At 72.6% G+C, this 55,812-nt stretch carries 51 protein-coding genes and 3 pseudogenes (2 of these 54 running past the window's edge); 28 read left to right on the top strand and 26 right to left on the bottom strand.

Features of this window, described 5'->3' with window-relative positions:
• Both ACIQOU_RS01990 and ACIQOU_RS01985 read left to right on the top strand, forming a co-directional pair.
• Nucleotides 1-142, top strand: partial view of a TetR/AcrR family transcriptional regulator gene (locus tag ACIQOU_RS01990; protein ID WP_401533053.1) — the end only. Its footprint begins 416 nt before the window's first position; 142 of the gene's 558 nt are visible here — the last part of the coding sequence; the start codon falls outside the window, past its left edge; its stop codon occupies nt 140-142.
• A 60-nt stretch (nt 143-202) separates the two neighbouring features.
• The gene (locus ACIQOU_RS01985) at nt 203-595 is read left to right on the top strand and encodes a tautomerase family protein (RefSeq protein ID WP_401533051.1); all 393 of its coding nucleotides are present in this window, start codon (nt 203-205) and stop codon (nt 593-595) included.
• A 21-nt stretch (nt 596-616) separates the two neighbouring features.
• Here the strand turns inward: ACIQOU_RS01985 and ACIQOU_RS01980 are convergent, their stop codons facing one another.
• The 3 genes and pseudogenes from ACIQOU_RS01980 to ACIQOU_RS01970 all read right to left on the bottom strand — a co-directional run.
• A complete protein-coding gene (locus ACIQOU_RS01980) occupies nt 617-1,072 on the bottom strand; it encodes an RpiB/LacA/LacB family sugar-phosphate isomerase (RefSeq protein WP_401533049.1) in 456 nt (151 codons plus the stop codon).
• 23 nt (nt 1,073-1,095) lie between these two features.
• On the bottom strand, nt 1,096-2,334 hold the full coding sequence (locus ACIQOU_RS01975) for an ROK family protein (protein WP_401533610.1): 1,239 nt from the start codon (nt 2,332-2,334) through the stop codon (nt 1,096-1,098).
• Between the two features lie 75 nt (nt 2,335-2,409).
• Nucleotides 2,410-3,033: pseudogene (locus ACIQOU_RS01970) on the bottom strand (alpha-ketoglutarate-dependent dioxygenase AlkB family protein); the annotation flags it as partial.
• Between the two features lie 169 nt (nt 3,034-3,202).
• Here ACIQOU_RS01970 and ACIQOU_RS01965 point away from each other — a divergent pair.
• Nucleotides 3,203-4,336, top strand: coding sequence for a methyltransferase (locus ACIQOU_RS01965; RefSeq protein ID WP_401533609.1), 1,134 nt, complete (start codon nt 3,203-3,205; stop codon nt 4,334-4,336).
• Between the two features lie 12 nt (nt 4,337-4,348).
• On the opposite strand, the gene ACIQOU_RS01960 is transcribed toward ACIQOU_RS01965, so the two are convergent.
• Together ACIQOU_RS01960 and ACIQOU_RS01955 are read right to left on the bottom strand one after the other, a co-directional pair.
• On the bottom strand, nt 4,349-5,206 hold the full coding sequence (locus tag ACIQOU_RS01960) for a ketose-bisphosphate aldolase (RefSeq protein ID WP_401533047.1): 858 nt from the start codon (nt 5,204-5,206) through the stop codon (nt 4,349-4,351).
• 26 nt (nt 5,207-5,232) lie between these two features.
• Nucleotides 5,233-6,114, bottom strand: a complete 882-nt coding sequence (locus ACIQOU_RS01955) for an SIS domain-containing protein (protein ID WP_401533046.1) — start codon at nt 6,112-6,114, stop codon at nt 5,233-5,235.
• A gap of 138 nt (nt 6,115-6,252) precedes the next feature.
• Between ACIQOU_RS01955 and ACIQOU_RS01950 the strand changes: the two genes are divergently transcribed.
• From ACIQOU_RS01950 to ACIQOU_RS01935, 4 genes are all read left to right on the top strand, one after another.
• Nucleotides 6,253-7,032 carry a DeoR/GlpR family DNA-binding transcription regulator gene (locus tag ACIQOU_RS01950; RefSeq protein WP_401533045.1) on the top strand — a complete coding sequence of 260 codons (780 nt, stop codon included), beginning with the start codon at nt 6,253-6,255 and terminating at the stop codon, nt 7,030-7,032.
• Between the two features lie 91 nt (nt 7,033-7,123).
• Nucleotides 7,124-8,953, top strand: a complete 1,830-nt coding sequence (locus ACIQOU_RS01945) for a glycoside hydrolase family 15 protein (protein WP_401533044.1) — start codon at nt 7,124-7,126, stop codon at nt 8,951-8,953.
• 56 nt (nt 8,954-9,009) lie between these two features.
• Nucleotides 9,010-9,840, top strand: coding sequence for an amidohydrolase family protein (locus ACIQOU_RS01940; RefSeq protein ID WP_401533043.1), 831 nt, complete (start codon nt 9,010-9,012; stop codon nt 9,838-9,840).
• Nucleotides 9,841-10,090: 250 nt separating this feature from the next.
• Entirely contained in the window at nt 10,091-12,019 is a 1,929-nt protein-coding gene (locus ACIQOU_RS01935; protein ID WP_401533042.1) for an isochorismatase family protein, read from the top strand.
• A gap of 241 nt (nt 12,020-12,260) precedes the next feature.
• On the opposite strand, the gene ACIQOU_RS01930 is transcribed toward ACIQOU_RS01935, so the two are convergent.
• Both ACIQOU_RS01930 and ACIQOU_RS01925 read right to left on the bottom strand, forming a co-directional pair.
• A complete protein-coding gene (locus tag ACIQOU_RS01930) occupies nt 12,261-13,244 on the bottom strand; it encodes an alpha/beta fold hydrolase (RefSeq protein WP_401533040.1) in 984 nt (327 codons plus the stop codon).
• A 112-nt stretch (nt 13,245-13,356) separates the two neighbouring features.
• Complete coding sequence (locus tag ACIQOU_RS01925) at nt 13,357-14,472, bottom strand: GNAT family N-acetyltransferase (RefSeq protein ID WP_401533038.1); 1,116 nt, start codon at nt 14,470-14,472, stop codon at nt 13,357-13,359.
• Nucleotides 14,473-14,791: 319 nt separating this feature from the next.
• Here ACIQOU_RS01925 and ACIQOU_RS01920 point away from each other — a divergent pair, with 319 nt between their 5' ends.
• A complete protein-coding gene (locus ACIQOU_RS01920) occupies nt 14,792-15,778 on the top strand; it encodes a cytochrome c oxidase assembly protein (protein WP_401533037.1) in 987 nt (328 codons plus the stop codon).
• Between the two features lie 6 nt (nt 15,779-15,784).
• Here the strand turns inward: ACIQOU_RS01920 and ACIQOU_RS01915 are convergent, their stop codons facing one another.
• Nucleotides 15,785-17,155 (bottom strand): diacylglycerol/lipid kinase family protein, encoded by a 1,371-nt coding sequence (locus ACIQOU_RS01915; RefSeq protein ID WP_401533036.1) that lies wholly within the window; start codon nt 17,153-17,155, stop codon nt 15,785-15,787.
• 171 nt (nt 17,156-17,326) lie between these two features.
• On the opposite strand from ACIQOU_RS01915, the gene ACIQOU_RS01910 reads away from it, so the two are divergent.
• The 6 genes from ACIQOU_RS01910 to ACIQOU_RS01885 all read left to right on the top strand — a co-directional run bounded on the left by ACIQOU_RS01910 (nt 17,327) and on the right by ACIQOU_RS01885 (nt 23,069).
• On the top strand, nt 17,327-18,496 hold the full coding sequence (locus tag ACIQOU_RS01910) for an NAD(P)/FAD-dependent oxidoreductase (RefSeq protein WP_401533035.1): 1,170 nt from the start codon (nt 17,327-17,329) through the stop codon (nt 18,494-18,496).
• Nucleotides 18,493-18,795 (top strand): (2Fe-2S)-binding protein, encoded by a 303-nt coding sequence (locus ACIQOU_RS01905; RefSeq protein ID WP_401533033.1) that lies wholly within the window; start codon nt 18,493-18,495, stop codon nt 18,793-18,795. The genes ACIQOU_RS01910 and ACIQOU_RS01905 overlap by 4 nt, the downstream gene beginning before the upstream one ends.
• A complete protein-coding gene (locus ACIQOU_RS01900) occupies nt 18,788-20,329 on the top strand; it encodes an FAD-dependent oxidoreductase (RefSeq protein WP_401533032.1) in 1,542 nt (513 codons plus the stop codon). The genes ACIQOU_RS01905 and ACIQOU_RS01900 overlap by 8 nt, the downstream gene beginning before the upstream one ends.
• Before the next feature lie 31 nt (nt 20,330-20,360).
• Nucleotides 20,361-21,257, top strand: a complete 897-nt coding sequence (locus ACIQOU_RS01895; RefSeq protein ID WP_401533031.1) for a dihydrodipicolinate synthase family protein — start codon at nt 20,361-20,363, stop codon at nt 21,255-21,257.
• 33 nt (nt 21,258-21,290) lie between these two features.
• Entirely contained in the window at nt 21,291-22,292 is a 1,002-nt protein-coding gene (locus ACIQOU_RS01890; protein ID WP_401533030.1) for a proline racemase family protein, read from the top strand.
• An 81-nt stretch (nt 22,293-22,373) separates the two neighbouring features.
• The gene (locus tag ACIQOU_RS01885) at nt 22,374-23,069 is read left to right on the top strand and encodes a GntR family transcriptional regulator (protein WP_401533029.1); all 696 of its coding nucleotides are present in this window, start codon (nt 22,374-22,376) and stop codon (nt 23,067-23,069) included.
• 10 nt (nt 23,070-23,079) lie between these two features.
• On the opposite strand, the gene ACIQOU_RS01880 is transcribed toward ACIQOU_RS01885, so the two are convergent.
• Nucleotides 23,080-24,663: a glycoside hydrolase family 32 protein gene (locus ACIQOU_RS01880; RefSeq protein WP_401533028.1), complete on the bottom strand. Its 1,584-nt coding sequence runs from the start codon at nt 24,661-24,663 to the stop codon at nt 23,080-23,082.
• 222 nt (nt 24,664-24,885) lie between these two features.
• Between ACIQOU_RS01880 and ACIQOU_RS01875 the strand changes: the two genes are divergently transcribed.
• The 4 genes from ACIQOU_RS01875 to ACIQOU_RS01860 are packed head-to-tail and all read left to right on the top strand — an operon-like array spanning nt 24,886 to nt 29,498.
• A complete protein-coding gene (locus tag ACIQOU_RS01875; RefSeq protein WP_401533027.1) occupies nt 24,886-26,295 on the top strand; it encodes an extracellular solute-binding protein in 1,410 nt (469 codons plus the stop codon).
• Nucleotides 26,292-27,242, top strand: coding sequence for a carbohydrate ABC transporter permease (locus ACIQOU_RS01870; protein ID WP_401533025.1), 951 nt, complete (start codon nt 26,292-26,294; stop codon nt 27,240-27,242). The genes ACIQOU_RS01875 and ACIQOU_RS01870 overlap by 4 nt, the downstream gene beginning before the upstream one ends.
• A gap of 13 nt (nt 27,243-27,255) precedes the next feature.
• On the top strand, nt 27,256-28,110 hold the full coding sequence (locus ACIQOU_RS01865) for a carbohydrate ABC transporter permease (protein ID WP_401533024.1): 855 nt from the start codon (nt 27,256-27,258) through the stop codon (nt 28,108-28,110).
• Entirely contained in the window at nt 28,107-29,498 is a 1,392-nt protein-coding gene (locus ACIQOU_RS01860) for a glycoside hydrolase family 32 protein (protein WP_401533022.1), read from the top strand. Before ACIQOU_RS01865 ends, ACIQOU_RS01860 begins: the two co-directional genes overlap by 4 nt.
• On the opposite strand, the gene ACIQOU_RS01855 is transcribed toward ACIQOU_RS01860, so the two are convergent.
• Entirely contained in the window at nt 29,461-30,525 is a 1,065-nt protein-coding gene (locus ACIQOU_RS01855) for a LacI family DNA-binding transcriptional regulator (protein ID WP_401533607.1), read from the bottom strand. The genes ACIQOU_RS01860 and ACIQOU_RS01855 overlap by 38 nt on opposite strands.
• Before the next feature lie 361 nt (nt 30,526-30,886).
• Between ACIQOU_RS01855 and ACIQOU_RS01850 the strand changes: the two genes are divergently transcribed.
• Nucleotides 30,887-31,654, top strand: a complete 768-nt coding sequence (locus ACIQOU_RS01850) for a hypothetical protein (RefSeq protein ID WP_401533020.1) — start codon at nt 30,887-30,889, stop codon at nt 31,652-31,654.
• A 66-nt stretch (nt 31,655-31,720) separates the two neighbouring features.
• Here ACIQOU_RS01850 and ACIQOU_RS01845 read toward each other — a convergent pair whose 3' ends face one another.
• A complete protein-coding gene (locus tag ACIQOU_RS01845; RefSeq protein WP_401533018.1) occupies nt 31,721-32,776 on the bottom strand; it encodes a cellulase family glycosylhydrolase in 1,056 nt (351 codons plus the stop codon).
• A 322-nt stretch (nt 32,777-33,098) separates the two neighbouring features.
• On the opposite strand from ACIQOU_RS01845, the pseudogene ACIQOU_RS01840 reads away from it, so the two are divergent.
• Nucleotides 33,099-33,610: pseudogene (locus tag ACIQOU_RS01840) on the top strand (substrate-binding domain-containing protein); the annotation flags it as partial.
• 36 nt (nt 33,611-33,646) lie between these two features.
• On the opposite strand, the gene ACIQOU_RS01835 reads toward ACIQOU_RS01840, so the two are convergent.
• Entirely contained in the window at nt 33,647-35,302 is a 1,656-nt protein-coding gene (locus ACIQOU_RS01835; RefSeq protein ID WP_401533016.1) for a cellulase family glycosylhydrolase, read from the bottom strand.
• A gap of 220 nt (nt 35,303-35,522) precedes the next feature.
• Between ACIQOU_RS01835 and ACIQOU_RS01830 the strand changes: the two genes are divergently transcribed.
• A complete protein-coding gene (locus tag ACIQOU_RS01830; RefSeq protein ID WP_401533014.1) occupies nt 35,523-36,749 on the top strand; it encodes an MFS transporter in 1,227 nt (408 codons plus the stop codon).
• An 80-nt stretch (nt 36,750-36,829) separates the two neighbouring features.
• On the opposite strand, the gene nadE is transcribed toward ACIQOU_RS01830, so the two are convergent.
• Together nadE and ACIQOU_RS01820 are read right to left on the bottom strand one after the other, a co-directional pair.
• A complete protein-coding gene (nadE, locus tag ACIQOU_RS01825) occupies nt 36,830-37,660 on the bottom strand; it encodes an ammonia-dependent NAD(+) synthetase (RefSeq protein ID WP_401533012.1) in 831 nt (276 codons plus the stop codon).
• Nucleotides 37,661-37,782: 122 nt separating this feature from the next.
• Complete coding sequence (locus ACIQOU_RS01820) at nt 37,783-38,160, bottom strand: MarR family winged helix-turn-helix transcriptional regulator (protein ID WP_401533010.1); 378 nt, start codon at nt 38,158-38,160, stop codon at nt 37,783-37,785.
• 85 nt (nt 38,161-38,245) lie between these two features.
• On the opposite strand from ACIQOU_RS01820, the gene ACIQOU_RS01815 reads away from it, so the two are divergent.
• Nucleotides 38,246-39,715 (top strand): MFS transporter, encoded by a 1,470-nt coding sequence (locus ACIQOU_RS01815; protein ID WP_401533009.1) that lies wholly within the window; start codon nt 38,246-38,248, stop codon nt 39,713-39,715.
• An 84-nt stretch (nt 39,716-39,799) separates the two neighbouring features.
• Complete coding sequence (locus tag ACIQOU_RS01810) at nt 39,800-40,102, top strand: DUF6332 family protein (RefSeq protein ID WP_401533008.1); 303 nt, start codon at nt 39,800-39,802, stop codon at nt 40,100-40,102.
• Nucleotides 40,103-40,560: 458 nt separating this feature from the next.
• Here ACIQOU_RS01810 and ACIQOU_RS01805 read toward each other — a convergent pair whose 3' ends face one another.
• A complete protein-coding gene (locus ACIQOU_RS01805) occupies nt 40,561-41,814 on the bottom strand; it encodes a geranylgeranyl reductase family protein (protein ID WP_401533007.1) in 1,254 nt (417 codons plus the stop codon).
• 134 nt (nt 41,815-41,948) lie between these two features.
• On the opposite strand from ACIQOU_RS01805, the gene ACIQOU_RS01800 reads away from it, so the two are divergent.
• Nucleotides 41,949-43,304, top strand: a complete 1,356-nt coding sequence (locus ACIQOU_RS01800) for a dipeptidase (protein WP_401533005.1) — start codon at nt 41,949-41,951, stop codon at nt 43,302-43,304.
• A gap of 183 nt (nt 43,305-43,487) precedes the next feature.
• On the opposite strand, the gene ACIQOU_RS01795 is transcribed toward ACIQOU_RS01800, so the two are convergent.
• From ACIQOU_RS01795 to ACIQOU_RS01785, 3 genes are all read right to left on the bottom strand, one after another.
• Entirely contained in the window at nt 43,488-44,528 is a 1,041-nt protein-coding gene (locus ACIQOU_RS01795) for an NUDIX domain-containing protein (RefSeq protein ID WP_401533003.1), read from the bottom strand.
• A 146-nt stretch (nt 44,529-44,674) separates the two neighbouring features.
• On the bottom strand, nt 44,675-44,869 hold the full coding sequence (locus ACIQOU_RS01790; RefSeq protein WP_401533002.1) for a hypothetical protein: 195 nt from the start codon (nt 44,867-44,869) through the stop codon (nt 44,675-44,677).
• 148 nt (nt 44,870-45,017) lie between these two features.
• The gene (locus ACIQOU_RS01785; RefSeq protein ID WP_401533000.1) at nt 45,018-45,962 is read right to left on the bottom strand and encodes an ROK family protein; all 945 of its coding nucleotides are present in this window, start codon (nt 45,960-45,962) and stop codon (nt 45,018-45,020) included.
• A 258-nt stretch (nt 45,963-46,220) separates the two neighbouring features.
• Here ACIQOU_RS01785 and ACIQOU_RS01780 point away from each other — a divergent pair, with 258 nt between their 5' ends.
• Both ACIQOU_RS01780 and ACIQOU_RS01775 read left to right on the top strand, forming a co-directional pair.
• A complete protein-coding gene (locus ACIQOU_RS01780; RefSeq protein WP_401532998.1) occupies nt 46,221-47,270 on the top strand; it encodes a LacI family DNA-binding transcriptional regulator in 1,050 nt (349 codons plus the stop codon).
• Between the two features lie 7 nt (nt 47,271-47,277).
• Nucleotides 47,278-48,054: a hypothetical protein gene (locus ACIQOU_RS01775; RefSeq protein ID WP_401532996.1), complete on the top strand. Its 777-nt coding sequence runs from the start codon at nt 47,278-47,280 to the stop codon at nt 48,052-48,054.
• 16 nt (nt 48,055-48,070) lie between these two features.
• Here ACIQOU_RS01775 and ACIQOU_RS01770 read toward each other — a convergent pair whose 3' ends face one another.
• The 5 genes from ACIQOU_RS01770 to ACIQOU_RS01750 form a co-directional block, all read right to left on the bottom strand.
• Nucleotides 48,071-49,369, bottom strand: coding sequence for a DUF6986 family protein (locus ACIQOU_RS01770; RefSeq protein ID WP_401532994.1), 1,299 nt, complete (start codon nt 49,367-49,369; stop codon nt 48,071-48,073).
• Nucleotides 49,370-49,552: 183 nt separating this feature from the next.
• Nucleotides 49,553-50,515 (bottom strand): electron transfer flavoprotein subunit alpha/FixB family protein, encoded by a 963-nt coding sequence (locus tag ACIQOU_RS01765; RefSeq protein WP_401532993.1) that lies wholly within the window; start codon nt 50,513-50,515, stop codon nt 49,553-49,555.
• Nucleotides 50,516-50,567: 52 nt separating this feature from the next.
• Nucleotides 50,568-51,356, bottom strand: a complete 789-nt coding sequence (locus ACIQOU_RS01760) for an electron transfer flavoprotein subunit beta/FixA family protein (RefSeq protein ID WP_401532992.1) — start codon at nt 51,354-51,356, stop codon at nt 50,568-50,570.
• Between the two features lie 258 nt (nt 51,357-51,614).
• Nucleotides 51,615-52,124, bottom strand: a complete 510-nt coding sequence (locus tag ACIQOU_RS01755; protein WP_401532991.1) for a flavin reductase family protein — start codon at nt 52,122-52,124, stop codon at nt 51,615-51,617.
• Nucleotides 52,125-52,332: 208 nt separating this feature from the next.
• On the bottom strand, nt 52,333-52,746 hold the full coding sequence (locus ACIQOU_RS01750) for a TlpA family protein disulfide reductase (protein ID WP_401532989.1): 414 nt from the start codon (nt 52,744-52,746) through the stop codon (nt 52,333-52,335).
• A gap of 75 nt (nt 52,747-52,821) precedes the next feature.
• Here ACIQOU_RS01750 and ACIQOU_RS01745 point away from each other — a divergent pair, with 75 nt between their 5' ends.
• Together ACIQOU_RS01745 and ACIQOU_RS01740 are read left to right on the top strand one after the other, a co-directional pair.
• The gene (locus ACIQOU_RS01745) at nt 52,822-53,238 is read left to right on the top strand and encodes a DUF4395 domain-containing protein (RefSeq protein WP_401532988.1); all 417 of its coding nucleotides are present in this window, start codon (nt 52,822-52,824) and stop codon (nt 53,236-53,238) included.
• A gap of 221 nt (nt 53,239-53,459) precedes the next feature.
• The gene (locus tag ACIQOU_RS01740; RefSeq protein ID WP_401532987.1) at nt 53,460-54,188 is read left to right on the top strand and encodes a lysophospholipid acyltransferase family protein; all 729 of its coding nucleotides are present in this window, start codon (nt 53,460-53,462) and stop codon (nt 54,186-54,188) included.
• 88 nt (nt 54,189-54,276) lie between these two features.
• Here the strand turns inward: ACIQOU_RS01740 and ACIQOU_RS01735 are convergent.
• The 3 genes and pseudogenes from ACIQOU_RS01735 to ACIQOU_RS01725 form a co-directional block, all read right to left on the bottom strand.
• A pseudogene (locus tag ACIQOU_RS01735) lies at nt 54,277-54,476 on the bottom strand (phenylalanine--tRNA ligase beta subunit-related protein); the annotation flags it as partial.
• A 49-nt stretch (nt 54,477-54,525) separates the two neighbouring features.
• Complete coding sequence (locus tag ACIQOU_RS01730) at nt 54,526-55,122, bottom strand: transglutaminase domain-containing protein (protein ID WP_401532986.1); 597 nt, start codon at nt 55,120-55,122, stop codon at nt 54,526-54,528.
• 78 nt (nt 55,123-55,200) lie between these two features.
• Nucleotides 55,201-55,812, bottom strand: the 3' portion of a protein-coding gene (locus ACIQOU_RS01725) for a threonine aldolase family protein (RefSeq protein WP_401532984.1). 459 nt of this gene lie beyond the right edge of the window; only the last 612 of its 1,071 coding nucleotides appear in the window; its start codon lies beyond the right edge, outside the window; it ends in the stop codon at nt 55,201-55,203.

The raw sequence follows: 55,812 nt of genomic DNA, 5'->3' as shown, positions 1-55,812 counted from the left end.
GGCCTCGCTGGACGGCGAGGAGATCGCCTCGGTGGTCCTCGCGACCGTGCAGGGCGGCTATGTCCTGGCCCGCGCCGCCGGCTCCCCCGCCGCGTTCGACACGGCCGTGCGGGGGCTGCTCGCGCTGCTGGCGCCCCGCTGACCGGCACGCGGCCGCTCGGGTGGCGCCGTCGCAACGACCCTTTCCTCGACGGGAGTTCGCATGCCCTTTGTCCGGATCGACGCCCTGGGGGCTGATGCCGACCGGCTCGACGCGCTCGGGCGTGCCGTGCATGACTCGCTGGTCGAGACGCTGGGGATTCCGGCCGACGACCGCTTCCAGGTGCTGGTCGGCCACGACGGGGTGACCAGCACCCTGCGCCACGGTGACTATCTCGGGGTACGCCGGGACGACGGGATCGTCTACGTGGCGATCACCATGCGCTCCGGGCGCGGCACCGGGCGGAAACAGGCGCTGTACCGCCGTATCGCCGAACTCGCCGAGGCCTACGCGGGCACCGAGCCGCGCAATGTCTTCGTCACCGTGACCGAGAACGAGTCCGCGGACTGGTCGCTCGGTCACGGGTCGGCGCAGTACGTCGAGGGGTCGCCCTAGAACACCGGGGCGGCCGCGCGGTCAGTGGGCGGACCTCGCCTCGTCCTGCCGCCGCACCTTCTCGACGTTCGCCCTGCTGTCCGGCTCCTGGCTCGGTTCGCCCGCGAACCAGGCGTCGAGGATCTCGGTGAGGAGGGGCTCCGAGGTGAGGCGCAGGCTGAGGGCGAGGACGTTCGCGTCGTTCCAGCGGCGGGCGCCGGTCGCGGTGTACGCGTCGGTGCACAGGGCGGCGCGGACGCCGGGCACCTTGTTGGCGGCGATGGAGGCGCCGGTGCCGGTCCAGCAGCAGACGATCGCCTGATCGGCGTCGCCGTCGGCGACCTCGCGGGCCGCGGCGGCCGAGCAGACGGCCCATTCCGGGTCGTCCCCGGGGCTCAGTGCTCCGTGGGCCGTGACCTCGTGGCCGCGTTCCCGCAGGGCGGCGACGAGGGCGCGGGCGACCGGCTTGTCCATGTCCGAGGAGACCGAGATACGCATGCCGGAAGCCTACCGGGCGGCGCTCAGGACAGGGCCTCCAACGGGTCGTCGAGCACCGGCTGCCACGCCAACTCGGCTGCTCCGACCAGGCTGTTGTGGTCGAGGCTGCACGCGAGGACGGGGACGCCGCCGCTCTGGCCCCACAGGCTGCGGTCGGCGAGGACCGCGCGCAGCCGCTCGGGGTCGGCCTCCAGGAGGGTGCGGTGCAGCCCGCCGAGGATGATGCGGTCGGGATTGAGGATGTTGACGAGGGCGACGAGGCCCAGGCCCAGACGGTCGATGAGGGTCTCGACGGCGCTGCGGACGGTGGCGTCGTCGTAGTGGTCCCGGATCAGTTCGTTGGCCTGCTGGAGGAGGGAGAGTTCGGGTCCCGGTGCCCGGCCCGCCGCTCTGAGGAGGGCCGAGGTGTCCGCCTCGACGTCGAGACAGCCCCGGCTGCCGCAGTAGCAGGGGCGGCCCGCCGGGTTGACGGTGAGGTGGCCGACCTCCAGGGCGAGGCCCGAACTCCCGGTGTGCAGACGGCCGTCCAGCACCAGCGCGCCGCCGACGCCCCGGTGCCCGGTGGCCACGCACAGCAGGTCACGGGCGCCCCGGCCCGCGCCGTGCCGGTGCTCGGCGAGCGCCATCAGATTGACGTCGTTCCCGGCGAAGGCCGGTCCGGTGATCCCGGCCGCGCGCACGCAGTCGGCGAAGATCCGCCGCACCGGCTCGCCCGCCGGCCAGGCCAGGTGCAGCGGGTTGAGGGCGAGCCCCTCCGGTTCGGCGACGGCGGACGGGACGGCGAGCCCGGCGCCGACGCAGCGCCGTCCCGTCGAGCGCAGCAGCTCGGCGCCCGCCTCGACGACGGCGCCGAGGACCTTCGCCGGGTCGGCGTCGACGGCCTCGCAGCCCGGGGCGGTGGCGACGATCCGGCCGCCGAGGCCGACCAGGGCGGCCCGGAACCCGTCGGCGTGCACCTGCGCGGCCAGCACGACGGGGCCGTCGTCGGCGACGGAGAGCCGGTGCGAGGGCCTGCCCTGGGAACCGGCGGCCGCGCCGGGGCGGGCGTCGACCCGGATCAGCCCGAGCGCCTCCAGTTCGGCGGCGACCGCGCCGGCCGTCGCCCGGGTCACCCCCAGTTCGGCGGTGAGGACGGCCCGGGTGGGCGCGCGGCCGGTGTGCACCAGCTCCAGCGCGGGCCCGAGCGCACCGCGCCCCCGGTCCAAGCGCGTCCTGGAAGTGGTCCCGTCCCCCGGCGTCCGGGGATGCGCGTTGCCGGTCATGCAGGCGAGTCTCCCATGATCCGCTCGTGCCGTGTCCGCCGCGCCGGGTGAGAAACCGCCGACGCGCAGGGTGATGTTGAGGCGTCCGGTCAGGCCCAGTTGTGGGGGTGCGGTGCCCGCGTGCACCCGGGGTACGCCGTGGAAGGCGAGGCGGGCGGGGCCGCCGAACACGAACAGGTCGCCGCTGCGCAGTTCGACGTCGGTCCAGGGCCGGGCGCGGGTCTCGGTGTTGCCGAACCGGAAGACGCAGGTGTCGCCGAGGCTCAGCGACACCACCGGCGCGGGCGAGTGCTCGTCGGCGTCGCGGTGCATGCCCATGCGGGCGTCGCCGTCGTAGAAGTTGATCAGCGCGATGTCGTAGCGGGGGTAGGGGCCGGCCGCCGGGCCCAGGGCGTCGGCGGCGGCCTGCCGGGCGAGGTCGTCGAGCCAGGCCGGGAACGGTGTGACGGGGGCGCCGTCGCCGTCGACGGCGGTGTCGGCGTAGCCGTACGGGTACCAGTGGCGGCCCAGGCAGACCTGGCGGGCGGTCATCGCGGCGCCGCCGGGGGTGCGGACGGTGCGCAGCCCGGCCGGTGGGCGGGCCCAGTCACGGCAGGCCGCCACCAACTCCCGTTGCCGCCCGGCGTCCAGCCAGTCCGGCACATGGACCGCGCCGGGCGCGACCCGCGTACGGTCCCGGGGGAACAGCTCGGCATCCATCACTCCATCCTGCCCGAACGACGGTGAGCCCCGGCCCCGTCCACCCGTCCCGCCGGACCGAGGCCGTGCCGGGTGCTCTTCCTCTGCCCGTCCGCCCGGCCGCCCGGCCGCCCGACCGACCGGCCCTGAACTGCGGCTCCGATAGCCTGGAGGCACGATGAACGACCGTATGACGACGCCGTGGGGCGAAGTGGACCTGGCCCGCTTCCCCGAGGACCCGCGTGACCTGCTGCGTGCCTGGGACGCCGCCGACGCGTATCTGCTCGGGCATCTCGCGGACGAGAAGGTGCCGCTGTCCGGGACGGTCGTGGTGGTCGGTGACCGCTGGGGCGCCCTGGTCACCGCGCTGGCCGCACACGAACCCGCGCAGATCACCGACTCCTTCCTGACCCAGGAGGCCACCCGGGCCAACCTCGCGCGGGCCGGTGTTCCGACCGGCACGGTCCGGCTGCTGACCACGCAGGACGCGCCGCCCGCCCGCATCGACGTGCTCCTGGTGCGGGTGCCGAAGAGCCTGGCGCTGCTGGAGGACCAGTTGCGCAGGCTGGCGCCCGCGGTGCACGCGGGCACGGTGGTGGTCGGCGCCGGGATGGTGAAGGAGATCCACACCTCGACGCTCCAGCTGTTCGAGCGGATCATCGGCCCGACCCGCACCTCCCTCGCGGTGAAGAAGGCGCGGCTGATCCACTGCACGCCGGACCCGTCCCTGGTACGCGCCGTCAACCCGTGGCCGTACCGCTACGCGCTGCCCGACGGGATCGGGCCGGTCTCCGGGCACACCGTCGTCAACCACGCCGGGGTCTTCTGCGCCGACCGCCTCGACATCGGCACCCGCTTCTTCCTGCCCCGTCTGCCGACCGGGCCTGCCGGGCGCCGGATCGTGGACCTGGGCTGCGGCAACGGCGTGGTCGGCACGGCGGTGGCGCTGGCCGATCCGACCGCCGAGGTGCTGTTCGTCGACGAGTCGTTCCAGGCCATGGCCTCGGCGGAGGCGACCTACCGGGCCAACGGGGTACCCGGGCATGCGGAGTTCCGGGTCGGGGACGGGGTGACGGGGGTGCCGGACGGCAGTGTCGACGTCGTGCTGAACAACCCGCCGTTCCACGCGCACCAGGCGACGACCGACGCGACGGCGTGGCGGATGTTCACCGGGTCCAAGCGGGTGCTGCGCACGGGCGGCGAGCTGTGGGTGGTCGGCAACCGGCACCTGGGCTACCACCTGAAGCTGCGCCGCCTCTTCGGGAACTGTGAACTCGTCGCCGGGGACCGGAAGTTCGTGGTCCTGAAGGCCGTCAAGCGCTGACCCGGGGCGCGGTCACGGTCCGGTGCCGAGCAGTTCCACGATCCGGCGGGCCGCCTCGGCCATCGCCTCCCGGCCGTCGGTGAGGTAGGTGCGCGGGTCGACGGCGCCGGGGCGGGCGGCGAGGTGGTCGCGGACGGCGCCGGTCAGGGCGAGGTTGAGGGCGGTGCCGACGTTGACCTTGGTGATGCCGCCGGTGACCGCCGTGGTCAGTTCGTCGTCGGGGACGCCCGAGGAGCCGTGCAGGACGAGGGGGACGTCCAGGGTGGCGGCGAGGTGCTTGATGAGGTCGTGGTCGAGGGTGGCGGTGCGGGTCGTCATGGCGTGGCTGCTGCCGACGGCGACGGCGAGGGCGTCGACCCCGGAGTCGGCGACGAAGGCGTGCGCCTCGGCCGGGTCGGTGCAGGCGCCGGGTGCGTGGGCGGCCAGCGCGCGCTGGCCGTTCTTGCCGCCGATCTGTCCCAACTCGGCCTCGATCCAGAGGCCTTGGGCGTGCGCCCAGTCGGCTGCCGCGCGGGTCGCGGCGAGGTTGTCGGCGTAGGGGAGGCGGGCCGCGTCGTACATGACGGAGCTGAATCCGGCGTCCGGCGCCTGCCGCAGCAGGTCGTCGCTCTGGACGTGGTCCAGGTGCAACGCGACGGGAACGGCGGCCTGTTCGGCGGCGGCGACGGCCGCGCGGGCCAGCGGCAGGAGCCGTCCGAGGCGGAACGTGACGGCGTTCTCGCTGACTTGGAGGACGACGGGGCCCCGTGCCGCCTCGGCACCGGCGATGACGGCCTCCACGTGTTCCAGCGTGATGATGTTGAAGGCGGGGACCGCGCGGCGTGCGGCGGCAGCGCGGGTGATCAGCTCGCCGGTGGTGACGAGGGGCACGGCCGGCTCCTTTCCGGGGGCGTGGCTCAGGGGGCGAGGATCACCGAGCGGGTGAGGTGGCGGGGCTGGTCCGGGTCGAGGCCCTTGACCGCGGCGACGGCGACGGCGAGGCGGTGGACGCGGACCAGTTCGGCGAGCGGGTCCAGAGCGGACGGCACCCACAACGCGCCGGTGGCGCCGACCTGTTCGGCGAGTCCCTCGGGCGCCTCGCCGAGCATCCAGGTCGCCGTGCCGCCGGTGGAGATGCTGATGGGGCCGTGCCGGTACTCCATCGCCGGGTAGGTCTCGGTCCAGGCGAGGGCGGCCTCCCGCATCTTGAGGCCCGCCTCGTTGGCCAGGCCGACGGTCCAGCCCCGGCCGAGGAAGGCGAACTGCGTGGAGTCGACGAGCCCTTCGGGCAACGGGGTGGCCAGCGCGGTGCGGGCGTCGGCCACGACGGCGTCGGTGTGCAGGCCGAGGTGGGCGCGGAGCAGGGTGAGCGCGGTGGTCGCGAACCGGGTCTGCACGACGGAGCGTTCGTCGGCGTAGTCGAGGACCACGAGGTCGTCGGCGGCGGCCCTGACCGGGGTGTGCGGGTCGGCGGTGATCGCGGTGGTGCGGGTGCGGCCCCTCAACTCGGCCAGCAGGTCCAGGACTTCGGTGGTGGTGCCGGACCGGGTGAGCGCGACGACCCGGTCGTAGGCGCGTCCGTGCGGGAACTCGGAGGCCGCGAAGGCGTCGGTCTCGCCCTGGCCCGCGCTCTCGCGCAGGGCGGCGGCCGACTGCGCCATGAAGAAGCTGGTGCCGCAGCCGACGAGCGCCACCCGCTCCCCCGGTGCCGGAAGCGCCGCGCGGTGTCCCGGCGCCTCGGCGGCGACGCGGGTCCAGCAGGCGGGCTGGCTGATCAGTTCGTCCTCGACATGGGTCATCCGGGTGCCCCTCCCGACGGTCTGCTCATTCGTGCTGCTCGTTCGTGCAAGATATAGCCAACTTTCGAGCAGGAGTAAACATTCTCGGGAGGGGTGGGTGCGCTAGGGTCGCCGAAGATCGAGGATCGGAGTGCGCTGATGTCACGGGACGCCCGCTGGAAGGCGCTGCTGGAGCTGCTCGTCGAGCGCGGCCGGCTCGACGTCGAGGAGGCGGCGGCCGACCTGGAGGTGTCCGCGGCGACGATCCGGCGCGACCTCGACCAGCTCGCCGAGCAGCAGATGCTGGTGCGCACCCGGGGCGGCGCGGTCGTGCACGGGGTCTCGTACGAGCTGCCGTTGCGCTACAAGACCGCCCGGCGCGCCTCCGAGAAGCAGCGGATCGCCCAGGCGGTGGCGGAGCTGGTGGCGCCCGGCGAGGCGGTCGGGCTGACGGGCGGCACGACGACCACGGAGGTGGCGCGGGCGCTGGCGGTGCGCGGTGATCTCGGCTCCGGCACACCGGCGCTCACCATCGTCACCAACGCCCTGAACATCGCCAATGAGCTGGCCGTCCGTCCCCAGTTCAAGATCGTGGTGACCGGCGGGGTGGCGCGGGCGCAGTCGTACGAGCTGATCGGGCCGCTCGCCGACGGGGTGCTCGGGCAGATCACCCTCGATGTGGCCGTGCTCGGGGTGGTCGCCTTCGACGTCACCCACGGGGCCGCCGCGCACGACGAGGCGGAGGCCGCGATCAACCGGCTGCTGTGCGAGCGGGCCGAGCGGGTGGTCGTCGCGGCGGACTCCAGCAAGCTGGGGCAGCGGGCGTTCGCCCGGATCTGCGCGACGCGGGCCGTCGACACCCTGGTCACGGACACGTCGGTGAGCCCGGAGACGAGGCGCGGCTTCGAGGAGGCGGGGGTCACGGTCCTCACCGCGTGAGCCACCGGGCCGTCCCGGTGACGGTCGTGCCGTCGAGGGGGTTTCCGCCTACCCTTGAGGGGCGGACGCGGGTCCGGGCTGGGAGGCTGCCATGGGTGCGGAGGCCGGGGACCGGGACGCGGGCCCGCATTATCTGCCGATCGCCGAGCACGGGCTGATCGGCGATCTGCGCAGCGTCGCCCTGGTGGGCTCGGACGGCACCATCGACTGGTACTGCTGCCCCGACTTCGACGCGCCGAGCGTGTTCGCGGCGGTCCTGGACGCGGAGCGCGGCGGCGCCTTCGAACTGGCGGCGGCCCTGCCGGCCCGCACCAAGCAGTTCTACTTCCCCGACACCAACGTCCTGATCACCCGTTTCTCCACCGAGGACGGCGTCGGTGAGGTGCAGGACTTCATGCCGGTCGGCGCCGAAGGCACGGAGAGCGAACGGCACCGGCTGATCCGGCGCGTGGTGTGCGTGCGCGGGACGCTGCCGTTCCGGGCCCGGATCGCCCCGCGGTTCGACTACGGCGCCCGGCCGCACACCGTGCGTGTGGACGGCGAGGCGGTGGTCTTCGCGTCGGACGGGCTGTCGCTCGCGCTCACCTCGACCGTGCCGCTTGAGGTCCAGGGCCCGGATGCGCGGGCCGAGTTCAAGCTGACCGAGGGCGAGTCGGCGGTGTTCGCCCTGGACCAGGTCGGCGCGGACATCGCCCCGCGCCGGTGCGCGCGGGTGGAGGCGGAGCAGCAGTTCGCCACCACGGTCGCGTACTGGCGGCGTTGGCTGTCGGCGTCCAAGTACCGGGGCCGCTGGCGGGAGATGGTGCACCGTTCCGCGCTGACGCTGAAGCTGCTCACCTACGCGCCGACGGGAGCGATCGTCGCCGCCCCGACCACCAGCCTGCCCGAGCAGCTCGGCGGCGAGCGCAACTGGGACTACCGGTATGTGTGGGTGCGCGACGCGGCGTTCTGCGTGTACGCCCTGCTGCGGCTCGGGTTCAGCGGCGAGGCCGAGCAGTTCATGACGTTCGTGACCCGGCACATCAGCCCGGGCGACGGCAAGCAGCTGGGGCCGTTGCAGGTGATGTACGGCATCGACGGCCGCACCGATCTCACGGAGACCGAACTCCCGCACCTGGAAGGGCATCAGGGCTCGGCGCCGGTGCGGGTCGGCAACGCCGCCGCCGATCAGCTCCAGCTCGACATCTACGGCGCCCTGATCGACTCGATCTACCTCTACGACAAGTGGGCCCAGCCGATCTCCAGCGACCAGTGGGACGATGTGTGCGCCCTGGTGGACTGGGTGTGCGAGCACTGGGACCAGCCCGACGAGGGCATCTGGGAGACGCGGGGCGGGCGCAAGAACTTCCTGTACTCGCGGCTGATGTGCTGGGTGGCGATCGAGCGGGCGATCCGGATGGCCAGGCGGCGCGGGCTGCCCGCCGATCTGCCCCGCTGGGGCGGCAACCGGGACGCGATCTACCGGCGGATCATGACCCGGGGCTGGTCGGAGTCGCGCCAGGCGTTCGTGCAGTACGAGGGCGGCGATGTGCTCGACGCGGCGGTGCTGATGATGCCGTTGACGAAGTTCATCGCGCCCACCGATCCCAAGTGGCTGTCCACGCTGGACGCGCTGAAGAAGGATCTGGTCTCGGACTCGCTGGTCTACCGCTACGACCCGGTGGCGAGCCCCGACGGGCTGCGCGGCGACGAAGGGACGTTCTCCATCTGCTCGTTCTGGTACGTCGAGGCGATGGTGCACGCGGGCCGCGTCGAGGAAGCCCGGCTGGCCTTCGAGAAGATGCTCACGTACGGCAACCATCTCGGCCTGTACGCCGAGGAGATCAGCCACACCGGTGAGCAACAGGGCAATTTCCCCCAGGCGTTGACGCATCTCGGGCTGATCAGCGCGGCCTTCAACCTGGACCGTGCCCTGGGCTGAACCGGCCCTGCGGCATAGCCTCGTCGGTGGATCAGGACCCCACGACTGGAGCCGCCATGACGCGCCCCGCCGCCCCTCTCACGCTGACCCGGGTGCGGCTCGGTCCCGGTGGTCCGCTGGTCGCGCTGCGGATCGCGGACGGCCGAGTGGTCGCCGTCACCGGGCCGGACGACCTCGACGGTCCGGCGCTCGATCTGGACGGGCGGACCGTGCTGCCGGGGCTGTGGGACGCGCATGTGCACGCGGCGCAGTGGGCCGGGAACCGGCGGCGGGTGGATCTGGCCGGGCTCGCCTCGGCCCGGGAGGTCGCCGAGGCGCTGCGCCCGCACGCCGGCATCGAACCGGCCGTGCACGCGATCGGCGACCGGGCCAACTCCCTTGCCCTGGACGCCTTTTCGGCGGTGCGCTGCCGGGGCCGCGTCGAGCACGCCCAGCTGCTGACGGCCGAGGACGTGCCGAGGTTCGCGGAGCTGGGGGTGACGGCCGGGGTGCAGCCGACGCACGCCGTGGACGACCGTGATGTGGCGGACCGGCACTGGGCGGGGCGGACCGGGCGGGCCTTCGCCTACGCCGATCTGCTGGCGGCCGGGGCCGCCCTGGAGTTCGGCTCGGACGCTCCCGTCGCGCCGCTCGACCCGTGGGTGACCCTGGCGGCGGCCGTGCACCGCACCGGCGACGACCGGCCCGCCTGGCATCCGGAGCAACGGGTCACGGTGCGGGCGGCGTTGGCCGCGTCGGCGCGCGGCCGGGCCCTGGTCCGGGTCGGCGATCCGGCGGACCTGGTGATCGTCGACGTCGATCCGCTGGACGCCGACCCGGGCACGCTGCGCGCGATGCCGGTGCACGGGACGCTGCTGGGCGGGCGCTGGACGCACGGCCCGCTGTGACGGGGCGGGTGGCCCGAGCTGCCCGGTGAGCGGCCCCGGCTGACGGGGCGTCCGATGGCCGGGTGAGGAGTCCTGGCTCACGTTTCCCGACCGGATCTCTTACTTTCCGAGGCGACAAGCGAGCTTAGGTGAGGCTAACCTAATCAGCACGCCCGACCGGGAGGCCGTGCCGTGGGCGAGTCGTGCCACTCGCCACCCCGCGCCAACGGTCCCCGTGCTCCCCGGGCCATGACCGCGAGGGGACCGAACTGTGAGCACCGACGCATCCCGGCACACCACGCTCGACGGCCTGTTCCGTGCGCGCGCCGAACACCATCCCGAACGGGTGGCGCTCGTCGACGTCGCCGGGGACCGCCGGACGTGGACCTACCGCGCCTGGAACGACCGTGTCGCGCGCCGCGCGGCGGAACTGACCCGGCTGCGGCTCGGCGAGGGCGACCGGGTGGTCGTCCGACTCCCCGGCTCCCCCGGCCTGTTCGAGGAGGTCCTCGCCCTGGCCAGAATCGGCGCGGTCCCGGTCGTGGTACCGCCCGGGGTGCCCGAACCGGTGACACGTGCCGTGAGCCGCTTCACCGAGGGCGCCGACCCGGCCGACGGGGACGGCCTCGCGCTGCTCCAGTGCGCGGGCGACGAGGTCGGGGTGCCCCGTCTGGTGCCGCTCGACCACGCCGGGCTCGTCCGCACCGTGCGGGAGCGGGCCACCGTGCTGGGTCTCGACGACGAGGCCGACGCGGCCGACGAGTCCGACAAGTCCGACGCGGGCTTCAACGCGGGCGAGGGCGTCGTCCATCTGGTCGCGCGGCCCGAACTGACCGTCGGGGTACCGGGGTTGCTGGACTGGCTGGCCGTGCTGTGCGCCGGGGGCCGACTGGTGCTCGGCGCCGGGGGCGACCCGGACAGCGCGTTCCGGGTCGTCGCGGGCGAGGGGGTGACGCACACCGTGCTGCCCGCGCCGCTCGCTGTCCGGTGGACCAGTGCGGCCGCCCTCACCGCCTATGACCTGGGCAGTCTGCGGACCCTTGTGGTGAGCGGCGGCGGCTTCGAGGAGCGGGTGGCGCGTCGGGTGGCCCCGGCGTTCGGCTGTGCGCTGCGGCAGGTCTTCGGCGGCGCCGAGGGGATCGTCTGCGGGAGCCGGCCGCAGGACGGGACGGAGGCGGCCGTGACGGGCGGGATGCGTGCCGTCTCCGCCGGGCACCAGCTGCGGGTCGTCGACCAGCAGGGCCGGGACGTCCCGCCGGGCGCCGAGGGGCAGTTGCTCGGCCGGGGGCCCGGTCCGGAACGCCGGTACTGGCGCTCCCCCGAGCACGACGCCCGGCACTTCACGGCCGACGGTTTCCATCGCACGGGGGCGCTCGCCCGTACGACGGACGCGGGGCTGGTGGTCGTCGTCCGGGGACCGCAGCCGTCGACGGCCGTCCGCAGCACGGCCGTTCGGGTGGTGCGCGGGGTTCCCGCCGCAGCGGACCGGGCAACCCGGTCGCACCCGTCAGAGTCGCACCCGTCAGAAGGAAAGGCCGAGTTGACGCCTCCGATGTTCCCGTACGTCATGCCGACCCCCGCGATGCTGCCCGCCGATCAGACGGGCTGGGCCCTCGACGCCGCCCGGGCCGCGCTGGTGGTCCTCAATCTCCAGAACCGGTTCGTGCGGACGCTGGAGAAGGAGGCCGCACCGGTCACCGAACTCCTCGCCCACACACGCCGGTTGATCGAGACGGCCCGGGCGGCCGGGGTGCCGGTCATCCACTCGGTGCCGGCCGGGGTGCGCCGGGCGGGCGGCCGGGGTCCGGTGCCGTACGCGCGGCTGGTCGACCCCGCGACGGGGACGGACGCCGAGGGGTTCGCGGCGCAGGCCGAGCCGCGGACCGGGGACACCGTGCTGACCTCCCGCAAGTACAGCGCGTTCGCACGGACCCGACTGGACGGCCGGCTGCGGGAGTTGGAGCGCGACCAGGTGGTGATCCTGGGGGTGCACGCCCGGGCCGGTGTCCTGATGACCGCCGCCGACGCCTGGGCGCAGGACCTGGAGGCGTTCGTGGTCGCGGACGCGGTGGCCGATGTGTCGGCCGGTCACCACGAGTTCGCGTTGGAGTGGGTGGCGGACACCTGCGGGACGGTGATCGCGACGGACCGGGTGGCGGCGGCGTTCGGCGTGGGCCACACGGCGGCCGAGGCGGTCTGAGCGGACGGCCGCCCGCTTCTCGGGACGGGGCATGGGGCGGCCACGGGCCGAGGCTCCGGCCACGGTGACGTCGGGGCGGCCTCGGTGCGGTGGTCACCGTCGTCGCGCGGCCCGGCGTCCTGCCCGCCTCGCCGGGCAGGGTGCCGGGGCGCGCGGCTCGTGTCCCGTGGCCCGGGTCAACACGGCGGCGTCCAGGGGCTGTTGCTCGCCGGGCGCGTGGACAGGGCTCAGTGGTGGCGGCTCAGGTGTCGAGGGACGTGAGCCAGTCGATGAGGAGGCGGTTGGTCTCCTCGGGGCGTTCCTGCTGAATCCAGTGGCCGCAGTCGAGCAGCTGCGAGGCGGTGAGGCCGGGCAGGGTGGTGGGGTAGGCCTCGATGGCGTCGGCCAGCCAGGTGGTGGACGCGTCCAGCGAACCGCCCAGGAACAGCGAGGGCTGGCGGATCGGGGCGCCGTGCAGGTCGGCCAGGTCCTCCCAGTCGCGGTCCATGTTCCGGTACCGGTTCAGGGCGCCGGTCAGGCCGCTGCGCTCGAACTCCCCCGCGTAGACGTCGAGTTCATGTTCACCGAGCCAGTGCGGCAGGCGGCCTCGGGGAAACCGTTCGCGCAGGGTGGCGCCCCGGGTCACGAAGTGCGGGTCGGGGGCTTCCGGCGGGGGCATGGTGTCGGCGGACAGGGCCGCGTAGACACCGGCGAGCCAGCCGCGCACGTCGGGTTCGATCTCCGCCTCGGCGCGGCCCGGCTCCTGGAAGTAGGAGACGTACAGTTCCTCCTCGCCGCCGCCCATCGCCGCGAACACCTCGCTGGGCTTCGGGCCGCCGGGCGGCGTGTAGGGGACGCTCAGCAGGCCGACCGCGCGGAACACGTCCGGGCGCAGCAGCGCGCAGGCACCGGCGATGCCCGCGCCCCAGTCGTGGCCGACGATCACCGCGTCGCGTTCCCCGAGGGCCTCCACGACGGCGACCTGGTCGGCGACCAGGTCGGGCAGGCGGTACGCGTCCACCGCCGCCGGTTTGGAGGAACGGCCGTATCCGCGCACGTCGGGCGCGACCGCGCGGTATCCGGCGGCGGCCAGCGCGGGCAGCTGGTGGCGCCACGAGTACCAGGACTCGGGGAACCCGTGCACGAGCAGCACGAGCGGCCCCTCGCCCTGCTCGACGAGGTGGGTGCGGCCGGCCGGTGAGGGCACCAGCCGGTGGGTGCGGTCGGCGTCGGACGTCGGTGACATGGGGTTCCTCCGGGGCGGGGGCGCGCGGGCGCCGGGCGGCCAGGACCTGAACGCCGATCATCCTGCGCCGCCCGCTCTCCCCGCGAGGCGCCTTGCCGCTTCGGCAAAAGTGTCAGCGGGCCGGGGTGTCCGTGCCGCCGGGGCGCAGGGGGCGGGAGGTGCGCAGGGTGCCGACGGCCTTGAGGAGGCGGTCGGCGGGAGCGCGCAGGCCCGGGTGGGCGTTGACCGTGTTGCGCAGGCCGCGGACCGGGCCGCGCCACAGCCGGTGCGCGGTGGACACCGGGTGCGGGCGGGTCGCGAAGCCCTCGCCGACCCGCAGTTCCCGGGTCTTGAGCCAGTCCTTGTACTCCTTGTCGCCGCGCCCCAGGTCGAGCACGGTCACGCCATGCCGGGCGGCGGCCTCGGCGGTGCGCAGATGCATCATCAGGCCGGGCGAGTAGTAATGCAGTTCGGGGTCGTACGCGGTGAACCAGGCGGCGAGCACCGTGCGCGAACGGGGCCCGAAGTGGGCGGCGACCGGGCGGTCACCGGCGTACAGCACGGACAGGACGCCGGTGAAGTGGTCCTCGCGGACCTGGAAGAGGTGGTCGACCAGGTCGACGATCCAGGGCCGGGCGAACCGGTCCATGCGGCCGGTCCTGCGGTACTGGGCGGACTTCCAGCGCATCAGGGTGCGCAGCAGCGCCGGGTCCCGTTCGTCGAACTCGAACCTGAACTCCCCTATGTCCCGCCCGAGTCGGCGCTCCTTCTTCAACGTCGTCTTCGCGAGGCCCGGGTAGGCGCCGCGCAGCCACGGGGCGTATCCGCTCTCGTCCGGCTTGAGGTCGATCACCGGCGAGGCGAAGGTGCCGGTGACATGGCGGCTGAACGGCCCTTGTTCCGCCACGAGATGGTCGAACTCGAAGAGCGAGAGCCCGCAGGCGCGCAGCAGTTCATGGGCGTCCCAGGTCACCCCGGGCCGGTGGACGAGGGCCTGACAGTCCGACAGACCGAGCCCGATGGCCCGGCCGACGCCCCACACCGTGCGCTCGTAGGGGAGGAAGCCGACCGGTTCGCCGTTCTCGCGCAGCACCGCGCACCGTGCCCCGCCCCGGTGCCGGGCGACTCCGCTCGCGAACTCCGGTGCCAGGAACGGGTTTCCGTACGCGGGCGACTCGTCCATCGCCCGGTGCCATGCCGCCCGCAGTGCGGTGCTCAGCTCGTCGAACCGGTGGATCGTCACGTCCACGTCAGATCATCCGCCCTCTCGCAGGCTCCGCGCGGCACGCTCCGGCCGCGGTCGGCCGTCGCGCCGCGAACTGCCCGGCAGTGACCAAACGTCGCGAAACAGTACGCATGTTGTCAAGGGTGTCGGCCGCCTCGGTCCGCCGTGGAGGAGACGGCGTGGTCCAGCGTCCTCCGGGACCCTCCCATTCGGTAGGAAACAGGTAGGAGGCTGGTATGAAGCCGTCGGCGTAGCGTGCCTGCTCGGTGCGGGTCCGAGCCGTGCCGGTGCGGGTCGCGCGCGTGACGGGGCCGCCGTCGGTCGTCGTGGAGGTACGTGGGTCATGGGGAGTCTGCCGGAACTCACCACGGGACGGCTCCTCTCCACCTGGCAGTGGGACGTCCCGGCGCTGCTGCTGGTGCTGCTGCTGGGCGGTCTGTACGGCTGGGGCGTACTGCGGCTGCGGCGCCGGGGCGAACGCTGGCCGGTGGCGCGGGTCGCCGCGTTCGCCGTCGCGGGGCTCGGCACGATCGTCGTGGCCACGATGTCGTCGCTCGCCGTCTACGACCGGGTGCTGTTCTGGCCCGCCGCCCTCCAGAACATCCTGCTCGACCTGATCGCCCCGCTCGGCCTGGCGCTGGGCGACCCGCTCCGGCTGGCGCTGACGGCGCTGCCCGCGCCCCGGTCCGGCCGACCGGGCCGGGCGCTGACCGGGCGCCTGGTGCGTCTGCTGACGTTCCCGCTGGTCAGTACGGTGCTGGTGCTGACGACCGAGCTGACCGTCTACTTCACGCCCTACTTCGCGACGGCGCTGCGCGTCGGCTGGCTGCACCAGCTGATGTACCTCCATCTGCTGCTGGCCGGCTGCCTGTTCGTCGTGCCGGTCCTCACCCGCGAACAGGCGCTGCCCACCTGGTGCACCCACCCGGTGCGGGCGGCGCTGGTCTTCCTGGACGGGATCATCGACGCCGTCCCCGGCATCGTCGTCCTCACCCACTCCACCCTGATCGCCGGCGCCTGGTACCTGCGCCACCACCCGGCCTGGTCCCCCGACGTCCGGCACGACCAGCAGGTCGGCGGCGGCGCCATGATCAGCGTCGCGGAGCTGGTGGCGCTGCCGTTCCTGCTGGCCGTCCTCGCCCAGTGGGCCCGCGCGGAACGCGCCGAGACGGCTGCCCTGGACCACCGCCTCGACAGCGAACTCGTCCCCGCGCCGCCCGCACCCGCACCCGCCCCGTCGTGCTCGCCCGTGTCCGCCACGGCCCCGGACCTGGTGCGCCCCTGGTGGGAGACGGAGAACAGCGAGGTCGCCCGGCGGTTCAGGCAGTGACGCCCGTCAGTCCGACGGCTTCCCGGCACGCGGGCTGCGGACCGGAACGGCGGTACGGCTGACGGCCGCCGCGAGCTTGCGCAGCCGCCGCCAGTCCAGGCGCGGCGGCAGCTCGGGCACGCCGGGACGGTCCCGGGGGACGCGCACGCGCAGGGCGCGGCGGGCGACGCGGCAGCGGACCGGCGCCGACAGGGTCAGCGCCTCGCCGTCGAGACCGACCTCCAGCGTCGGCTCGTCCGCCTCGATCACCACCTCGGTCGCGGTGAGCTTGCCGAACCCCTGCGGCTGCGGGTCGAGGAGCAGTTCGGCGGCCTCCACCGCGCTGTCGACCTTGAGCGCGAGGACGCCCAGCGTGCCGGAGTTCAGCCGCTCGCGGCGGCCGAAGCCGAGGGGGTCGTCGGTCCGGTAGGGGTTGTTGCTGACGAGCACGGCCTGCGGGTCGGCGAAGACGGAATCGCCGGCCCGGACGGTCAGCCGCGGCCCGCGCTGGCGGGACAGCAGGTCGGGCAGCACCTCCAGCGCGGTGCCCACCTTGGAGTCCCGGTACCCGGGGCTCTGCACGACCGTGCCGTACGCCCCGAAGGACGCGTTGTTGACGAACGGCCGGTCGTCGGCGAACCCGAGGTCCACCCGCAGTTCGACCCCGTCGGTGAGCGCGTCCAGACAGGCGGCGGGATCGTCCCGGTCCAGGCCGAGGTCCATCGCGAAGTGGTTGCGGGTACCGGCCGAGATGACGAGGAACGGCAGCCCGTGCTCGGCGGCCACGGCGGCGACCAGCGCCTGGGTGCCGTCGCCGCCCGCCACCCCGAGCAGATCGGCGCCGTCGGCCACGGCCTCCCGGGCGAGGGCGGCGACGTCCTGGTGCTGCTCCGCGTCGAGCAGCACGACCCGGGCGCCGAGCCGCTCGGCCTTCTCCCGCACCGAGAACTTCTCCACCTTCCCACCGCCCGAACGCGGGTTGAGGAGCAGGAACGGCCGCTGCGGCGCGGGCGTCCGGTACTCCTTGACCCTGACCCGGCGCAGTCCCGTGCTGCGCAGCGCGTACCGCCCGCTGGCGACCGCCCCGCACCACAGCAGCGCGGACAGCACCAGCACCCACAGCAGGTGGGCCCGCGTGAAGAGCACCATGACCCCGAGCGGCGCGGCGACGGCGAGCCCGGCGGCGGCGACCCGGGCCGCACCCCGGCGCGACAGCACCCACCACAGGCCGACGGCGGTGAGGGCGAGGCCCACGACACCGGCCGCGAGCAGCAGCAGGCCCACCAGGCCGCCGTACAGGAGCGGCAGCAGGGCGGCGAGGCCCGCGGCGGCCAGCGCGCCGCGTGCGGCCCAGGCCTGTCGGTGATGCGACCGCTCGGCAGCCGTCACGGAATACACGGGCCCTCCACCTCGGGAAAGAACGAGCACGCGGGCCCACGGCGGGCCCCTGTGGTGCGACTGAAGAGCCTCAAGGTCTCACGCGCCGCCGTCCGATCACCAGTTACCCCGGCCGCCGTCGGCTAGTCGTGAGCCCTTCCCGGGGTATCTGCTATGTGACATAGTACTGGCGTGACCTCTCGACCGACCTGCGATGTCGTGGTGGTCGGGGCGGGTATGACGGGCGCGGCCTGCGCCCTGTACGCCGCCCGGGCCGGTCTGGACGTGATGGTGGTGGACCGGGGTCCGGTGGCCGGCGGCACGACCGGCGCGGGCGAGGGCAACCTCCTGGTCTCCGACAAGGAACCCGGCCCTGAGCTGGAACTCGCCCTGCTCTCCAGCCGGTTGTGGTCCGACCTGGCCGCCGAACCGGCGCTCGGCCCGGCCTTCGAGTACGAGCCCAAGGGCGGTGTCGTGGTCGCCTCGGAGCCCTCGTCGCTGGCCGCGCTGGACCACTTCGCCGCCGGTCAGCGCGCGGCCGGCGTCGACGCGGTGTCCGTCGGTCCCGACCGGCTGCGCGAGCTGGAACCCCACCTCTCCCCCGCCGTCGCCGGGGGTGTGCTGTATCCGCAGGACGCCCAGGTCATGCCGACTCTGGCCGCCGCCCACGTGGTCCGCGCCTCGGGCGCCCGCCTGGAGACCGGCCGGACGGTGACCGGCGTTCTGCGGGGTGCCGACGGCGCCGTCCGGGGCGTCGCCACCGACCGGGGGGAGATCCACGCGCCGGCGGTGGTGAACGCGGCCGGCACCTGGGGCGGCGCGGTGGCCTCCCTCGCCGGTGTCCATCTGCCGGTGCTCCCCCGCCGGGGTTTCGTCCTGGTCACCGAGCCTCTCCCGCGCCTGATCCATCACAAGGTGTACGCCGCCGACTATGTCGCCGACGTCGCCAGCGACTCGGCCGCTCTCCAGACCTCACCGGTCGTCGAGGGAACGGCGGCCGGGCCTGTGCTCATCGGCTCCAGCCGCGAACGGGTCGGGTTCGACCGGTCGTTCTCGCTCCCCGTCGTCCGCGCGCTGGCGTCCGGCGCGACCCGGCTGTTCCCCTTCCTCGCCCGGGTCCACGCCGTGCGCTCCTACCTCGGTTTCCGTCCCTACCTCCCCGACCATCTGCCCGCCATCGGCCCCGATCCGCGCGTCCCCGGTCTGTTCCACGCGTGCGGTCACGAGGGCGCCGGTATCGGCCTCGCGACCGGCACCGGGCACCTGATCGCCCAGGCGCTCACCGGCCGGCCTCCCGACCTCGATCTGACGCCGTTCCGCCCGGACCGCTTCCCCGCCCCCGCCGAGCAGGAGTGCGCATGAAATCGCCCCGGCGCCTGGCCGACGCCCGGCCCGGCCCTTCCTTCACCGTCACCTTCGACGGCCGCGAGATCCCGGCGCTGCCCGGTCAGACGGTCGCCGCCGCGCTGTGGTCGGCGGGGGTGGTCGCCTGGCGCACCACTCGTGAACAGGGCCGTCCGCGCGGGGTGTTCTGCGGGATCGGCGTGTGCTTCGACTGTCTGGTGACGGTCAACGACCGTACCGATCAACGCGCTTGTCTGCTGCCCGTGGCACCGGGCGACGCCATCCGCACCCAGGCGGGGACCGGCCGCGATGACTGACCGCCCGCACCTCGCGGTGATCGGCGCCGGTCCCGCGGGCGTCGCCGCAGCTCTGGCCGCCGTCACCCACGGCGTCCGCGTCACGCTGGTCGACGCGGCGCCGGAGGCGGGCGGCCAGTTCTACCGCAGCCCCGCCCTCGCACTGGGGGCCCGCCGCCCCCAGGCCCTGCACCACCGGTGGCGCACCTGGCAACGCCTCCGAGCCGCCCTGGACAGCCACCTCGCGGCGGGACACATCACCCACCTCAAGGACCACCATGTGTGGTGCGTGGAGCGGGATACGGGCGGGCGGGGACGGCTCGACGGGTCGGACGGCCGGTACGGCACGGAGGCCGAACAGCCCCGCCCCAACGGCCAACAGGGCGACCCGGACGACGAGTTCACCGGCGCCTTCACCGTGCACGCGCTGCTCGGTCCCCGCCAGGAACAGGGCGTCGCGGTGCGGGCGGACGCCGTGCTGCTCGCCACCGGCGGCTACGAGAAGGTGCTGCCGTTCCCGGGCTGGACGCTTCCCGGGGTGCTCAGCGCGGGCGGGGCGCAGGCCATGCTCAAGGGCGGGCTGGTGCTGCCGGGCCGTACGGTCGTCGTCGCCGGGACCGGTCCGCTGCTGTTGCCGGTCGCGACCGGGCTCGCGGCGGCCGGAGCGCGGGTCGCGGCGCTGGTGGAGTCCGCCGATCCCCGCGCCCTCGCCCGCAGCCCCGGCGCCCTGGCAGCGCGGCCCGGCACACTCGCCGAGGGCGCCGGTTACGCGGCCCGGCTGCTGCGGCACCGGGTCCCCGTCCTGGTCCGGCACACGGTGATCGAGGCCCACGGCGCCGACCGTCTCGACGGCGTGACCGTCGCCGCCCTCACCCCCGACGGCCGCGTCCGCCCGGGCAGTGAACGCCGGATCGACTGCGACGCCCTCGCCGTCGGCCACGGCATGCTGCCGCACACCGATCTCGCCGAGACCCTGGGCTGCGGCCTCGACGGGGTCGCCGTCCGCGTCGACGACGAACAGCGCACCGACGTCCCCGGCGTCTGGGCCGCGGGCGAGGCCACCGGGATCGGCGGCGCGCCCCTCGCCCTCGCCGAGGGCCACATCGCCGGGCGCTGCGCGGCGGCCCGGTTGACCGGGGGCACCCCTGATCCACGGACGTGGGCGGCCGCGTCGCGACGCCGGGCGGCCCTGCGGACGTTCTCCGCCGCGCTCGGCCCGGTCTACGCGCCGCCCGCCGGATGGGCGGAGCGGATCACCGACGACACCGTGGTCTGCCGGTGCGAGGAGGTCACCGCGGGCACCGTGCGGGCGGCCGTCGCCGACCTCGGGGCCGGTGACCTGCGCACCGTCAAGCTGCTGACCCGGGCGGGGATGGGCTGGTGCCAGGGACGGATGTGCGGACCCGCCGTCGCCGGGTTGTCCGGGTGCGCCGAAACGGCGATGAGACGTCCGTTCGCCCGACCGGTCCCGCTCGGCGTACTCGCCGGACAGACCGGCGACGACACCTCCCGCCCCGAGCTGGACTGTCGACAAGCCGACAACGGCACCCCCTGACCTGTCACGCCCTCCCCGGAAAGAGGCCACCATGACCGACCCCCGGCAACGCCCCTGGCGCGGCGTTCTCGTCGCCACCGCGCTCCCCCTGCGCGACGACCTCTCCGTCGACCACGACCGGTACGCCGAGCACTGCGCCTGGCTGGTCGAGAACGGCTGCGACGGCGTCGTTCCGAACGGCTCGCTCGGCGAGTACCAGGTCCTCACCCCCGATGAACGGGCCAAGGTCGTCGAGACCGCCGTCGCGGCGATCGGCGGCTCCCGGGTGATGCCGGGGGTCGCCGCCTACGGCTCGGCGGAGTCCCGGCGCTGGGCCGAGCAGGCACGCGAGGCGGGCTGCGCCGCCGTGATGCTGCTGCCGCCCAACGCCTACCGTGCCGACGAGCGTTCCGTCGTCGCCCACTACGCGGAGGTCGCCGAGGCGGGCGTGCCGGTCGTGGCGTACAACAACCCGATCGACACCAAGGTCGACCTCGTGCCGGAGCTGCTGGCGACCCTGCACGGCGAGGGGTACATCCACGCGGTCAAGGAGTTCTCGGGTGACGTCCGCCGTGCCTACCGGCTCGCCGAACTCGCCCCCGAACTGGACCTGTTGATCGGCGCGGACGACGTCCTGCTGGAACTCGCCGTCGCCGGCGCCAAGGGCTGGGTCGCCGGTTACCCCAACGCTCTTCCCCGCGCCTCGGTCGCGTTGTACCGTGCCGCTCTCGCGGGCGACCTGGAGACCGCGACTCCCCTTTACCGGCAGCTGCATCCGCTGCTGCGCTGGGACTCCCGCGTCGAGTTCGTCCAGGCGATCAAGTTGTCCATGGACATCGTGGGCCGCCACGGCGGACCCTGCCGTCCGCCCCGGGTCCCGCTCCTGGCCGATCAGGAGGCGACCGTCCGCGCGGCCACCGAGAAGGCCCTCGCGGCAGGCCTGGCGTAACCCGGCCGACGCGACCAGAGGGAAAGAGGAGCCATGCGCAGCACACTCGTCCTGCACGCCGTCGACTCCCACACCGAGGGCATGCCCACCCGCGTGATCACCGGCGGCATCGGCACGATCCCCGGCGCGACGATGAACGAGCGGCGGCTGTACTTCCGTGAACACCGGGACGACATCAAGCAGTTGCTGATGAACGAGCCGCGCGGGCACTCCGCCATGAGCGGGGCGGTCCTCCAGCCGCCGACCCGGCCCGACTGCGACTGGGGCGTCCTCTACATCGAGGTCTCCGGCTACCTCCCGATGTGCGGTCACGGCACGATCGGCGTCGCGACCGTCCTCGTCGAGACCGGCATGGTCGAGGTCGTCGAGCCGGTGACCACGATCCGCCTTGACACCCCCGCCGGGCTCGTCGTCGCCGAGGTCGCGGTGGAGGACGGTGCCGCGAGGAACGTGACCCTGCACAACGTCCCGTCCTTCTCCGTCGGCCTGGACCGCAGGGCCACGCTGCCGGACGGGCGGACGGTGACCTACGACCTCGCGTACGGCGGCAACTTCTACGCCATCCTGCCGTTGGAGGAGTTCGGCCTGCCCTTCGACCGCGCCCGCAAGGACGACATCCTCACCGCGGGCCTCTCGCTGATGGACGCGATCAACTCCGAGGCGGAGCCCGTCCATCCCGAGGACCCGAGCATCCGCGGCTGCCATCACGTGCACCTGATCGCGCCCGGCGCCACCGCCCGGCACTCCCGGCACGCGATGGCCATCCACCCCGGCTGGTTCGACCGTTCCCCGTGCGGCACCGGGACCAGCGCCCGCATGGCCCAGCTCCACGCCCGCGGCGAACTCCCGCTGCACACCGAGTTCGTCAACGAGTCCTTCATCGGCACCCGTTTCACCGGCCGTCTCCTCGGCACCACCGAGGTCGCCGGCCGGCCCGCCGTGCTGCCCAGCTTCACCGGCCGCGCCTGGATCACCGGCACCGCCCAGTACCTCCTCGACCCCACCGACCCCTTCCCCGCGGGCTTCGTCCTCTGACCCCCGCACACCCGCCGAACCCCGTACACCCGCCGAACCCCGCACGCCCGTACACCCGCACCGCCTGCCCAGGAGACCCCCATGCCCGCCCAGCCCACCGGCTCACCGGCCGCCGACGCTCCCGCCCTGCCCGTGCTCGGCGGCAGGCGGAGCAGCTACCGCGAGCGGGTCGCCGACGCGCTGCGGGCCGCGCTGATCGCCGGTGAACTGCGGGCGGGCGAGGTGTACTCCGCGCCGACCCTCGCCGCCCGGTTCGGCGTCTCCGCGACGCCGGTCCGCGAGGCCCTGCTCGATCTGGCCAAGGAAGGCCTGGTCGACACCGTGCCCAACAAGGGCTTCCGTGTCACCGAGGTCTCCGGGAAGCAGCTCGACGAGTACACCCACGTCCGTGCGCTCATCGAGATCCCCACCACCGTCGCCCTGGCCAGGACCGCGCCGCCCGCCTCGCTGGAGGCGTTGCGCCCGGCCGCCCAGGAGATCGTCACCGCCGCCGTGGCCGGTGACCTCATCGCCTATGTCGAGGCCGACACCCGCTTCCATCTCGCCCTGCTCGCGCTGGCCGGCAACGCCCACCTGGTCGCGGTCGTCGCCGACCTGCGCGGGCGCTCCCGCCTCTACGGCCTGACCGCGCTGGTCGAGGCGGGCCGCCTGCGCTCCTCGGCGACGGAGCACCTCGACCTGCTCGACGCCCTCGTCGGCCGCGACGAGGAGGCCGTGCACGCGATCATGACCCGGCACCTCGGACACGTCAGGGGGAAGTGGGCGGCCCAGGACTGACGCGCCGGTCTCACACCGAGAACTCGCGTATCACCGTGTTGCGGAACACCGCGCTGCCGCCGATCGTGAACAGCGCCAGCCGCGTGTCCAGCAGGTACGGGAACACCTGACTGGTGTGCACGTACCGGCCGTCGTCGACGAACATCTCCACCGACGTGCGGTCCACCAGGATGCGCAGCTTCACCGTGCCGGTGGACGGGTCGAACGGGGTGTGGCTCTCCTGGTAGCTGCCGGACGTGTCGGCGTTCACCGTGTTCCGTCGGTTGAGGAAGACGTAGTCGTCGTAGACCCCGGCGTCGATGTGCCGACCACCGCTGGGCGAGCGCCTCAACTGGAGCCCGGCGCCGGTGAGTTCGGACCAGGTGATCTCGGTCGTCACCTCGTAGGAGACCCCGGTGTAGTCGAGCACCTTCGTGCCGTCCACGGTCACGTCGCCCAGGTCCACGGTGCGCGAGACATGCGCGTCGAGGCCTGCGACGGGCCGGGAGGCGAGGTAGTAGGTGCCGTCGGACGCCTTCGTCAGGGCGAGTTCGCGCACGACGGAGTCGGTGCCGTTGAAGCCGTCGCAGTCGATGGTGGGGGTGGTGTCGGCGTAGTCCCAGTTGTTCACCCAGCCGAGCGCGTACCGGGCGGCGGCGTCCACCGCGCCGCTCGCGTCCCGCTTCTCGAAGGTGACGGCGGCGTACCAGTCCCAGCCGTGGTCGAGCCACTGCGGGTCGCTGGCGTCGGCGGTGAACGTGCTGCCGTCGAAGGAACCCGTCCAGTAGGCGTACGTGTTGGGCAGCCCCGAGCTTTTCCCGTTGGCGCTCACGCCGAGCACCCATTTCACGGTGCCGTCGCCGGCGGTGATGCGGAACAGGTCGGGGCACTCCAGGACGCCGATGCCGTCATGGACAAAACCGCTCACGTACGTCCAGGACTTCAGGTCGTCGGAGTGGTAGAAGCCGACCTTGTCGTTCTCGGCGAGGGCCATCACCCAGCGGCCCCGGTCCTCGTCCCGGATCACCTTGGGGTCGCGGAAGTCGGCGACGCCGGGGTTGGCCAGGACGGGGTCGGTGCCGTGGGGGGCGAAGGTGAGACCGCCGTCGGTCGAGTAGTACAGGAACTGCGCCTGCGCGTCGGTGCCGTCGCCGGGGGACATGGTGACGATGATGACGACCGCGCCCGCGCCGAACCCGGCGGTGTTGCCGGTGTCGACCACCGCCGAACCCGACCAGAGATCGCCGTTGGACGTGGTGTCCTTGGCCGCGGCGACCCCGCGGTCGGTGAAGGAGACCAGGTCCGTGGTGGTGGCCAGGCGCCACGCGGTGCCGACGACGCCGGTGAAGTAGTCGGCGTTGTAGAGGTAGTAGTAGCGGTACTCGCCGTCGATCCAGACGGGCCGCTGCGGGTCGTTCTTCCACTGGTCGGGGACCGTGAAGTGGTACCCGGCGCGGTAACTCGCCCCGCTCGCCGCGGACGTGACGTCCTTCTTGCCCGTGCCCCCGGGCTTCGGGGCGGCCGTGGCCACCCCGGTGGACAGCAGCGCGGCGGCGGTGCCCGCGGCCGATCCCGCGAACAGCGATCTCCTGGAAAATCCCGACGTTCCGGGCATGGCACATCGTTCCTCTCGTGGCGGCCCATGCAGGCCCATGGCGGCTCATCACACACGCGAGTGCGGCTCACTACGCGAAGGGCGGGAAAATCAGCCCATGTGAACGAGGACTGTAGACCTAACTCGTTAAAGGTCAAGCGTTCCCGACCCTTGACAGGTCCGCTGTCCGGTTCACATCATCTGGGTCATCGACCCTGATCTAACACGAGTTAGGCCCGTTTGATGACTGACTCGCACCTCCCCCGCCGCGCACTGCTGCGGTACGGCGCGTACGGGACCGGAGCAGCCGCCCTGGCCGGGACCGCCGCGAGCTGGGACCGGCTCACGGGAGCCGACATCCCCGGCCGCGACGACGGCTCCCTCGTCGTCGCCACCCTCGGCTCCGCCCTCGACCCGGCCACCGTCGAGGACCTCACCCGGGGTTTCCACCGGCTCCACCCCGACATCCCGTTGCGGGTGAACGCGGTGCAGGCCCTCGACTGGTCGGACTTCTTCTCGAAGATCCTCACCCAGATCGCCGCGGGCACCGCCCCCGACCTGGTGTATGTGGCCACCGAGGGCGTGCAGTTGTTCGCCCAGCGGCTGGGCATGCCCCTGGACCACTGGGTGCGCCGGGACGCGGCGGAACTGCGTGAGTACTTCGCCGACGTCCACCCCTCGCTGGTGGAGTCGATGATGTACGAGGGCAGCCTCTACCAGTTGCCGCTGGAGTTCAACGCCGCCGACATGTACCTCAACAAGCAGGTGCTCAAGCGGGCGGGCGCGGAGTTCCCGGCGGCCGACTGGAGCCGCGACGACTTCACCGCGCTGCTGCGGACGCTGAAACGCCACGGCGGCTCGCACTTCACGCCGTACTTCTGGACCAACCGGCTGTGGGGCGGCGTGGTGCCCTGGCTCTTCGCGAACGGCACCAACCTGCTCAAGGAGTCGAAGGCGCCCGGCGGTTCGTGGCTGTGGGACGCCTTCTACCCGGCCGCCGACCGGAAGGGGCGCGGCGGCGGTTTCCGCTGGACGACCCCGCAGGCCACCGCCGACCGGGTCGAGGAGGCGTACGACTATCTCGCGTCCCTCGTCCAGGAGAACCTGTGCACCCGCCCCGAGGGCGGCAACGGCACCAATCTGGTCGGCGTGTTCTCCACCGGCCGCGTCGGTGTCACACCGGCGGGCGGTTTCTGGGCGGGCGGTCTGCAACTGGCCGGCATGCGGGACACCGACTTCGACGTGCAGTACTTCCCGCGCTGGCGTACCCAGCGCCACCAGTTCGGGGCGGCGGGCTACGCGCTGCTGCGCACCTCGAAGAAGCAGGAAGCGGCCTGGGAGTTCATCAAGTACGTGGCCCGCAAGGAGACCATGACCCGGCTGTTCCGGACCAACCAGACCACCCCGGCCCGGCGTTCGATGCTGACTGCCTCGCGTTACGCCGCGAGCGGCCCGGCGCACTGGAAGGTCTTCTACGACACCCTCGACCGGTTCCCCGACACCGGCCCGATCCCGGCGCCGCCGCAGGTCGCCGAGGTGACCGACGTCCTGCTCAAGTACACCGGCACCGCGCTGGCCGCGCCGCGCGCGGTGGGACCCGCGCTGCGCCGGATGCAGGGCGACCTGGAGCAGGCCATGGAGCGTGAGGTATGACGAACACCCAGATCCCGGCCGCACGTCCACGGCCCGCCGCACCGTCCGCGCCCGCCGTGCGGCCGTCCGTCCGCGACCGCGGCACCCGGCTGCTGGCCACGCTGTTCCTGGCGCCCACGGTCGTCGGCATCGTCGTCTTCACGGTGGTGCCGATCATCGGGTCCGTCGTGCTGAGCCTGTTCCACTGGAACGTGATCGACCCGCCCCGTTTCGTCGGCGGCGCCAACTACCGCACGACGTTCACGGATTCGACCGTCCTGATCTCCTTCCGCAACACGCTCCTGTTCATGGTCCTCGCGGTCACGCTGCAACTGCTGATCGCGCTGACGCTGGCGCTCGCGCTGAACGGGCGGATGCCGGTGTGGCTGCGGTCGATGTTCCGTTCGGCGTTCTTCTTCCCGCTCGTCCTGTCCGCCGCGTCGATCTCGGTGGTGATGAAGTACCTGTTCAACCAGGACTTCGGGGTGGTGAACTGGCTGATCGGCCTGGTCGGTGTCGCGCCCGTGCCCTGGCTGACCTCGGAGCACGCGGCGATGGTCACGGTGATCCTGGTCTACGTCTGGCAGCAGTTCGGCTTCTCGTTCCTGCTGTTCGTCGGCGGTCTGAACAACATCCCCAAGGAGATCCACGAGGCCTCCGCCCTCGACGGCGCGACCGGTCTGCGCAAGCACCTCGCCATCACGCTGCCGCTGCTGTCGCCGACGCTGCTCGTCGCGTCGGTGGTCGGCATCATCAACGCCCTGCAAGTCTTCGAACAGCCCTATGTCCTCACCGACGGCGGCCCCGGTGACTCCACCCGGACCGTGGTGATGGTGATCTACCAGAAGGCCTTCGAGCAGCTCGACTTCGGCGAGGCGTCCGCGGTGGGCGTGCTGCTCTTCGCGCTGATCATGGCGGTCACCGCCCTCCAGTTCCGGCTCAGCCGGCGTTTCGTCCACTACCAGTGATCCGGTGAGCCGCATGAGCCAAGCAATCCCGACCCTGAGCCGCGCACGTCACTCACTGGCCCCCTGGGCCCGGATCGCCGTGCTGGCCGGGTGCGCCCTGCTGACGCTGGGCCCGGTCATCTGGACCGTCGCCACCTCGCTGCGCACTCCGGCCGAGTCCTTCGACCTGCCCCCGCAGATCATCCCGGCGCACCCGACGGTCGCGGCCTACCGCGGGGTCTTCGGGCAGATCGACGTGTGGCTGCTGGCCCTGAACTCCGCGCTGGTGACGGCGCTGATCGCGGTCGGCCAGATGATCACGGCGGGGCTGGCCGGATACGCCTTCGCGCGCCTGGAGTTCCGTTTCAAGAAGCCGCTGTTCGGCCTGGTCCTGGCGACCATGATGGTGCCGTTGCAGGTCACCATCGTGCCGGTGTTCCTTGAGCTGAAGTCGATGGGTCTCGCCGACACGCTCCTCGGCCTGATCATCCCGGCCTTCCCGACCGCCTTCGGCACGTTCCTGATGCGCCAGTACTTCCTCGGCATGCCGAAGGACCTGGGCGAGGCGGCCATGCTGGACGGCGCGGGGCCCTGGCGGATCTTCCGCTCGGTGTACGCGCCGCTGGCCACACCCGGCCTGGCGATCATCGGCGTGCTGGCCTTCAACTACCACTGGAACGAGTTCTTCCGTCCGCTGATCCTGGAGACCTCCAGCCAGAACTACACGCTTCCGCTGGGTCTGGTCTCCCTTCAGGGCAACCTCGGCACCGGGTCCATCTCGGTGGTCCTGGCCGGGGTCGTGCTCTCGATGCTTCCCGCCGTCGCCGTGTTCGTCGTCGGCCAACGCCCTCTGCGTGAGGGCATCACCTCGGCAGGAGTCAACCGGTGAGCAACGACCCCCACGCGCCTCGTTTCCGGGTCCGTCCGGCGGCGAACTGGATCAACGACCCCAACGGCCCGTTCCGTTGGCGTGGCCGTCAGCACCTCTTCTACCAGCACAACCCGGCTGCCCCGGTGCACGCGAACGTCCACTGGGGGCACGCCTCCAGCCGCGATCTCGTCGACTGGGAGCACCATCCGATCGCGCTCACGCCGACGCCGGGCGGCCCGGACGAGTCCGGCTGCTGGTCGGGGTGCGTGATCGACGACGCCGGTACACCGACCGCCGTGTACACGGGAGTCGACCGTACCCACGTCGGGCTCGGCACCATCTGCCTGGCGCGGGCGGCGGACCCCGACGACGAGCTGCTGACCGAGTGGAAGCCGCTGCCGACGCCGGTCGTGACGGGGCCGCCGCCGGGGCTGGACGTGGTGATGTTCCGCGACCCGTTCGTCTTCCACTGCGCGGACCGGCGCTGGGCCCTCGTCGGGGCCGGGCACGCCGACGGGACGCCGTCGGTGCTGCTCTACGACTGCGACGACCTCACCGACTGGCGTTTCGCCGGTGTGCTGCTGGACGGCGGGGACCCGGTGGCCTCGGACGTGTTCGGCGACAAGTCGGTGGGCTGGGAGTGCCCGCACCTGTACCGGACGGCGGGCGGCGACCATGTGCTCCTGGTGTCCCTGTGGGACGGAGATCCCTGCTCCACCGCGTATCTGACGGGTCGTCTGGAGGCCGATGGGCAGGGCGGGTTGAGGTTCGCGCCGCGCACCGGTGGCCGGCTCGACCACGGGCGGGACTTCTACGCGCCGGCCGTGTTCCAGGAGCCGGACCGGGCCCTGCTGTGGGGCTGGTCGTGGGAGTCCCGCCCGGAGGAGGAGACGCTCCGGGCCGGTTGGGCGGGCGTCCTCACCATGCCCCGGGTCGTCGACGTCCACCCGGACGGCCGTCTGCGGGTGAGTCCGGCGCCGGAGGTGGACCTGCTGCGTCCGGCCGAGCCGTTCGTCACCGCGCCGGGCCGGGTTCCGCTTCCCGACGCGTACGACCTGACGGTCACCGCGTGCGCGCCGACGACGGTGAGTCTGCTCCGGGACCCGGCGGGGCGGGAGGTGACCGTCCGGGTGGACCCGGCCGCGGGGACCGTCGTCCTCGACCGCGAGGCCTGGCCCCGGACCGGCAGGGAAGGCTCCGACCCGATCACCGTGCAGGTGCCGAGGGCGCCGGAACTCGCACTGCGGCTGCTCGTCGACGGCTCGCTCCTCGAACTGTTCGTCGCGGACCGGGCCATGGTCACCGAGCGTGTCTACCGGCGCCCCGGCGACGTCGCCGAGCTGGTCGTCGACGGTCCGGGTGCCCAGGTCACCGGGTGGGCGCCGGACCCACGGAGGCGCGGCTGACCACGGGGCAGGCCAGCCGCCTGACGGTCGCGGGCGGTGTACGGCCGGACTCGATGGCGTCCAGGAGCAGCCGGGCCGCCGCCTCGCCCATCGCCCGGTGCGGCAGCGCGACGGAGGTGAGCGGCGGGGTGAGGAACGCGGCCATGTGCTCCTGGTCGTCGTAACCGACCACCGACAGATCGGCGGGTACGTCGATCCCGAGCCGGGTCGCGGCGTGCAGGACGCCCGCCGCGACCCGGTCGTTGTAGCAGAGGACGCCTGTGGGGCGACGGCCCGGCTCGACCCCGTCGAGCAGGCGCAGCGCCCCCGCGTGGCCCGCGGAGATCTCCCCGCCGCCGCGCACGATCCACTCCCCGGGCACGGTGACGCCCTCGGCGCGCAGCGCGTCCCGGAAGCCGCGGGTGCGTTCCGCCGAGGCGATGTCGCCGCCCCCGCCGATCACGGCGAGCCGGCGGTGGCCGGCGCCGAGCAGCAGCCGGGCGGCGGTGCGGCCACCGGCGCGTTCGGCGGGGACCACGGCGGGCAGGGAGTCGTCCTCGGGCAGGCAGTTGGCCAGCACGGAGTGGACGCGGTGCAGGCCCTCGGGGACGCGGACCCGGCGCAGTGACATGGCCGCGTAGATGATGCCGTCCACCCGCCGGTCGAGCAGTTCCGCGACGGCCGCGTCCTCCTTGGCCGGGTCGCCGCCGGAGTCGACGGTGAGCACGAGGTGGTCGCTGTCCCAGGCGGTCTCCATGGCGCCGCGCAGCAGCCGACCGGCGAACGGCGAGGACGCGATCTCGTCGGTGACCAGCCCGATCACGGCCGTACGGCGTCGGCGCAGACCGCGGGCCACCGGGTCGGGGCGGTAGCCGAGCCGGGCCGCGGCCTGCCGGATGCGTTCCTGGGTGGCGGGCGAGAGGTTGCCCTCGGCGCGGCCGTTGAACACGAAGGACACCGCGGTGTGCGACACGCCTGCGATCCGGGCGACGTCCCGTGACGTCGGGCGCCCGGTGCCCGTGTTCCTGCTCTCCTCGGCACCGCCCACGCCGTCCGCCGTTCTCACCCCGCTCGTCCTTGTCGATCACCGTCCACCCTATCCGCGCGAAGCGCCACGGCACACAGCAGACCCTCAGCCCGCACGGCATGGTCGTCCGCTCCGCCCACCGGATTCCGCGCGACTCGCGACCTGCTCGGACTCCGGGCCCTTGTCCATGACGTGGCCGGGAATCTGTGCAGGAGCGACACACAGGCTGCACACAGCCGTACGAAGGCGCCGTTAGCGTTACTGGCCGATCGCTCCCCTGTACGAACGTGTCAGAGAGACCGAGATGGATTACTGCTCCACATGCCGTCGGCACCTCAACGGGGCTTTGGTGTGCCCCGGTTGCGGGGCCTACGCCCCGGACATGGCTCCCCGGACGGCGGCCGCGTCGTACGACGGCGATCACCCCGCCCCGTCCACCGGGCACGACAGCGCGGCCTACGAGGTGACACCTCACGCCGCCCCGGAGACGGCGGTCTTCAGTCCCTCGGGTGACGTCTTCTCCGACGATGTCGTGGACGCGCCCGTCGCGTCCCAGGGCCGGGCCGCGCGGCGGCGGCAGTTGGCGCGGTGGAAGAAGAACAAGCGCCGGGCGGCCGTCGCGACCGCCGTCGCCCTGGTCGGCGGCGGGTTGAGTGTCGCCGCGATGAACCGGGGTGCGGCGGACCGGGCGCAGGCCACCGCCGCGCCCGACCCGCGGGGCATGGGCGGCGTGCAGGAGCAGGCCGCCGACATCACCGACCCCACGTCGACCCCGTCGGCCGCCCGCAAGAGCAGCCGCGTCGTCACCACGCCGAAGCGGACGCCCTCGGCCAACGCGCCGCACGAGCAGTCGGCGGACTCACCCCGCACGACCCTGAAGCTCGTCCCGAGCGACACCCCGACCACTCCGACGCCGGCCTCGACGCCGGGCGGCGCGCAGCAGCAGTCCGCCGTCTCGCCGGCGACCGAGAAGACCAAGGACACCGAGAACACCGAGGACACAGCCGCTGTGTCGCCCACGCCGACGGCGCCCGACGACGCGAACTCCGGGTCCTCCGAGCCGAGTTCGACGCCGACGCCGTCCGAGACCGCCGACGACCCGTCCTCGTCGTCCGCGAAGCTCTGCCTGCTGGTGATCTGCCTGGGCTGACGGCCCGAGCGGCGGGGGCGGTCGCCGGTCGACCCACCGCCCCCGCACGCCGCCCGCGCCGTCGGGTCAGGGCGTGACCGGCTTGCCGCGCCCCCATGCCCAGGCCAGCCGGTCGGCGCCGGACTGGTTGGTGGTCGCGAGCCACGGCCGGGTGGCGTCGCCGATCAGCTTCTGGAGGGAGTACGTGTCGTCGGTGCGCAGACCGGGCCAGTACACCGATCCCATCCTGAGCTCGCGGAAGGTGTCGGTGTCGGCCTGGATGAAGTGGACCGAATTGTCGTCCGGCGTTCGGGTGTTGTAGTCGAGGCCGGTCGTCATCGGCGCCCCGAACTCGTCCGCGACGGTCCGCCCGGCGCAGTCCCCGATACGTTCCTTGAGGTCGGCGGCCCACTGGTCGTAGGTGGCGTAGGACTTCCAGAACCCGTAGTGGTGCAGGGACAGATAGGTGCCCTTCAGGCGCGGGTCGGCGCAGACCGAGGTGACGTGGTCGTTGTAGCCGGCGCCGCTGACGAAGACCCGGTCGCGCGGGACCGTGGGGTAGGTGTCGAGCCATGTGGCCGCGATGTCGGCCCACGCGGTGTCGGTGTAGCCGTGGGGTTCGTTCATCGGCTCGAAGAAGACACGGGAGTTGTGCCGGTAGGCCGTGACGACGGTGTCCCACATGGGCCAGAAGGTGGCGGGGTCGTCGATGAAGCCGTCCTTGCGGTCGCCGGTGCCCTCCCAGTAGGACACGATGACCTTGAAGCCCTGGTCGGTCGCCGCGTCGAGGACGCCCCGATACGCCTTCCAGTAGGGGCCGTTGACGGTGTACGGGTTGATGGGAAGCCGCACGGTGTTGGCGCCGAGGTTGGCCCGGAAGGCCGCGATCACCCGGCTCGCCCTCGCGTAGGTCAGGGCGTAGCTGTCGGAGGTGGACAGGCCGGACAGGACGATGGGGTCGTCGGCGAAGTTGTCCCTGGGGTCGGCCCAGTTGACGCCCTTGAACTGGGCGGTGCCGGTGTGCGGCGCGGCGGACGCGGGACCGGCCGTGAGGGTCGGGCCGACGAGCGCGGCGAGGGCGACGGCGGCCAGCGCGGCGCGGGTCCGGGGGGTGCGGCGGGTTCCGGCGCGGGACTTCTGCATCGACGTGCCCTTTCAGGAGACGTGGGCCCGGCGGGTGCGGGGCGCTCACGCCGTCGCCACTGAACGCTGCCCCGCGGCCCTGGCCGACCGCCCGCCAGGGACCGGGTGTTGACGCCAACGTCGCTTGCAGGGAAGGCCTGTTGAGACAGTTTCAGGCAGGGTCCTGCGGGCGATGTTCACGTCGACGTCCGGGGCGTCGGAATCGTGGCATCCGCCCCGACGGCCGTCAAGGTGTCCACCCCGTACCCTCCCGTCGGGGGACGAGGGCGGGAGGGGCGCAGCTATGGGGCTCGACGACGAGGAGCGGCCTCCCCGGTCGCGCGCGGCGCGGGCGCTGCGCTGTCACGGCCGGTTCCGCATCATCGGCGTGATCACCTTCAGCCTGTCGTCGACGGGCAACAGCAGGACCGTGGAGGCGATCACCACGCATGCGGCGGCCGAGGGGTACGCGATCACGTTGATCCCGGTCGACGTCCCGGCCCAGGACAGCCACGGCGACTGGTCGGCGGAGTCCGGTTGCACGGCCGGGCTCGCGCTCGCCGGTGAGGACGACTGCACGGCCGTGTTCGCCGCCAACGACCAGATGGCGCCGGGGTTGTTGCGGACCTTCCCCGAACGCGGGCTGTCGGTGCCGGCGGACATCAGTGTCGTGGGCGTCGACGACATCCCCGAAGCGGCGTTCTTCGTACCGCCGTTGACCACCGTGCACCAGGACTTCGCGGAGGTGGGCCGCCGTTGCGTACGAGGTGTGCTGCGGCAGATCCCTCCCGGCGACGCTCCCGCCCCGGCACCGGGCTGGTCGTCCGGCACAGCACGGCGGCGCCGGGCCGCTGAACGGCGGATGCCTGCCGTCCAGCGGCGTCCGGCATCTCAACTCACCGCGCAGGAGCTGCCGTTGAGGGTGAAGGACGTGGGCGCGGTGTTGGTGGCGCCCCTGCTGCCGAGGAAGCCGACCGTGACCGATCCGCCGGCCGGGACGGCGGAGGTGTAGGACGCGGCGGCGACGCTCACCGCGCTGCCGTTCTGGGTCGCGGTGCCGCCCCACATGGTGCTGACGGTCTGGCCGTCGGCGAAGGAGAAGGCGAGTGTCCAGCCGTCGAGGTCGGTGGTCCCGGTGTTGCGGAGGGTCAACTCGCCCTGGAATCCGCCCTGCCAGTCGCCGACGATCCGGTACCCGACCGAGCAGGAGAGCGCCGGGGCGTGGCCGGTGGTGAGGCTCACCGTGGCGGACCGGGTGGACTTGTTGCCGGCGGCGTCACGGGCGTAGACGGCGAAGGTGTAGGCGGTGTCGGGGGTGAGGCCGGTCAGACTCACGCTGTTGGTGGTGGAGTTGGCGAAGGCGCTCTCGGTGGTGCCGCTGACGCGGACGATGTCGTAGCGGCTGACGCCGACATCGTCCGTGGCGGCCGTCCAGTCGAGGGTGGCCGAAGTCGCCGTCACGGCCGAGGCGTTGGGGGTGCCGGGGGCGGTCGGGGCCTGTGTGTCGGTGGGGGTGCCGCCGCCGAAGACCGTGGCCTCGTGGGCGGTGCGGGCGATGCCGTCGGCGCCGTTGAAGGCGCGCTGGCCCCAGGAGCTGAGGCGGGTCGGGTCGAAGTCGAGGGAGAGGTCGAGGACCGGGTCGGTGTTGCCGCTCCAGGACCAGGCCAGATAACCGAGGTCGAGCCGCGCGGCGGTGGCCATCATGGTGTCCTCGTCCGGATCGCCCCACTGGTCGGCCGGTCCGCCGAACTCACCGATCAGGATGGGGAGATGGGCGGCGACGAAGGCGCCCAGATAGTCGGTGATCTCGGCGGCGGTGTCGAAGACGCTGTACATGTGGATCGAGAAGATCAGGTTGCCCGTGGTGTCGGCGGCGTACACGGCCTGGGCGTTGGCGCGCATGACCCCCTGCAAGTCCTGCCCCCAGTTGGGCGCGTCCACCATGAGGGTGTGGGCGAACCCGGCGGCCCGGAGCTTGTGGACGGCGGCGATGGTGGGGGCGGTCCAGCCGGCCGGATCGGTATTGCCCCAGGGCTCGTTGCCGATGTTGATGATGACGTAGTCCTCCTGGCCGGCGAGGACGTCCTTGAGGCCGATCCAGTAGTCGGCGGCCTGGTCCAGCGTGCCGGCCGCCGCGTCCTCGCCGTAGCCGGTGGTGTCGTGCACCTCCAGGACGCAGATCAGCCGGTTGGCCTTGCACTGGCCGACAACGTCGGCGACGTCCGAGGCGCTGTTCGCACTCCAGCGGTGCCCGTCCGCCAGCACGATGCGGACGGAGTTGGCGCCGAGGGCCTTGATGTCGGCCAGCGACTGCCGGGTGCGGTTCTGGTACCAGGTGTGCGCGTGGTTGACGCCGCGCAGGACGAAGTCGTTGCCGTTCCCCTCGACGAGGCGGCCGTCGGCGATGTGCAGTCCGGTGGCGAGCGCGGCGGGCGGCTGCGCCGCGTAGGCGGCGGCCGAGGAGAGGCCACCGCCGACAAGGACCAGCCCGAGAAGGCCGGCCAGGGCTGTGAACAGGCGAGAAAGGGGGCTCCTGGTGGTTCTCACTGCGGCTCCAGGGAGTGAGGGCCCGGGATTTCAGGCAGGGGTGTGGGGTGAGGTGCGCGGGGGCGCGGTGGAGCATGGGAGCGCTCCCATACAACTCACGCGTCAGAGACACGTCAAGGCATCGGACGGACCCCGCCCGCCCGGCTCCCGCCTCCCCCGCCCGCCCCGGACGTGCGGAAGCCTTCTTGCCCCGCCCGCCTCCCTCGCCTAGCCTGAGTTTGTGCCGCTAATAAACAAACCCCGCTCGCACAGCGTGGTGCCGGGGACCACGGACCATCTCACCCGGCTCCGCATAGCCCTCACCACCTTCTTCGCCCTCGACGGCTTCGTCTTCGCCGGGTGGGTCGTGCGCATCCCCGCGATCAAGCAGCAGACCGGCGCCTCCGCCAGCGCCCTCGGTCTCGCCCTCCTCGGCGTCTCGGCCGGTGGCGTCGTCACGATGACCCTCACCGGACGCCTGTGCCGCCGTTACGGGAGCCATCGGGTCACCGTCGTGTGCGCGGTGCTCCTCTCTCTCAGCGTCGCCCTCCCTCCCCTCACCCACTCCGCGCTCGCCCTCGGCCTCGTGCTGCTGGCCTTCGGGGCCGCGTACGGCGGGATCAACGTCGCCTTCAACAGCGCCGCCGTCGATCTGGTCGCCGCCCTGCGCCGGCCGATCATGCCGAGTTTCCACGCCGCCTTCAGCCTCGGCGCGATGCTCGGGGCCGGGCTCGGCGGGCTGGTCGCCGGTTTCCTCACCCCGACCGCGCATCTGTTCGGGCTGTCCGTGATCGGCCTCCTGGTCACGGCACTGGCGGGCCCCGCGCTGCTCCGCCTCCACGCCCCGAAGCCGACCGAACCCTCAAAACCGTCGAACGGCGCACCCCGCCAGGCCGCCACCACGTCCCGCCGGATCGTCATCACCTTCGGTGTCATCGCCCTCTGCACGGCCTACGGCGAGGGCGCGATGGCCGACTGGGGCGCGCTCCACCTCGAACAGGATCTGCGCACGTCACCCGGGGTCGCGGCGGCCGGTTACTCGTTGTTCGCGCTGGCCATGACGGCCGGGCGGCTGTCCGGGACCGTCCAGTTGATGCGGCTCGGGCAGACCCGGGTGATCGTGTGCGGGGGCGCCGTCTCGGCGGCCGGGATGCTGCTCGGGGCACTCGCGCCCACCACCTGGGCGGCCCTGCTCGGCTTCGGGATCGCCGGTTTCGGCATCGCCAACCTCTTCCCGGTCGCCATCGAACGCGCCGGAGCCCACGCCGGACCCGACGGCGTCGCGATCGCCTCCACGCTCGGCTACAGCGGCATGCTGCTGGGCCCGCCGACCATCGGGTTCATGGCGGACTGGTTCTCGCTGCCCACCGCCCTCGTCAGTGTGGCGGTCCTCTCCGCGACGGCGGCGGCCATAGGCTTCACCACCCGCCGCGCGACCGGTCACGCACCACTCCGCCACGCGGCCTGACGCTCCGTCAGATCTCCTCCAGGGCAAGGGAGTTCACCTGTCGGGACCCGGCGTCACCCGGCCCCGACAGGTCGTCCGGCTCACGGAGCGATCGGCAGCTGCCGCTTGTGCTCGGTCGCGTGATAGCGGCGCACGATGGCCGAGGCGGCCTCCTCGTCGACGGGCCGCCCCTCCAGGAAGTCGTCGATGTGGTCGTACGCCACCCCGAGCGCGTCCTCGTCGGGCAGCCCGGGGTTCAACGTCTCCAGGTCGGCCGTCGGCACCTTCCCGACCAGCGTCGACGGCGCGCCCAACGCCTGCGCGACCGCACGCACCCGCCGCTTGGTGAGCCCGGTCAGCGGAACGACGTCGGCGGCGCCGTCCCCGAACTTGGTGAAGAACCCGGAGACCGCCTCGGCCGCGTGATCCGTACCGACGACCAGTCCCCGGTGCGCGCCCGCCACCGCGTACTGGGCGATCATCCGCTGGCGTGCCTTGATGTTGCCGTGCAGGAAGTCCTGGTGACGGGCGTCCCGGAACACCGTGCCGCCGGCCAGCACCGCGTCCAGCGCGGCGTCGCTCGCGGGCTTCACGTCCACGGTCAGCACCTGGTCGGCGCGGATGAACTCCAGCGCCAGCTGGGCGTCCTTCTCGTCGGCCTGAACGCCGTACGGCAGCCGCATCGCGTAGAAGGTGGCCTCCTGCCCGGCGGCCCGCACCCGCTCCACCGCGAGCTGGCAGAGCCGCCCCGTGGTCGTCGAGTCGACGCCGCCGCTGATGCCGAGCACCAGCGCGTGCAGTCCGGCGGAGGTCAACTGGCCGGCGAGGAAGGCCACCCGGCGCTCTATCTCGTGCTCCGCGTCGAAGGCGGGGCTGACCAGCAGATCCTGGGCGATCGTCTCCTGCACGGACGTGGACGGCTGGTCGCTCACGGTTGCTCCTCGCTGTTGCCGGGTGTGGGGCGGAAACTCTCCGCCGACATTGTCTTCCGTCCCCGCGCGGCCCCGCACAAGGGGTACCGACCCGGCCCGGGACTCCCGCCGCCGTCCGCGCCTCAGCCCCTCAACATCCGGGTGAGCACGGCCCGTTGCACCGGCAGCACCTCGGCGTGCAACGCGCGCCCCTTGCCGGTCAGGGCGACCCGCACGCCCCGCCGGTCCTCCACACACGTCCCGCGTTCGACGAGGTCGCCCTTCTCCAGCCGCACGATCAGCCGCGACAGGGCGCTCTGGCTCAGATGGACCCGGTCCGAGATCTCCTGGACGCGGTAGCCGCAGGCGCCCTCCGCCAGCACGTCCAGAACCTCGAAGTCGCTTGCGCACAGGCCGTGTTGGTGCAGAGCGCGGTCCAGTTCGCACTGGGTGCGGGCATGCAGCGCGAGGATGCCCCGCCACTCGTCCACGAGCGCCCGCTCGGCCTTCTTCGCCGCCATGCGCGCACCGTAGCAGAGAACCAGGTTTGTTGCACTGGAATTAAATGAGCTTGCATTCAATGCATACGCATGTAGCCTCTCGGGCATGACCTCTCCGCTCACCGCTCCCGCCTCCGACGGGCGCTGGACGCCCCGCCTCTGGGGCACCCTGCTGGTGCTCTGCGCCGCGATGTTCCTGGACGCCCTGGACGTCTCGATGGTCGGCGTCGCCCTCCCCTCCATAGGCTCCGACCTGGGCCTCTCCACCTCGACCCTGCAATGGGTGGTCAGCGGCTACATCCTCGGCTACGGCGGCCTGCTGCTCCTCGGTGGACGCGCCGCCGACCTGCTCGGCCGGCGTCAGGTGTTCCTCGTCGCGCTCGGCGTCTTCGCCCTGGCCTCGCTGCTCGGCGGGCTCGTCGACTCGGGTCCGCTGCTGATCGCCAGCCGTTTCGTCAAGGGCCTCAGCGCGGCGTTCACGGCACCGGCCGGACTGTCGATCATCACGACGACGTTCCCGGAAGGCCCGCTGCGCAACCGCGCCCTGTCCCTCTACACCACCTGCGCGGCCACCGGCTTCTCGATGGGCCTGGTCCTCTCCGGCCTGCTCACGGAGGTGAGTTGGCGGCTCACCATGCTGCTGCCCGCGCCGATCGCCGTCGTCGCCCTGCTGGCGGGGCTGAAGCTGCTGCCGCGCGGCGCCCGCGAGAAGGACCACAACGGCTACGACGTCCCCGGCGCCGTGCTGGGCACCGCGTCGATGCTGCTGCTCGTCCTCACCGTCGTCCAGGCCCCGGAGGCCGGTTGGGCATCGGCCCGTACGCTGCTCTCCTTCCTGGCCGTCGCCGCCTTGCTGACCGCGTTCGTGCTGGTCGAACGGCGCTCCCCCGGCCCGCTGGTCCGGCTCGGCGTGCTGCGCTCCGGGAGCCAGATCCGCGCGCAGCTCGGCGCGATGGCGTTCTTCGGCTCGTACGTCGGCTTCCAGTTCCTGGTCACGCTGTACATGCAGGCGCTGCTCGGCTGGTCGGCGCTGCACACCGCGCTCGCCTTCCTGCCCGCGGGCGCGCTGGTGGCGGTCTCCTCGACGAAGGTGGGTGCCGTCGTCGACCGGTTCGGCACCCAGCGGCTGATCGTGGTGGGCTTCGCGCTGATGGCCGTCGGGTACGCGCTGTTCCTGCGGGTGAGCCTCGACCCGGTGTACGCGGTCGTCATCCTGCCGTCGATGCTGCTGATCGGCGCGGCCTGCGCGCTGGTCTTCCCGTCCCTGAACATCCAGGCCACCAGCGGCGTCGAGGACCACGAACAGGGCATGGTCTCCGGCCTGTTGAACACCTCGGTGCAGGTGGGCGGCGCGCTCTTCCTCGCCGTCGTGACGGCCGTCGTCACGGCGGGCGCCCCGGCGCACGCCACCGCGCAGGCCGTCCTGGACAGTTACCGTCCGGGGCTGATCGTGGTCACCGGCATCGCCGCCGTCGGCCTGCTGATCACGCTGCCCGGTCTGCGCGCCCGTCAGGAGTCCGTCGTCGTCGCCAGGTCCACCGCCCGGGAGGCGCACCGGGTGCCGGTCCACGACTGAGCCGACCGCACCCGCGGGGGTCCGCCCCCACCATGTGCCCGGCGGGGTTCGCCTCGCCGGGCACCCGGCTGCGACGGTAGGCGCGTGAACGCATACGGGGGACGGCGTGGTCAGGCCCGGCGGGACGCCATGACCGTCGAGATCGGGTACGCCGTGCTCAGCGCGGCCTTCGCGGCGGCCGTCGTCTACGGGGCGGTGGCCGGACCGGCCCTGCTCTTCGCCCTGCCCGCGCCGATGGAACACGCCCTGTCCTGGACGGCGTCGGCCCTGGCGTCCGTCCTGTTCCTGGCCCGGGTGGTGAGTGTGCTGGTCCGCTTCCAGCAGGGCCCGCAGCCGAGCCGACCGAGGCGCACCCGCCCCGACTCCCGGTCAAGGAAGGGCAGTTGAACGCCCTTCGAACGACGCCGTGACCCGGGGGGCTGGTAACTCACCGTCGAGCGTGGGCCGTTGCACCAGGTAGGGCACGTGTCTCAGCGGTGCTTTTCATAGGGGTGCCGCGCCTTTTCACGGTTGCCGCAGACGGCCATCGGGCACCGGCGGGCGCGGTTGGCGCGGCTGCCGGTCGAGCAGGACAGGAACAGTCGGCACGCGTCGTTGGCACAGGGGCAGAGCCGGTCGGGTCGCCCCGAGCGCGTCCCGCTCCTCGGCGTCGACCAGCGGCCTGCTGAAGAGCCACCTCGGCGTCGTCGCGGGTCACCTGCGCGGCTCCCTCGGGCGGGTGCTGGCATCAGCGGGGGCAGGAACGGAGGCCGAGCCCGCGCCGACCCGGCCGGCCGCCCCGCCTCAACAGGTCGGCGAGCCCGACGACTTCACTGTTCCCCGTTCCTCGCCCTCCCGGGTCGGCGTCAGGCGTCGGGCTCGTCGTCCGCTTCGGTCACCCCGGTCGTCTGCGGGCGTCGGTCGAACGCGGTCAGGGCGCGCTGGGCCATCGGGTGGGTGCGCACCAGGTCACCGAGGGTGGTGCGGCCCTGCGTGATCTCCCGGAACGCGTTCCACGCGGGCCGGAATCCGGTCAGGGCCGCGTGGAAGAGGCCCGGGCGGCGCTCGAAGACCGCCAGCAGGGTCCTGCCGACGCTCATCTCGACACCGAGGCCCGCCTTGATGGCGAACGCGTAGTTCAGCGCCTGGCGGCGAGCGTCCACCGCGTCGTGCGACTCGGCGATCCGGACCGCCCACTCCCCCGCGAGCCGCCCCGAACGCAGCGCGAAGGAGATGCCCTCACGGGTCCACGGCTCCAGCAGCCCCGCCGCGTCCCCGCACACCAGCACCCGGCCGCGCGACAACGGCGAGTCGTCGGAACGGCAGCGGGTCAAGTGCCCCGAGGAGATGCTCGGTTCAAAACCGGCCAGCCCGAGCCGGCCGATGAACTCCTCCAAGTACCGCTTGGTGGCCGCGCCTTCACCGCGCGCGGAGATCACCCCGACCGTCAGGGTGTCGCCCTTGGGGAACACCCAGCCGTAACTGCCGGGCATCGGGCCCCAGTCGATGAGCACCCGCCCCTGCCAGTCCTCGGCGACCGTCCCGGGCACCGGGATCTCCGCCTCCAGGCCCAGGTCCACCTGGTCAAGCTTGACGCCGACGTGCGCGCCTATCCGGCTGGCGCTGCCGTCCGCGCCGACCACCGCACGCGCCAACAGCGTCTCCCCACCCTGGAGGACCACCGCGACCGTGCGCCGGTCCGGCACCGCCGAGCCGTGCTGCTCGACGCGCTGGACGGTGACGCCCGTGCGCAGCTCGGCGCCCGCCTTCTGCGCGTACTCGACCAACTGGTGGTCGAACTCAGGGCGGTTGATGAGCCCGAACAGCATCTGCTGGGAGCGGCGGGTGCGGGTGAACCGGCCGTTGTTGGAGAAGGTCACCGCGTGCACCCGGTCCCGGAAGGGCAGGTCGAAGCCGGGTGGGAGGGAGTCGCGGGAGGGGCCGATGATGCCTCCCCCGCACGTCTTGTACCGGGGCAGCTCCGCCTTCTCCAGCAGCAGCACCCGCCGTCCCGCGACGGCAGCCGCATAGGCCGCCGAGGCCCCTGCGGGTCCCGCGCCCACCACGACGACGTCCCACACCTGCTGCACGTCGTCCGCCGAAGAGTTCTCGCCGCTCACGATGGTCCGCTGCTCCGTCTCTGCCGTCTGCCGCTGTCCCCCGCATCCTACGGCGGACGTCGCCGCAGGCCACTGTGGGAGGATCTTCACACCCACACGTACATCACAACGTCGCACCCACCAGGAGCGTGCCCATGTCGTCGAATCCGGTCGCCGAGACCGTCGCCTCGCTGATGCCGAGGGCGCGAACGGAGCTGGCCGAACTGGTCGCCTTCAAGTCGGTGGCCGACTTCGACCAGTTCCCCAGGAGCGAGAGCGAGGGCGCCGCCACCTGGGTCGCCGACGCGCTGCGCACCGAGGGGTTCCAGGACGTGGCGCTGCTCGACACCCCCGACGGCACCCAGTCGGTGTACGGGTACCTGCCCGGTCCCGAGGGCGCGAAGACGGTTCTCCTGTACGCCCACTACGACGTGCAGCCGCCGCTCGACGAGAGCGCCTGGACCACCCCGCCGTTCGAACTGACCGAGCGTGAGGGCCGTTGGTACGGGCGCGGTGCCGCCGACTGCAAGGGCGGCGTCCTCATGCACCTGCTCGCGCTGCGCGCCCTGAAGGCGAACGGCGGCGTCCCGGTGCACGTCAAGGTGATCGCCGAGGGCTCCGAGGAGATGGGCACGGGCGGCCTCGAACGCTACGCCGAGCAGCACCCGGACCTCCTCACCGCCGACACCATCGTCATCGGCGACGCCGGGAACTTCCGCGTCGGCCTGCCGACGGTCACCACCATCCTGCGGGGCATGACGCAGGTGCGGGTGCGGATCGACACCCTCCAAGGCAACCTGCACTCGGGCCAGTTCGGCGGCGCGGCCCCGGACGCGCTCAGCGCCCTGATCCGCGTCCTGGACTCGCTGCGCGCCGAGGACGGCTCGACGACGGTCGACGGCCTCCCGGCCACGTCGGTGTGGGACGGCCTCCAGTACGACGAGGCGCAGTTCCGCAAGGACGCCAGGGTGGTGGACGGCGTCGAGCTGATCGGCGCGGGCACGGTCGCCGACCGCATCTGGGCGCGGCCCGCCGTCACGGTCCTCGGCATCGACTGCCCGCCGGTGGTCGGCGCCACCCCGTCGGTGCAGGCGAGCGCGCGGGCGCTGGTCAGCCTGCGGGTGCCGCCGGGCGTGGACGCCGTCGAGGCGACCAAGCTGCTCCAGGCCCACCTGGAGGCGCACACGCCGTGGGGTGCGCGGGTGCACACCGAACACGTCGCGCAGGGCCAGGCGTTCAGGGCGGACACCACGAGCCCGGCGTACGCGGCGATGGCCGAGGCGATGGCGGTGGCCTACCCGGGCCAGGAGATGCAGTACGCCGGTCAGGGCGGCTCCATCCCGCTGTGCAACACCCTCGCCACGCTCTACCCCGAGGCGGAGATCCTGCTGATCGGGCTGAGCGAGCCGGAGGCCCAGATCCACGCGGTCAACGAAAGCGTGTCCCCGCAGGAGCTGGAGCGCCTGTCGGTGGCGGAGGCCCTGTTCCTGCGCAACTACGCGGCCGGCTGACCCGGCAGCACGACGGGTACGCGCGCGGGGTGACGCCGGAGCAGTCCACCGCCCCGCGCGCGGAGGGACGTTTCACGAGACGCCTGGTGGACGGTCTTCCTCGTCGACGCCGCCCCGCGCGCGGAGGGACGTTTCACACCGTCGTCGTCACGTACGCGCGCGTGCCGCCGCCCCACCAGGGACTCACGGCACCGGAACTCCCCGTTCCAGGTACATCGCCGCGCCCCGCTCCCGCGCGCGCAACGCCCAGTGGAGGCGTTCGTAGCGGACCGGCGGCAGGAGGTCGGCGGCCTCGTCCTCGGTGACGAAGCGGCAGTCGCGCAGTTCGGGGCCGGGCAGCAGCAGGCGGGCCGCCTCGTCGGAGTCGAGCAGCCCGCCGTCGTAGAGGAAGCGCAGGCCGCCGAAGCCGGGCGGTGCCGGTGCCTCCCAGTCGACGACCAGGAGGCGGGGCGGCACGTCGAGGTGGATGCCGGTCTCCTCGGCGACCTCGCGCATCCCGGCGCGGGCGGGGGGCTCGCCGGGTTCGACGACGCCACCGGGGAACTCCCAGCCCGCCTTGTACGTCGGGTCGACCAGCAGGACGCGGTCCCGTTCGTCGAAGAGGAGGACTCCGGCGGCGAGGGTCTCGGCGGTGGGCTCGGGCGTCTGGACGATGTCGCAGGCCGGCACCTGCCCGTTGCCGACGGCCTCGGCGATCCGGGCGGCGGCCTCACGCGCGGTCAGGGTGCTGGTGTCGACGAGGTGGGCGTCGGCGGTGAGCCAGGAGGCGAGGGCGGCGCGGTACGGCTCGATGTGGTCGGACGACCACTGCCGGGTACGTATCTCCCCGTCGCCGAGGCCGGGTGGGACCTCCCGGTCGGCGATGCGTTTTCGCAGGACCGTGTCGGTCGGGGCGAGGACGATGTGGTGGACGCCGATCCGACGCGCGGCGAGCCCTCCGAAGATCTCGTCGCGGTACTCCTGGCGCAGCAGGGTCATCGGGACGACGAGGGTCCCGCCCAGCTCGGCCAGCATCGCGGCGGCCGATTCGACGACGAGACGGCGCCACACCGGCAGGTCCTGACAGTCGCCGACCTCGGCGAGGTGCTTGGGCGGGAGCAGTTGCGTGAGCGCTCCGCCGATGACCTCGGGGTCGAAGAACGTGCTGTTCGGGATCAGGTCGATCAGTTCCCGTGCGGTCGTGGTCTTGCCCGCACCGAACGCGCCGTTGATCCAGACGATCACGGTTCCCCCTCTTCTCTTGGACCACTGAGGCTTGCCCGCTTCACCCCGTCTCGGAAACCAGTGCGAGTTAAGGACACATACAGGACAGCGCCGGTGCGCTCCCTGAAGGAGCGCACCGGCGCCGTGTTCTGGCCGGGGGGACGCGGTCAGTTGTTCCGACCGAGGGCGTTCTCGCTCTCGGCGAAGCTGTCCTGGCTGACCGTCTGATCGAGCGTGCTGACGGTGTCCCTGACGTTCAGATCGTCGAGAACGGTGTGATCCTCGGCGTGCGACGGACTGACCGCGGCGACGACAAACCCGGTGGCCAGCGAGGCAAGAGCAAGCATGCTGCGCTTCTTCATACCCACCCCAACGCCCAGACCCACCCCAGAGTCACGCCCCAAAGGCGCGCAAGGCTGTGTTCACCATGCGGCTCCGCCGCGCGGGCGCGCCGGGCCCCCACCGGCCGCCAGCCGACATCCACCCAGAACCCGGCCGGAGGCCAGAAGCTCAGGCCGCCGCAACCCCCGCACGAGCCAGCACCGCAGCCGCCGCCCCCACCAGCCCCGCATCCGTCCCCATCTGCGCAGGCGCAACAACCAACCGCCGCACGAACGACAACGTCGCATACCCCCCGAGCGCCGCACGCAACGGCGTGAACAGCACATCCCCCGCCTTGCCCACACCCCCACCGATCACCGCTATGTCGATCTCGACCAGCGTCGCCGTGGCGGCGATGCCCGCGGCCAGCGCCTGCGCGGCCCGCTCGAACGACGCGACCGCGACCGCGTCCCCCCGCCGCGCCGCCTCCGCCACCGCCGCGGCGGACCGGTCCCCGTCGGCCCCGGGCAGCCACCCGTTCTCCAGCGCCCGCCGAGCGATGTTCGGCCCGCTCGCGATCCGCTCCACGCACCCGCGCGACCCGCACGGACACAGGTCGCCGTCGAGATCGACGCTGATGTGACCGATGTGCCCCGCGTTGCCGGTGGGCCCCGGATGCAGCCGGCCGCCCAGCACCAGCCCGCCCCCGACCCCCGTGGAGACGACCATGCAGAGCGCGTTGTCGTGCCCCCGGGCAGCCCCCTGCCAGTGCTCGGCGGCCGTGATGGCCACGCCATCTCCGATCAGCTCGACCGGCAGCCCGCCCACCGCGTCCCGCACCCTCGGGACCAGTGGAAAGTCCCGCCAGCCGGGCACGTTCACCGGACTCACCGTGCCCGCGGACGCGTCCACGGGTCCGGCGCTGCCGATGCCGAGCGCCGTGACGCGGGACCACAGCGGCGAGGCCGTCAGGTCGCTGAGGACCTCCTCCACGGCCCCCATCACGGTCTCGCCGTCCCGCTGTGCGGGCGTCGCGCGCTGGGCGCGCACCTGGATCTGGCCGAGGCCGTCCACCAGCGCCCCGGCGATCTTGGTGCCGCCGATGTCGAGCGCTGCCACGAGGTCGGTGTGCATCAGTGTCGGATCTCCCCGTCAACCATCGGATGTCCCCCATCGCGCCGGGGGCCTCTCCCGTCGGTGACGGGAGGGAAGCGGCCGGTCTGACGGTGGGGTCGCAGGCCGGAGTTCGCGATGGACAGTCTCTCGTGTATATGACAACGTTGTCCAGGCTCTATGCTCGACGCCACATCCTCATACAACCCTATGGTCCGGCGCACCCCTGTGGACGAGACAGGACCGTGGCGGAACCGAGAGAGGCAAGGACAGCGCATCGTGCCCGAGACCGGCCGCCGCCCCGCAGGCCCTCCCACCCACCGCTACGGCAACCGGCCGACCATGAAGGACGTCGCCGCGCGCGCCGGAGTGGGCCTCAAGACCGTCTCCCGGGTGGTGAACAGCGAGCCGGGCGTCACCCCGGACACCGAGCGCCGGGTGCAGGAGGCGATCGACGCGCTGGGCTTTCGCCGCAACGACAGCGCGCGCGTCCTGCGCAAGGGCCGAACCGCCAGTATCGGCCTGGTGCTTGAGGACCTCGGCGACCCGTTCTACGGCCAGCTCAGCCGCGCGATCGAGGAGGTGGCGCGGGCCCACGGGGCGCTGCTGATCAACGGGTCGAGCGCCGAAGACCCGGACCGTGAGCAGGAGTTGGCGTTGGCGCTGTGCGCGCGCCGGGTGGACGGTCTGGTGATCATCCCCGCCGGTGACGATCACCGGTATCTGGAACCGGAATTGAGGGCGGGCGTCGCGACGGTGTTCGTCGACCGTCCGGCCGGGAAGATCGACGCGGACGTGGTGCTGTCCGACAACTACGGCGGTGCCCGGGACGGCGTCGCCCACCTCATCGCGCACGGTCACCGCCGGATCGGTTTCATCGGCGACATGCCCCGCATCCACACCGCCGCCGAACGGCTGCGGGGTTACCGTGCGGCCATGGACGACGCCGGGATCACGGTCGAGGACGCCTGGATGTCGCTGGGCGTCACGGACCCGCAGCGGGTGCGCCGGGCGGCCGTGGAGATGCTGTCGGGACCCGACCCGGTGACCGCCGTCTTCGCCGGGAACAACCGGGTCACCGTCACCGCCATCCGGGTCATCGCCGAGCGGGCCCGTCCGGTCGCCCTGGTCGGTTTCGACGACATCGAGCTGGCCGATCTGCTCCAGCCGGGCGTCACCGTCGTCGCCCAGGACTCGGCGACCATCGGCCGTACCGCCGCCGAACGCCTCTTCCGCCAGCTGGACGGCACCCTCCTCGCCCCGGAGCGTATCGAGATCCCGACCCGGCTGATCACCCGCGGCTCGGGCGAACTGCCCCCGGCGAACTGAGGAGTTCATGACGGACCGCACCCTGGAGGCGCTGGGCCTGGCCGAGGCGCCTCGCGAACACCCCCTGAGCTACCCGGGGGTGTGGCCCGCCGACTCCGGACTCCTCGACGGCGACCGGCTGTTGCCCCTGGACCGGCTCACGTTCGCGGACCGCGTCCCGGTGCTCGCGGTCGGCTCCAACGCGTGTCCCGCCCAACTCCGGCACAAGATGGCGGAGTTCTCGATCACCTCGCCCGTTCCGCTGGTCCGGGTCCGGGTGCGGGGTATCGAGGTGGGCGTCTCCGCGCACGTCAGCCATCTCGGGTACATGTCCGCGGCGCCCGTCGTGTCGCCGGGCACGGTACGGGAGTTGTTCGTGACGTGGCTGGACGCCGAGCAGCTCGCGGTGGTCGATGCCAGCGAGGGCGTGCCCGCGCCGGACGGCAACTACCGGCGCCTGTGGCTGCCCGCGTCCGAGGTACCGGTCGAGCTGGCGGACGGCACGGTGCTGCCGGGGGTGTTCGGGTACGTCAACCGGCGTGGGGTGCTGCACGACGGTACGGGCACGCCCCGGCCGCACCCGCGCGACCAGCGCGCCCTGCTGACCCAACTGCTGCGGGAGTCAACGGCGTTGAGGCTGCTGTTCGGGTCCACGCCCGAGGAGTTCTCCGCGCGGGCGCGGGCGGAGAACGCGCGGTGCGACGCGGGGACGCGTCTGTTCGCGGCGGAGGGGCTCGTCACCGCGTCCGGTCTGGAGACGTTCACCGAGGCCCAGGAGTACGGGAGTTCGCTCCCGCACTCCTGACATCGCCGAGGTCGGTTCAGGGCGCGGACACCGTCAGGTCGGCGCGCCTCGGGGTTCCGAGGGCCTCCAGGTCGGCCCGGGTGAGGCCGGTCGCGCGGGCCACCTCGGCGATGTCGAGGGCGCCGCAGTCCAGGCCGCGCAGCAGATAGCCGCTGAGGGCCTTGGCGGTGGCGGGTTCGTCCATGACGTCGCCGCCGGCCCGGTTCACGTACCGGGTGAGGCGGCCCGCCGCCTGTTCGAAGCCCTCGCGGTAGAAGGCGAAGACGGCCGCGTACCGGGTCGGGATGTGACCGGGGTGCATGTCCCAGCCCTGGTAGTAGGCGCGGGCGAGGGCGCGGCGGGTGAGGCCGTAGTGCAGCCGCCAGGCGTCGTGGACCTTCGCGGTGGGGCCGACGGGCAGGACGTTGGTGGAGCCGTCGCTGATCCGGACGCCGGTGCCGGCGGCGGCGACCTGCATGACCGCCTTGGCGTGGTCGGCGGCGGGGTGGTCGCTGGCCTGGTGGGCGGCGGAGACGCCGAGGCAGGCGCTGTAGTCGAAGGTGCCGTAGTGCAGGCCGGTGGCGCGGCCGTCGGCGGCCTGGATCATCCGGGCGACGGTGGCGGTGCCGTCGGTGGCGAGGATGGACTGGCTGGTCTCGATCTGGATCTCGAAGCCGATCCGGCCGGGCTGAAGGCCGCGCGTCTCCTCGAAGGCCGACAGCAGCCGGACCATGGCGGTGACCTGCTCCGGGTAGGTCACCTTGGGCAGGGTCAGCACGAGTCCGTCGGGCAGGCCGCCGGCTTCCAGGAGGCCGGTGAGGAAGATGTCGAGGGTGCGGATGCCCCGGTCCCGCACCGGCGCCTCCAGGCACTTCATGCGGATGCCCAGGTAGGGGGCGGCGGTGCCGTTCGCACAGGCCTCGGCGATGATCCGGGCGGCGCGGGCGGCGGCCTCGTCCTCCTCGGCGTCCGGGCGCGCTCCGTAGCCGTCCTCGAAGTCGACGCGCAGGTCCTCGATCGGCTCGCGCTCCAGCTTGGCGCGGACCCGGTCGTGCACGGGAGCGGCGAGTTCGTCGGAGAGTCCGAGGACGGCGGCGAACGAGGCGGCGTCCGGGGCGTGTTGGTCGAGGGCCGCGAGGGCCCGGTCGCCCCAGGAGCGGACGGTGTCGGCGGCGAAGACGTCGCCGGGTACGTACACCGTGTGGACGGGCTGGCGGGTGCCGGGGTCGCCGGGGTAGCGGCGCTTCAGTTCGGCGTCGACCGGCGCGAGGGAGGCGCTGATCTCCTCGCTGACCGCGCCCGCGAGGCTGGTCGCCACCTTCTCCTGCTGCCCCATCCCACACCCTCCATATTCTTCCGCAGTACGGAATCAACAATCCGTTGAGCGAAGCTATCCGGGCCGCTTCCCGAAGGTCAACACCCGTCCGCACCCGGACACTCCATCACGCCGGTGAGCGGGGACAGGCCGAGGCCCCCGTGACCACGCGGGTCGCGGGGGCCTCGGCCGTCCGGCGGACGATCAGCCCTTGCGGGCGTTGATCTCCTCGGTGAGCTGCGGGACGACGTCGAAGAGGTCGCCGACGACGCCGTAGTCGACCAGGTCGAAGATCGGGGCCTCGGCGTCCTTGTTGACGGCGACGATCGTCTTCGAGGTCTGCATGCCGGCCCGGTGCTGGATGGCGCCGGAGATGCCGTTGGCGATGTAGAGCTGCGGCGAGACCGACTTGCCGGTCTGGCCGACCTGGTTGGTGTGCGGGTACCAGCCCGCGTCGACGGCGGCACGCGAGGCGCCGACGGCCGCGCCGAGGGAGTCGGCGAGCGCCTCGATGATCGCGAAGTTCTCGGCGCCGTTGACACCACGGCCGCCGGAGACCACGATCGCGGCCTCGGTCAGCTCCGGGCGGCCCGTCGACTCGCGCGGGGTGCGGCCGGTGACCTTGGTGCCGGTGGCCTGCTCCGAGAAGGAGACGGTCAGGGCCTCGACGGCACCGGCGGCCGGAGCGGCCTCCACGGCGGCGCTGTTCGGCTTGACCGTGATGACCGGAGTGCCCTTGGAGACACGGGACGTGGTGGTGAACGACGCGGCGAACACCGACTGGGTGACGACGGGCCCTTCGGCGCCGGCCTCCAGGTCGACGGCGTCGGTGATGATGCCGGAGCCGATGCGCAGCGCCAGGCGGGCGGCGATCTCCTTGCCCTCGGCGGAGGACGACACCAGGACGGCGGCCGGGGAGACCGACGCGACGGCGGCCTGGAGGGCGTCGACCTTCGGGACGACCAGGTAGTCGGCGTACTCGGAGGCGTCGTCGGTCAGCACCTTGACGGCGCCGTGCTCGGCGAGGACGGCGGCGGTGTCGGCGGCGCCCGCGCCCAGCGCGACGGCGACGGGCTCGCCGAGGCGGCGGGCCAGCGTCAGCAGCTCCAGGGTGGGCTTGCGGACGGCACCGTCCACGTGGTCGACGTAGACGAGAACTTCAGCCATGGGATTGCTCTCCTGCGAAACGAGGGTGAGGGGCGGTCGGCGGGTGCGGGCCTCAGACGAACTTCTGGCTCGCGAGGAACTCGGCGAGCTGCTTGCCGCCCTCGCCCTCGTCCTTGACGATCGTGCCCGCGGTCCGGGCCGGACGCGCGTCCGCGGTGTCGACCGTGGTCCAGGCGCCGTCGAGGCCGACCTCGTCGGCGTCGATGTCCAGGTCCGACAGATCCCAGGCCTCGACCGGCTTCTTCTTGGCGGCCATGATGCCCTTGAAGGACGGGTAACGCGCCTCGCCCGACTGGTCGGTGACGGACACGACCGCCGGCAGGGAGGCCTCCAGCTGCTCGGAGGCGGCGTCGCCGTCCCGGCGGCCCTTGACGGTGCCGTCCTCGACCGAGACCTCGGACAGCAGCGTGACCTGCGGGACGCCCAGACGCTCCGCGAGCAGCGCCGGAACGACACCGGCGGTGCCGTCGGTGGAGGCCATGCCGGAGATCACCAGGTCGTAGCCGGCCTTCTCGATGGCCTTCGCCAGCACCAGCGAGGTGCCGATGACGTCGGTGCCGTGCAGATCGTCGTCCTCGACGTGGATCGCCTTGTCGGCGCCCATCGACAGCGCCTTGCGCAGCGCGTCCTTGGCGTCCTCGGGGCCCACGGTGAGAACGGTGACCTCGACGTCGTCGTCCGAATTCTCCGAGATCAGCAGCGCCTGCTCGACCGCGTACTCGTCCAGTTCGGAGAGCAGACCGTCCACGTCGTCCCGGTCCACGGTCAGGTCATCGGCGAAGTGCCGGTCGCCAGTGGCGTCGGGCACGTACTTCACAGTGACAACGATCCTCAAGCTCACGCCGGCTCTCCTACTGCATCGTCATTTACGGCTGCCTCTTGCAGCAGCATAGGCGCCCCAAGCGGCCCATCCCGGCCGGGGCGACCTGCGCTCCGACCGAAATATTACTCACCAGTACAACCAGTTCCTGCCCGCTAAGCAAGCGCTTTGAACTGTGACCTTTGCAACGCAGCGTAATCGGAACTCGACCGATGTGCCGAACCGGGGAGGGGGCCTCGGGTAAGGGTCGCCTTCCCAGGCCGGAAACCGCTCACACCGTCAGTCGCGGAGGCCGTTGAAACGGCCCTGGTGGTACAGGAGCGGGCGGCCGGGGCCGTCGGCGACGCCGGACAGCACCTGGGCCAGCACGATGCGGTGGTCCCCCGCCGGGACCCGGCCGACGATCCGGCAGACCAGCCACGCCTGGACGCCGTCCAGGACCGGGACGCCCTCGGGGCCCTCGCGCCAGACGGTGGGCGACCCGAACCGGTCGGCGCCGCTGCGGGCGAAGGTGGCCGCCAGTTCGTGCTGGTGCTCGCCGAGCAGATGGACGCCTATGTGGTCGGTCGCGGCTATCGCGGGCCAGCTGGAGGCGCCGGTGGCGACGCCGAAGGAGAGCATCGGGGGCTCGGCGGAGACGGAGCTGAGGGAGGTGGCGGTGAAGCCGACCGGGCCCGACTCGGCGCGGGCGGTGATCACGGCGACCCCCGCCGCGTGCCGGCGGAAGACGGAGCGCAGCAGGTCGGGCGAGGCGAGCGACGCGGCGGTGAGATCGGGCGAGGCCGTCATGGAGTGGTCCTTCTGCGAGTCGATGCGTACGGGGCCGTCGTTGCTCAACGGCCCGGACAGCGCGCGCTCGCGGTGCGCGCCAGATCGACGTGGACTCGCCTGTGGAGAAGGAGTTCCGGTGGCATACGGTCAGGTTGACGATAGGTGGTCGGTGCAGTCAAGTGCGTTCCGACATCTGGGAGATGCCTCACCTCGGCGGACACACGCCTCAAACCGCCTCCCCCAGCGCGGCGATGACGTCGGCCCGGCGCGGCTGGCCGGTGGCGCGGCGCACGACCCGGCCGTCGGCGTCCAGGACCAGCACGGTCGGTGTCTTGAGGATGTCGAGGCGGCGCACGAGGTCGAGATGGTCCTCCGCGTCGATCTCGACGTGGGTGACGCCGGGGACCATGCCGGCGACCTCGCCAAGGACCCGTCGGGTCGCCCGGCAGGGGGCGCAGAAGGCGCTGGAGAACTGCACCAGCGTGGCCCGTTCACCGAGGGCGCCGCCCAACTCGGCCGCGTCCAGCCGCTTTCCGTCGTCCCGCCCGCGCACCCGCACTCTCCCGCTCCGTCGTTGTCGCACGATGCCGTAGGCGCCCGCCGCCACGAGCACCGCCAGGCACACCACCAGTCCGGTCACACCGACCTGAAGCGTTCACGAGACCGAAAAGATTCCCGGTCTCCGTGATCCCGTCCGGTGCGGAATGCTTGATTCATGGACATCGATGAACGAGGCCCCCGGTTCGGCGCGGCCGTGACCACCGTCGTGCTGGCGGCCGTGCTGATCACCGGCAGCGCGTGGCTGCTGGCCTGGCAGACGCTGGCGTTCGCGCTGGGCGCGGCGGGCGGGGTGGCCCGCTCGCCGTACGGCTGGCTGTTCCGCCGGGCGATACGGCCGCGGCTCGGGCCGCCGCGTGCGTTCGAGGCGCCCGAGCCGCCGCGGTTCGCGCAGGGGGTGGGGCTGGTGTTCGCCGCGGTGGGCCTGCTCGGGTACGGGCTCGGCCCGCAGTGGCTGGGGATGGCGGCGACGGGGCTCGCGCTCGCGGCGGCCTTCCTGAACTCGGCGTTCGGGTACTGCCTGGGGTGCGAGACCTATCTGCTGGTGAGGCGGGTGAGCGCGGGCGCCCGCTGAGGCGCCCTCGTGCGCGGGAGGTGCTCGGGTAAAAGACGATCAAAACCGCGAGGTGGATCACCTGCGGGGACGTGACAAGGATCTCGCGCTTCCCCGGAACTTGGACTGGCTACCGGGACGTTCTTGGGGCACGATCTGCGACAAGCCGTAATACCTACGGCTCCGTAACTTCACGCCGGGAGATCCCTTCCCAGGCTGAGCACGAAGGGCCCACCCCGTCCATGGCAGAGCTTGTCTACCGTCCCGTCATCGGTCTCGCGCGCACGCTGTTCAAGGCGTGGGACCTGAAGATCGACTGCCAGGGGTCGGAGAACATTCCGCGCGAGGGCGGCGCCGTGCTGGTGAGCAATCACATCAGCTACCTGGACTTCATCTTCGACGGCATGGCGGCGCTTCCGCAGAAACGTCTCGTTCGTTTCATGGCGAAGGAGTCCGTTTTCCGCCACAAGGTCTCCGGGCCCCTGATGCGCGGCATGAAGCACATCCCGGTGGACCGCAAGCAGGGCGAGACGGCGTACGCGCACGCCCTGGAGTCGCTGCGTTCCGGTGAGATCGTCGGGGTGTTCCCGGAGGCGACGATCTCACCGTCGTTCACCTTGAAGAGCTTCAAGTCGGGTGCGGCCCGGATGGCGCAGGAGGCGGGGGTTCCGCTGATCCCGATGGCCCTGTGGGGCACGCAGCGGCTGTGGACCAAGGGTCACCCGCGCAACTTCAAGCGCAGCCACACCCCGATCACGATCCGGGTGGGCGAGGCGATCGAGGCGTCCCGCGACAAGTACGCGGGGGCCATCACCCGGCAGATGCGCGACCGGGTGCAGGAACTGCTTGAGGCCGCCCAGCGCGCCTACCCGGTGCGCCCGAAGGACGCGAGCGACACGTGGTGGATGCCGGCCCACCTCGGCGGCACGGCGCCGACCCCGGAAGAGGTCCGGGCGTCCGAGTCCCGCTGACCCCGGCCGGGCGGATCAGCGCACGGGCTGCGCGGCACGCATCTCCAGCAGCATGGCCAGTTCACCGCCGGCCGCCTCCCTGTCACCGTACGACCTCCCCTGCGGCGGCGGGCTCGGCCCGTTCCTCGCCGCCCGCCGACGTCACGAACTCCTCGCCCCCGGCGGCCCGTTCGAGGCGCATGCCGCCCTGGAGCCGGTCCAGGTCCTCAGATGGGCGACGTTGACGGCGTTATAGAGGTCGACCAGCAGATTGACGCGGGGCAGTCCGGCCTCCGCCAGCACCCGCTTCGTCGAGCAGCCGAACTCCCCCCGGTGCTGGAGCCGTTGCGGAGTCCGCTCAGAGTGCGGTGGGGAGTGACGTCCAGAGGCGCAGCCGGTCGGGAGCCGCTCGGAGGGCGGCGAGAACGGCCGGGTGTGGACCGTCGTAGAGATCTGGATATTCCCCTCCTTCACCTGACGCCCCATCAGGGACAAAGGCCAACTGTTCGCCATGGAGGGAGAATTGGGCGTTCACGCCCGGTTTGTTGCCCCGGGGGTCCTGGCGGTGCCAGGCGCCGTGGAAGCGGACGGCGATCAGGCCGTGGACGACGTGACCCGAGCCGTCGTCGTGGCGCAGCCGTTGGTAGCAGAACCCGGTGGGGATGTCCTCGGCGCGCAGCAGGGCGGCGAGGGCGTGCGCCTTGGCGTGGCAGATCCCGGTCCCCCGGGTGAGTACGTCGGAGGCGCGCCAGGTGACGCGCAGGTCCCCGGAGTCATGGGAGTGCGGGATGGTGTCGCGGACGAACTCGTAGGCGGCCTGTGCATAGGCATACGAGTCGGCCACCTCGGCGGCCAGTCGCGCCGCCGTCCGCCGCACCACCGGGTGGTGATGGTCGATGACCTCGTCAGCGCCCAGGTAGGCGGACAGGTCGGGGCTCTTCTGGATCAGCTGCATGAGCGCAGAGCATAGAAATGCACCCACCCAAGAGTCAATGACTTTTCAGGTGGGCGCATATCTATGCAGGGCTGTCGGCTACCGTGCCATCTCCTCCTTGACGGCGGTCACGAACGCGTCCACGTCGTCCTCGGTGGTGTCGAATGCGCACATCCAGCGCACCACTCCGTCGGCCTCGTCCCAGAAGTAGAACCGGAACCGCTGTTGCAGGCGCTCGCTCACGTCGTGCGGGAGCCGCGCGAACACGCCGTTGGCCTGGACCGGGTAGAGGATCTCGACGCCGTGCACGGCACGGACGCCCTCGGCGAGCCGCTGGGCCATCTCGTTGGCGTGGCGGGCGTTGCGCAGCCACAGGTCCTTGGCGAGCAGCGCCTCCAACTGCACCGAGACGAAGCGCATCTTGGAGGCGAGCTGCATGGAGAGCTTGCGCAGATGCTTCATGTGGCGCACGGCGTCCTGCTCGATGACGACGACCGCCTCGCCGAACACCGCGCCGTTCTTCGTGCCGCCCAGCGACAGGATGTCGACGCCGACCGCGTTGGTGAACGTCCGCAGGGGGACGTCCAGGGAGGCGGCGGCGTTGGCTATGCGGGAGCCGTCGAGGTGGACGCGCATGCCGTGGGCGTGGGCGTGGTCGCAGATCGCGCGGATCTCGTCCGGCGTGTAGAGGGTGCCGAGTTCGGTGCTCTG

It is taken from the genome of Streptomyces sp. NPDC091279 (assembly GCF_044757465.1).
Classification (GTDB): Bacteria; Actinomycetota; Actinomycetes; order Streptomycetales; family Streptomycetaceae; genus Streptomyces.
Note: the sequence above shows the minus strand (reverse complement) of the source record. Positions and strands in the feature narration are given on the sequence as shown.

Coding starts and splice junctions, on each gene's coding strand:
- ACIQOU_RS01985 (WP_401533051.1), top strand. CDS start 203: ATGCCCTTTGTCCGGATCGACGCCCTGGGGGCTGATGCCGACCGGCTC.
- ACIQOU_RS01980 (WP_401533049.1), bottom strand. CDS start 1,072: ATGCGTATCTCGGTCTCCTCGGACATGGACAAGCCGGTCGCCCGCGCC.
- ACIQOU_RS01975 (WP_401533610.1), bottom strand. CDS start 2,334: ATGACCGGCAACGCGCATCCCCGGACGCCGGGGGACGGGACCACTTCC.
- ACIQOU_RS01965 (WP_401533609.1), top strand. CDS start 3,203: ATGACGACGCCGTGGGGCGAAGTGGACCTGGCCCGCTTCCCCGAGGAC.
- ACIQOU_RS01955 (WP_401533046.1), bottom strand. CDS start 6,114: ATGACCCATGTCGAGGACGAACTGATCAGCCAGCCCGCCTGCTGGACC.
- ACIQOU_RS01950 (WP_401533045.1), top strand. CDS start 6,253: ATGTCACGGGACGCCCGCTGGAAGGCGCTGCTGGAGCTGCTCGTCGAG.
- ACIQOU_RS01945 (WP_401533044.1), top strand. CDS start 7,124: ATGGGTGCGGAGGCCGGGGACCGGGACGCGGGCCCGCATTATCTGCCG.
- ACIQOU_RS01940 (WP_401533043.1), top strand. CDS start 9,010: ATGACGCGCCCCGCCGCCCCTCTCACGCTGACCCGGGTGCGGCTCGGT.
- ACIQOU_RS01930 (WP_401533040.1), bottom strand. CDS start 13,244: ATGTCACCGACGTCCGACGCCGACCGCACCCACCGGCTGGTGCCCTCA.
- ACIQOU_RS01920 (WP_401533037.1), top strand. CDS start 14,792: ATGGGGAGTCTGCCGGAACTCACCACGGGACGGCTCCTCTCCACCTGG.
- ACIQOU_RS01905 (WP_401533033.1), top strand. CDS start 18,493: ATGAAATCGCCCCGGCGCCTGGCCGACGCCCGGCCCGGCCCTTCCTTC.
- ACIQOU_RS01900 (WP_401533032.1), top strand. CDS start 18,788: ATGACTGACCGCCCGCACCTCGCGGTGATCGGCGCCGGTCCCGCGGGC.
- ACIQOU_RS01895 (WP_401533031.1), top strand. CDS start 20,361: ATGACCGACCCCCGGCAACGCCCCTGGCGCGGCGTTCTCGTCGCCACC.
- ACIQOU_RS01890 (WP_401533030.1), top strand. CDS start 21,291: ATGCGCAGCACACTCGTCCTGCACGCCGTCGACTCCCACACCGAGGGC.
- ACIQOU_RS01885 (WP_401533029.1), top strand. CDS start 22,374: ATGCCCGCCCAGCCCACCGGCTCACCGGCCGCCGACGCTCCCGCCCTG.
- ACIQOU_RS01880 (WP_401533028.1), bottom strand. CDS start 24,663: ATGCCCGGAACGTCGGGATTTTCCAGGAGATCGCTGTTCGCGGGATCG.
- ACIQOU_RS01875 (WP_401533027.1), top strand. CDS start 24,886: ATGACTGACTCGCACCTCCCCCGCCGCGCACTGCTGCGGTACGGCGCG.
- ACIQOU_RS01870 (WP_401533025.1), top strand. CDS start 26,292: ATGACGAACACCCAGATCCCGGCCGCACGTCCACGGCCCGCCGCACCG.
- ACIQOU_RS01865 (WP_401533024.1), top strand. CDS start 27,256: ATGAGCCAAGCAATCCCGACCCTGAGCCGCGCACGTCACTCACTGGCC.
- ACIQOU_RS01850 (WP_401533020.1), top strand. CDS start 30,887: ATGGCTCCCCGGACGGCGGCCGCGTCGTACGACGGCGATCACCCCGCC.
- ACIQOU_RS01845 (WP_401533018.1), bottom strand. CDS start 32,776: ATGCAGAAGTCCCGCGCCGGAACCCGCCGCACCCCCCGGACCCGCGCC.
- ACIQOU_RS01820 (WP_401533010.1), bottom strand. CDS start 38,160: ATGGCGGCGAAGAAGGCCGAGCGGGCGCTCGTGGACGAGTGGCGGGGC.
- ACIQOU_RS01815 (WP_401533009.1), top strand. CDS start 38,246: ATGACCTCTCCGCTCACCGCTCCCGCCTCCGACGGGCGCTGGACGCCC.
- ACIQOU_RS01800 (WP_401533005.1), top strand. CDS start 41,949: ATGTCGTCGAATCCGGTCGCCGAGACCGTCGCCTCGCTGATGCCGAGG.
- ACIQOU_RS01790 (WP_401533002.1), bottom strand. CDS start 44,869: ATGAAGAAGCGCAGCATGCTTGCTCTTGCCTCGCTGGCCACCGGGTTT.
- ACIQOU_RS01785 (WP_401533000.1), bottom strand. CDS start 45,962: ATGCACACCGACCTCGTGGCAGCGCTCGACATCGGCGGCACCAAGATC.
- ACIQOU_RS01775 (WP_401532996.1), top strand. CDS start 47,278: ATGACGGACCGCACCCTGGAGGCGCTGGGCCTGGCCGAGGCGCCTCGC.
- ACIQOU_RS01770 (WP_401532994.1), bottom strand. CDS start 49,369: ATGGGGCAGCAGGAGAAGGTGGCGACCAGCCTCGCGGGCGCGGTCAGC.
- ACIQOU_RS01765 (WP_401532993.1), bottom strand. CDS start 50,515: ATGGCTGAAGTTCTCGTCTACGTCGACCACGTGGACGGTGCCGTCCGC.
- ACIQOU_RS01755 (WP_401532991.1), bottom strand. CDS start 52,124: ATGACGGCCTCGCCCGATCTCACCGCCGCGTCGCTCGCCTCGCCCGAC.
- ACIQOU_RS01745 (WP_401532988.1), top strand. CDS start 52,822: ATGGACATCGATGAACGAGGCCCCCGGTTCGGCGCGGCCGTGACCACC.
- ACIQOU_RS01740 (WP_401532987.1), top strand. CDS start 53,460: ATGGCAGAGCTTGTCTACCGTCCCGTCATCGGTCTCGCGCGCACGCTG.
- ACIQOU_RS01730 (WP_401532986.1), bottom strand. CDS start 55,122: ATGCAGCTGATCCAGAAGAGCCCCGACCTGTCCGCCTACCTGGGCGCT.